The following is a 57,671-nucleotide window of genomic DNA, read 5'->3' as shown; positions in this document are numbered from 1 at the left end:
CGCCAACCAGGACCGGCTCGTCGGGCTGCACGCCAACACCCAGGTGCCGAAGTGGGTGGGCGCCGCCCGGGAGTACAAGGCGACCGGCACCACCCGCTACCGGGACATCGCCACCAACGCCTGGAACCTCACGGTCGACGCGCACACCTACGCCATCGGCGGCAACAGCCAGGCCGAGCACTTCCGGGCGCCCCACGCGATCAGCGCTCACCTCACCAACGACACCTGCGAGCACTGCAACACCTACAACATGCTCAAGCTGACCCGGGAGCTGTGGCTGCTCGACCCGAACCGGGTGGCGTACGTCGACTACTACGAGCGGGCCCTGCTCAACCACCTCGTCGGGGCGCAGAACCCGGCCGACAGCCACGGCCACATCACCTACTTCACCCCGCTCGGGCCGGGCGGACGCCGGGGGGTGGGCCCGGCGTGGGGCGGCGGCACCTGGAGCACCGACTACAACTCGTTCTGGTGCTGCCAGGGCACCGGAATCGAGACGAACACGAAGCTGATGGACTCCATCTACTTCCACAACGGCACCACCCTGACCGTCAACCTGTTCGTGCCGTCGGTGCTGACCTGGTCGCAGCGCGGCGTCACGGTCATCCAGAGCACCACCTACCCGGTCAGCGACACCACCACGCTGACCCTGTCCGGCACGATGAGCGGCTCGTGGAGCATCCGGCTCCGCATCCCGGCCTGGACCACCGGCGCGACGATCAGCGTCAACGGCACCGGGCAGAACGTCGCCACCACGCCGGGCAGCTACGCCACCGTCACCCGCACCTGGGTAGCGGGCGACACCATCACCGTACGGCTGCCCATGCGGGTCATCATGCAGCCCGCCAACGACAACGCGTCGGTCGCCGCGATCACCTACGGCCCGGCGGTGCTGTGCGGCAACTACGGCAACAGCGCACTGAGCGCCCTGCCGTCACTCGCCGTCTCGTCGATCACCCGGACCAGCACCACCTCGTTGGCGTTCACCGCCACCGCCGACGGGTCCACCGTCACCCTCGGGCCCTTCCACGACGCCCACGGCTACAACTACACCGTCTACTGGAGCACCGGCGGCAGTCACCGGCTCGTCAACGTCGGCACCGGTCTGGTGCTCGGCGTCCAGGACATGTCCACCGCCGATGGCGGGCTCGCCGTGCAGTGGGGCGACAGCGGCACCGCCGACCACAACTGGGTCGTCGTGACCGACGGCAACGCGGTCAGGTTCCGCAACGTCAACAGCGGCAAGGTCCTCGGCGTGGAGAACATGTCCACCGCCGACAACGCCCGGGTGCTGCAATGGTCGGACAACGGCACCGCCGACCACCGGTGGACCCTGCTCGACGTGGGCGACGGAACCTACAAGATCCGCAACGTCAACAGCGGCAAGCTGCTCGGCATTCTGAACGGCTCCACCGCCTGGGGCGCTCAGGCCGTGCAGGACTCGGACAACGGCAGCGCGGACAACCGGTGGCGGCTGGTGCGCAACGGCTAGCCGACCGGCGAGCCCGCGCACCGTCGTCGGCAGCCCCTTCGGCCAGGCGCAGTGGTCAGCGCTCGCGCGGCGTATGCGCGTCGAACAACGCCAGCTCCTGCGCGGTCGGTTCCTCGAAGCGGCCGACCCACTCCGCCAGCTCGGCCTCGCTGATCGGGAACGAACCCGAGTCGGGGACGCCGTTGCGCGCGGCCACCCGGCTGCGCAGCACCTCGTACGGCGGGTTCAGCACGTACAGCTCGATGCGCGCGCCGACGGCCCCGGGCCGCGGACCGGGACCGGTCGCGCTCGGACCGCAACCACTGCCCGAAGTCGAGCACGACGTTGCCACCGAGGCCGAGCACCCGTACGGCGACCGACAACAGCAGCGGCTCCAGGCGGAGGCGCAGCCGGTCGGCCAGGACCCGATCCGGTCCGCCGAGCAGCTCGATCAGCCACTCGTCGGAGCTGATCCGCACGGCGGCGTGCGCGGCGGCCAGCCGGTGCGACAGCGTCGTCCTGCCCGCCCCCGGCAGGCCACAGGTGAGAAAGAGCGCGCCCTATATGCAGTGGGTACTTCTATGTCTGCCGCCCGACGTGCCGACCCCGGAAAGTCTCCGAAACTTTCGGCATCTGCCGCCGACGCTCGGCCCAGGACCAATGCTCCGACAGGTTCACCCCCACCTTCGATCGATCACACATGACCCACGGCCAGGCAAGATGCCCTCCCTTCACGATCCGTCGACGGGATCGAGTTTCCAAAATGTTTCCGAAAGTCGTTGACAAGCCGACAAGTGGGGACCAATACTTTCGCCATCGACCTGCGTCGATCAGCGCCGATGTCACCGACCGCGACCCACCCCTCCGGTCGTCGTGCAGGACGACCGGCCCACCACCACCGCGTGGTACCGCACCGACGTCCGGCGGCCACCACCTGGCCACCACCACCCCCGCCGGGTCGTACCGCGCTGCTGGCCTCCCGCCAGCCGTCACGAGGAGGAAGGCAAGTCATGAACGACGCCCCCGTCCACTCGAGAAGCCGCACGCGCGGACGCCTCAGAATGCTCCTCAGCGCCGCCTGCGCCATCGCGCTGGTCACCGCCGGCACCACGGCGATCCTGTCCAGCCCCGCGCAGGCCCAGACCGTGACGTCGAATTCGACCGGAAGTCACAACGGCTACTTCTACTCCTTCTGGAAAGACAGCGGAAACGTCTCCATGACCATGGGTAACGGCGGCCAGTACAGCACCCAGTGGAGCAACGTCAACAACTTCGTCGCCGGTAAGGGCTGGAACCCCGGCGGACGTCGGACCGTGAGTTACTCGGGCACCTTCAACCCGTCCGGGAACTCGTACCTGACCCTCTACGGGTGGACGAGAAACCCGCTCATCGAGTACTACATCGTCGACAGCTGGGGCACCTACCGGCCCACGGGAACGTTCAAGGGCACGGTCACCAGCGACGGCGGCACGTACGACATCTACCAGACGCAGCGGGTGAACCAGCCCTCGATCGAAGGCATCAAGACCTTCTACCAGTACTGGAGCGTCCGGCAGTCGAAGAAGGTGGGCGGCACGATCAACGCGGGCACCCACTTCGACGCGTGGGCCCGCTACGGCATGAATCTCGGCAGTCACGACTACCAGATCCTGGCCACCGAGGGATACCAGAGCAGCGGAAGCTCCGACATCACGGTGGGCGACTCCGGCCCCAACCCCACCAACCCGACCACCCCGCCGCCCGGTGGCGGCTGCACGGTCAGTGTCAGCCGGGCCGACGAGTGGACCGACCGGTTCAACGTGAACTTCTCGGTCAGCGGCGCCAGCAACTGGGTCGTCACCATTCGCACGAATGGCGGCCAGAGCCTGCAGAACAGTTGGAACGCGTCGATCAGCGGCACCAGCGGCACCCTCACGGCCCGCCCGAACGGCAACGGCAACAACTTCGGCGTCACGCTCTACAAGAACGGCAACAACACCACACCCACCGCGAGCTGCGCGACCGGCTGACCTGACCCAGCGGGTGGGGGGTGCCGACAGTGGCCGCACCCCACCCGCTGGCGGGACCGGTGCGGGAGATCACGGATCACCTGGGGCTGGTGTCCGGCACCGTCACGGCGCACGGCGCCCATCGGCTCGACCAGGCCCCGGCTGACCGGCCGGCTGCGGCAGCGTGACGGTGATGTCGAGCCCACCGCCGGGCCGGGGCGCGATGGCGAGCGAGCCGCCGTGGACCTGCGTGATGCGAGCTACCAGGGCCAGGCCGAGCCCGTACCCCTTCTCCTGGCCGGGCCGGCTGACCCGCCCGGACCCGCGGAGGAACGGCTCGCTGAGCTGCGCGGCGACCGCAGCCGGGTAGACGGCGCCGGTGTTCTCGACCCGCAGGGTGGCCGTGGCCCGGTGCGGATCGAGATGGGTGGTGACCCGGGCGGTGCCGGGCGAGTGGTTGTGGCGGATGGCGTTCTGTACGAGGTTCGTGGCGAGCTGCGCGAGCAGTGCGCCGTCACCGACGGTCGGGGCTGCGGCCAGCCGGGCGTCGACGGTCACCCGGTGCCGGTCGGCCTCCGCGGCGTTCTCGGCGACGGCACCGCGGGCGACCGTGGCGAGGTCGACCGGTTCGGCGGTGGCGCCGATGCCGTTGGCGTCGGCGAGCCGGAGCAGTGCCTCGGTGATGCGGATCGCCCTGGCGTTGGTGATGCTCAGCCGGTTGACCAGGTTCGGATAGTCCTGCCCGTCGGGGTCGTCGCGGGCGACGTCGAGGAGGATCTGCGTGACGGCGAGGGGCGTGCGGAGTTCGTGGGAGGCGTTGGCGGCGAAGCGTTCCTGAACGGCGAACGCGTCGCGCAGCCGGTCGAGCATGTGGTCGAAGGTGTCGGAGACCTGCCGGAACTCGTCGTCGCGGCCGGTGAGACGGATCCGGTGGTCCAGCCGCCCGGTGGCGGCGATCCGGGCGGCCTCGGTGATCTGTTGCAGCGGACGCAGCACCCATCCCGCGAGGAACCAGCCGCCGGTGACACCGATCAACGCCAGCGCGGCGAGCAGGAGGCCGGACACCCGGACGACCTGGTGCAGGATCTCCCCGCGCGAGGCGACCGCGACGCCACCGGCGTCGGCGGGGTTGGCGGCGGTCAGCGGATAGTCCGGGACGTAGCGCAGGACGAGGTAGACCCCGAGCAGCGTGGCGAACCCGGCCGCGACGAGGAACGCCGCGTAACTCACGGTCAGCCGGAGGCGGGCGCTGACCCGTGGCCGGTAGGGGGATCGGGGTTCAGCCGGCACGGGACCGACCCGGATCGGTGAGGCGGTAACCGGCGCCCGGGACCGTGGTGATCAGGTCCGGCTCGCCGAGGGCCTTGCGCAGGGTCGACATCGTCACCCGGGGGGCGCTGGTGAACGGGTCGGCGTGCTCGTCCCAGGCCTTCTCCAGAAGCTGCTCGGCGCTGACCACGCCGCCGCCCGCCCGCATCAGGACTTCGAGCACGGCGAACTGCTTCCGGGTGAGCCGCAGGTAGCGGCCGGCGCGGTACGCCTCACGGCGGAACGGATCGAGGCGCAGGTCGGCGAACTCCAGCACCGGCGGAGCGGTGGCGGCGGGACGCCGCGCGAGCGCGCGCAGCCGGACGATGAGCTCCTCGAGCGCGAACGGCTTGGTCAGGTAGTCGTCGGCGCCGAGTTCGAAGCCGTTGACCTTGTCGGTCAACCTGCTCGCCGCGGTCAGCATCAGCACCCGCACCGCCGGGTGGTCCCGGGCCACGATCGCGCACACCTCGTCCCCGGAGGTGCCGGGAAGGTCGCGGTCGAGGACGACGACGTCGTAGTCGTTGACCGCGATCCGATCGAGCGCCTCGTCGCCGTCCAGCGCGACGTCGGCCGCGATGGCCTGGTGACGGAGCCCGGCCTGGAGCGCCTCGGCGAGGAACAGTTCGTCCTCGACGATCAACACGCGCATCCGCTGTCCTTCCGCTCCGACCCCGGCGGACCACCTCCGCGCCGGTCCGTGCAGACCAGTCTAGGTCGGGACCAGGTTGCAAGAATGTGTGGAAATCAACTCACGCCCCGGCAACGCGCGCCCTGCTGAAGTGCGTACCCGGACAGCCGGCGACCGCCCCGCTGTCCAGGAAGGGGTACCCCATGAAGCAGCAGCCGGAGCGACCACCACGTCCCCGGCGCCGGGCCACCGCGCTCGCCGTCGCCGCGACAGCCCTGCTCGCGACCACCGGGTGCGCCGGCGGGCTCCAGGTCGGGCCGGGCGGTGCCACCGCCGGCGGCACCGGAACCACCGCCGCGGACGGGCATATTGCGGACGGGCAGTCGATCTCCCCGTTCGACGCCGACCATCCCGCCATCGCCAATCTCGACGTCGCACTGCGGGTGGCGATCCAGCGTGCGGCCACCGACGCCCGTGCCGACGGGGTGACCATGGTGATCAACAGCGGCTGGCGGAGCCGGCGCTACCAGCAGGAGTTGCTGGACAGGGCGATCACGACGTACGGCAGCGAGGCGGAGGCCCGCAACTGGGTCAGCCCGCCCGACCGGTCGGCCCACGTGACCGGGAAGGCGATCGACGTGGGGCCCACGGACGCCGACAGTTGGCTGAGTCAGCACGGTGCCGACTACGGCCTCTGCCAGACCTACGCCAACGAGATGTGGCACTACCAGCTCTCGGTGCGGCCCGGGGGCACCTGCCCGCAGCAGATCAGCGACGCGTCGGCCGGCTGACGGCGGTACGCCAGGTTCGGCGCCCCAACAGCAAGGGCGATCTCCACCCGGCGGAGGGGCACTGCGTCGATCTCGGCTGGCCCCCGCGAGAGCAGCAGACATCCCCGTGGCGGCAGACATCCCCGTGGCGGCAGACCGCGACGCGAGATGTCGCCGGCCCGTGGATCGGCCCATCTCGCGTCGCGGTGCCGACCGGGGTCAGCCGCCGGTGATGGAGAACGTCGAGCCGGGCTCCTTCACGATGTTGCCCTTGGCCGAGTTGGTGATGGTCACGTTGGTCAACGTGGCGTTGCCGCGTGCGCCGCTCATGGCCAGGATGCCGGCGCCGTTGTTCGATTTGTCGATCTTCACGTTGGTGATGGCGACGTTCGGCATGTTGCCTCCGCCGTTCTTGAACTGGATGCCGTCGTACGTCGAGTCGTAGATGTCGGTGTCCCGGATGGTGACGCCGGTGATGTCCGTCGTCGACGGGAACAGGGTGATCGCCCCGAACTCCTGGTCCTCGTTCCAGAAGACGCCGCCGCACCGGTAGAGCGCGTTGTTGGCGATCAGCGTGGTGCCGGAGAAGGGCAGCGGACTGTGGTCGGTCGCCAGCATGATGCCGGGGTAGTTCATCGTGTCGTAGATCAGGTTGTTCTCGATCGTGTTGCCGTAGCCGCCGTAGATCGCGATGCCGTTCGCCCGCCAGGGAAGCTGGATGGTGTTGTTGACGAAGTGGTTGTCGTGGCCGACGTCCACCGAGCTGTCCTTGACCCGGGGGTTGGCCCAGACGGCCAGGGAGTCGTCGCCGGTGGTACGGAACGACGAGTTGAACACCCGCGAGTTACGGGTGCCGTTGGAGAAGTTGATCCCGTCGGCGTAGGTGTCGCGGATCCGCATGCCGGTGAACTCCAGGCCGTCGCCAGGATTCCAGTAGGCGGGGGTGTCGGAGTAGTCACGCCCGACCCAGGCACCCACGTTGACATGCTCGATCCACACGTTGCTGATCTTCGTGTTCTTGCCGAACCGCCCGTTCAGCGCGTGTCCCCGGTTGGCCCGGTTGGTCGTCATGCCGAAGATGGCGAGGTCGGAGATCTTCGTGTTGTCGTCGATGTCGAAGCCGACGTTGCCCTCGTGCGGGTGGTTGATGTTGCCCACCACGTTCTGCGGCTCGGTGGACGTGTAGAGCTGGGAGTGCCACATGCCCGCCCCACGGATCGTGACGTTCCGGATCCCCTGCTGGTTGTACTGCCCCCGGGTCGGGTCCGGGGAGAGGATCTTCTGCTCCTGCCGCCACTGGCCGGCCGGGATCCAGACACAGCCGATGACACCGTTCTGGTCGTCCGTCACGGCCCGCTGAATGGCGGCCGTGTCGTCGATCCCGTCGTTGGCGACCGCGCCGTAGGCCGTGATCGAGGTGCATTCGGCCGGCTTGGCGGCCGGGGGCGCCACCTGCTCCAGGTCGACGAAGTCGATGATGTAGAAGGACGCGGCGTCGGTCGCGTCCCGTTGCAGCTTGAACCTGGTGCCGGCCGGGTAGGACTGCGGCAGCAGGGCGTGCGACTCGTCGAACAGCCGCCGCGCGTCGGCCTGCGGGGTGTTCGACAGCGATTCGGTGTCGTCGGTGGTGCCGTACAGCCAACTGTTGCGCGACGACAGGGTCAGCTTCTGCACGAAGGTGTCGTTGACGTAGAGGCTGATGCTGGCGTTGGTGCCGCCGCCGTTGGGCGCGTCGGGGATGGAGTTGCGCACCACGATCGAGTTGGCCGGGTTGGTCGAGGTGAACTCGACGAACTGCCCGGTGCTGTTGAGCCGCACCGACTTGCGCCCGGAGGACTCGGTGGCGAAGTTGGTGTGCCCGAACGTGCGCAGGGGGTCGGCTTCGAGCAGGGTTCCCTGGTAGCGGGCGGCCTCGGCCTCGTACTCGACCCAGGGCACCGCCGCGCCTCGGCCGACCACGATCGCCTGGGAGAACGAGTTGTTGGACTCGTTGGTCTCGGCGACGACGTCGGTGGCGTCGGCGGTGGCGGTGATGGTGGCTCCGCCGGCGCTGGCGGTCCAACTGCCGCTCACCGCCACGTTGACCGTCGCGCCGGCGGCCACCGCCGGGGTGGTGGTGTTCAACGTGGTGCCGCCCACCGTCAGCCGGGTGACCGAGCCGGCCGGGGCACCGGTGGTCCCCCGGTTGCGGACCGCGACGGTGAACGTGACCGCCGTCCCGACGGCCGGGTTCGGCGGGTTGGAGGTGATGCCGACGACCTGGAGGTCGGGGCCGGGAGCCTGGGTGACGACCAACGGCGTGGACGCGGTGAAGGTGTTGTTGTCGTTGTTCTGCTCGGCGACGGTGTCGGCCGGGTCGACCACCGCGGAGACGCTGTAGCTGCCCATCGCCTGCGTGCCGACGTTCGCGGTGACGGTGGCCGAGGCGCCGACGGCGAGCGCGCCGACGGGGGCGCTGCCCACCACCGTGCCGCCGACCTTGAAGTCCACCTTGGTCGCGCCGGCGGCGGCGGTTCCGGTGTTCTTGACCGTGGCCGACAGGGTGATCGGGGTGACCTCGCTCGGCGCGGTGGGGGTCCAGCTCACCGTGGTCACGACCAGGTCCGGGTTGGGGGCCCAGCCGCCCAGCACCTGGAGGTCGGCGACCTGCCCGCCCGGAGCGCCGGTGTTGCCGAAGAACTTGAGCTGTACGTCGGCCGACCGGCCGGTGACCGGAATCGTCACCGAGTTCTGGTTGCTCGACGGGTTGAAGGCGTAGTTGGCCGGGGCCTTCAGTGAGGTGAAGCCGGTGGCCGTCTGGGCGCGGCCCAGCACCTCGATGTTCTGGGTGCGAGCGCCCCAGATCGGGTCCGGGTTGAGCTTGACCACGATCGCCGTGAGGTCGGCGTCGGCACCGAGCTTCACCGTCAGGGTCGACGGGAATCCGGCGGACTCCCAGTAGGAGGTGGGGCTGCTGTCGTTGGCGTTGGCCGCGACGAAGGTGAAGATCGACGAGGATGCCTCGATCGGCTTACCTCCGGCCAGGTTGGTGCCGGGCGGATCGCCGGGGTCGCCGCCGCCGGGGCCGGTCACGCCGTAGATCTCGAACTCGGCGAGCTGGGCGGCGGGCCAGCCGGTGTTGCCGGTGATGGTCAGCCGTACGTACCGGACGGTCGCCGCGACGAAGTCGATGGTCACGGTGTTGGCCGTGGCCGGGTCGAACACCCGTCCGGCCGACGCGGAGAGGGTGCCGAAGGTGCTCCCGTTGGTGCTGCCCTGCACGGTGAGGGTCTGCGTCCGGGTGGCCCACGCGGTCGACGGCGGCAGCTTCAGCTTCACCTGGTCGATGTTGACGCTGCTGCCGAGGTCGATCTGCACCCACTGGGGGAACGCGTTGGACGGGCTCTCCCAGTACGTCTGCTGGTTGCCGTCATTGACATTGGCCGCGACGTAACTGCCGTTGGCTCCGCTCGCCGAGACCGGCTTGCCAACCGCCAGGTTGGGGCCGCCGGCGGCGAGCGCGGGGGTGGGCGACATCGCCGCGACACCGATCAGACAGGCCGCGAGGAGGGCGCTGATCAGCCGTCGGCTGGGTTCTCTGCGTTTCATGGCGTCCTTGTTCTGTGAGAACGACAGGGGATCTTGCACCGGGCGCCGCGCCGGCCGGGAGACGGGGCGGTACGGCCGGGGTCGGTGGGAAGGCGCCGGGAGCAGCCAGGAAGATCATCTGTTACGATCTTTCAAACGCTCATAGGTAAATTGCAGCCCTCCCGTCGACTTCTTTCATGTGATGCCTGTCAATGTTTCAGATACGTCACCGGTCCGTCAACGGGTTCACCCGCGGGAGGCGCACCACAGCGCCTCTCGGCGGTGGCGCGAGTGCCGGCGCGCGAGGCAGCGGGCCTCGCCTCGCGGATCACGAGCGGCGCGCGGGACGGGACCGCAGTGGGCAGCGATCGCGTGCGCCGTCGTGGTGGATGGACGGCCGCGCCCGTCCGAGCGGGGGCGCGCTCCGACCATGACGGCCACCGGCCGCGGCAGGCTCCTCAGGCGACAGAGAACGTCACTGTTCCGGTGTAGTCACCGGCGACGGCTGTCACCGGGATATGGACCGAAATGATGGGGTCCCATGTCGCCGCGTTGTCGCCGGAGCCACCCGTGAGGGTGTATGCGGCACGCGCGACGTTGATGACCTCGGCGTCTGCCGCCGTGGGTTGGCCGGAGGTGAAGGTGCCGGTACCGGTGGTCGAGGTGGCCTCACCCGACCAGTAGAGGACGTTGCTACTGGCGACGGTGTGGGGCTGGCCTCCACCGGCGACGAAGTCCGTCGCGACGACCGTCGCGATCCAGGTCGCGTTCGACAGTCCGCGCTCATCTGTCACCGTTACCGACCCCAGATTCCCCGACGCGACCGCGCCCGGGTGGGCGCTGCCCAGGTCGGCCGTGGTCGGCGCGCTGATCGACAGCTCTCCTGGTTGCGCACTGCAGGTCGATGGGGTGATCGTGTCGGTGTCGAGAGTGACCGCGCCGTTGATCGCCAGCGTGCGGCCATCGACCTCCAGCCCCGCACCGACGGTGATCGAGGTGAGCGCGAGGAGGTCACCCCGAAGCGTGGAGTTGGCGCCCAGCGTCGCGGAACTCCCTACCTGCCAGAAGACGTTGCACGACTGCACGCCGTTGATCAGGTTCACCGTGCTTGCGGCCGCCGTGATGAGGGTGGAGGCGGCCTTGAAGATGAAGACGGCGTTCGGGTCACCCTGCCCGTCAAGGGTCAGCGTTCCGGTGATCCCGAACGTGCCCGAAGCGGAGTTGTACACGCCGGCGGTCAGGGTGGTACCACCGAGTTCCGTCCCGACGGCATCCGTGGCGGTGCGCCCTACGGCATCGTTGTACGCGACGACCAGGTCGCTCTGCGCCTGGACGGCAGCACTGTCGTTCGAGTGGATGACTCCGTTCATCTGACCGGGAGGAAATCCCGTCACGGCGGTGCCCGGGCTTACTCCGAGATCGCCGTTGATTGTGGTGAGTCCGGTGTTCGTGACGGTCGTGCCGGCCAGGACCGCGAAGTCGGCGGCCGTACCCAGCGGTACCGGCAGGGTGGCCGCGCTCGCTCTGGGTGGCCCGGCAACGCCAATCAGGACAGTCGTCGCGCAGATCAAGGTCAGGGCCGAGGCCGCCCGCCCTATCCGGGTGGTCTGGCGTGAAACGCCCGTGAGGCCAAAGGTCGCCATGACTTTCCTCGGGGAAACTCGACGCGGTGTGCCGGTCAACGACTAATAACTAAATATAGCTACACATATACGATCTATTCCCGGAAGACGGCGATCTGTGAAGCGCCGGGCCTCAGGGGCCGGGCGGAGGAGACGCCGGAGGATCGGGCGTGATGCTCACGCCACGGCGGGAGCCGCGTCAGCGCAGCCGACGGGCGGTGAACCTGGTCGGCGGCTCGGCGATCGCGTCCTGGGCCGCGATCAACTGGATCTCCCGGGTGCCCGCCGCGAGGGTCGCCTCCAGGACGGCGAAGACGGAGGCGACGGTGCGTTCCAGGGCCGTCGCGGGCGAGCCCGTCGTCCACAGGTGCGCGAGGTACAGCGCCGCGGTGACGTCGCCACCACCGTTCGGGCTGATCGGCAGCAGCGGTGTGGTCACCGCCCAGGCGCCCTCGTCCGAGACGGCCACCACCTCCAGCGACCCGACCGGCACGTCACCGTGCAGCACGCTGGTGACCAGGACCTGCCGCGGTCCCGTCTCGCGCACCACGTCGACCGCCGCCAGCACCTCCGTCAACGAGGTCGTCGTACGGCCGGCGAGGAAGTCCAGCTCGAAGTGATTCGGGGTGATGATGTCCGCGCGCGGGACGACGACGTCCCGCAGGTACTCCGGGATGCCGGGCCGGACGAACATCCCCCGGCCGGTGTCGCCCATCACCGGGTCGCAGCAGTACACCGCGTCCGGGTTGACCGCCTTGATCTTGTCCACCGCGTCGAGGATCACCGCGCCCATCGCCGGATCGCCCTGGTAACCCGACAGCACCGCGTCGGCGCCGCCGAGGACCCCCCGGTCCTCGATGCCCGCGATCACCTCGGCCACGTCGGCCGGCGCCAGCAGCGGCCCGCGCCACGCCCCGTACCCGGTGTGGTTGGAGAAGTGGACCGTGAGCACCGGCCAGACCTCGTGCCCGAGCCGCTGGAGGGGGAAGGCCGCCGCCGAGTTGCCCACGTGGCCGTAGGCGACCGAGGACTGGATGGACAGGATCTTCACCTGCTCATCATGGCGGCTCCGGCCGGCGCCACCCGTACTGACCGCCGGATCTGTCGGGTGACCCACCTCCGAGCCCCTCCGTCGCCGACCGGACCACGGGAGGTGGTAGGCCGCCCGCCGGGATGTGCGCGGAACGCGGCTGTTGTCGATAACACCGCTCGGCGACCCCGGTGCGACCTACGAGACGACCCGGAAGGTGGCGTCCTGCCGGTCCACCGCGCTGGAGCTGCCGCTGAGCGGGTCGATGCGCAGCAGGTAGTTGGCGTGCCGCAGGTGGTACGTCGGGAAGTTGTACGAGCGGAACGACGTCCAGGCGGCGTCGGCCAGCCCCGCGGTGCGGTAGAAGGTGGCGTCGGCCCGGAAGACGGCGGTGTTGTCGTTGGCGGCGAGCCGGACCTCGTAGTTGCTGTGCCGCAGGTAGGAGCCGGGCACGTTGACCGACTGGAACGACACCCCGGCGGCGTCGGCGAGGCCGGGCACCATCCGCCACATCTGGTCCTGGTACGGGTCGAACGGGTACGCGTCCAGCCGGGCCACCCCGCTCGCGTGCCGGACGTACCGGTCGGGGAAGTTCGAGGACTTCAGCCGGACCCAGTTCGGCACCCCCCACCGGGCGGTCAGAGCGTTGTACTCGGCGTCGGTGATGCCGGCCATCGAGCCGTGCTTCGAGTTCAGCGGCGGGGTGTAGTCGCGCTGGTTCATCGGGGTCCACGAGTTGCCCCCGATGGTGGTGGTGGACCAGGCGTAGAAGTCGTTGTTGACGGGGCTGAACGAGTCACCCCACAGCCGCCAGCCACTGCCGTCGATCGCCTTGACCAGCAGCGGGGCCTCGATGGCGTTGCCCTGCCTGAGCCCGCTGGTGTAGGTGGTGAAGCTGTTCGGGGCGCCGGTGCTGGACCTGGCCCCGTAGAGGTTCCCGTCGGCCAGGTGCTTGTAGTACAGGTAGGTGGTGCCGCCGTCGACGACGACGTCCCCGTCGAGGACGCCGAAGCCCGGGCTGAAGAACACCTGCGGCGAGCTGACCGTACGGAAGTCGCCGGTGTAGTTGACCAGGAACACGTCCTGGCCGTTGTTCGCCGAGTAGACGATGGCGTACTGACCACGGGCGGCGTCCCAGAAGACCGTCGGCGCCCAGGTGTGGGTGGTCAGGGTGTGCATCCGGATCCGACGGTAACCGGTGAAGGTGGTCAGGTCCGTCGAGTCCCACACGTGCAGGTACTGGTTGTTCTGGCCGAAGTCGGTGCCCTTGAGGTCGGTGGCGATCACCACGAACGTGCCGTCCTGCTTGCGGAAGACGAAGGGATCCCGCAGTCCCAGCGTGCCGGCCGTCGGGGTGACCACCGGGTTGTTCTGGTTCAGCGGCGTCCAGTTGAGGCCGTCCCGGCTGACGGCGAGGTGCAGGCCGTAGTCCGCGCCCTGGAACTGGGGTGTCTCGGTGAAGTAGGCCATCACGTACGCGGTGTTCGGCGCCGCCAGCGCGGCGCCCGGAAGACTCAGCGCGCCGGTCGCGGCGGCAGCGGTGGACAGTGCGCCCAGGGTGAACGCGCGTCGGGTCAGCGGCACTGGTCGACGACCTTTCTGGTGGTGGGACGGGGCGGGGCGGGCGGTGGCGGCGCACACCTCAGCGGGCTGCGCCGGCGCGGCGCTTGTTGTAGACGTCGAAGGCCACCGCGACCAGCAGCACCAGACCCTTCACCACCGACTGGACGGACTGGTCGACGCCCATGAGCTGCATGCCGTTGCTCATCACCGCCATGATCAGACCGCCGACCATGGCACCCACCACCGTGCCGACCCCACCCGTGACCGCCGCGCCGCCGATGAACGCCGCGGCGATCGCGTCGAGTTCGAACATGTTGCCCGCGCCGGGCTGGGCACCGTTGGACCGTGAGGAGTAGATGACGCCGGCCACCGCCGCCAGGAAGCCCATGTTGACGAACATCCAGAAGTTGACCGTACGCACCTTGACCCCGGACAGCGTCGCCGCCGAGAGGTTGCCGCCGATCGCGTAGACCTGGCGGCCGAACACGGTACGCCGGGTGAGGAGCCCGTAGCACAGGACGAGCACCGCGAGGACGATCAGCACGATCGGCAGTCCCCGGGCGTGGGCCAACTGCCAGGCGAAGTACATGATGACCGCCCCCACCAGGAGCACCCGGGTGACGAACAGCGGGAACGACTCGACGGGCTGCTGGTACCGGACGCGGCCGACCCGGGTGCGGAACCCGCTCACCGCGTACCCCGCCACCGCGACGGCGCCGATGAGCAGGGTGAAGGCGTCGAAGCCCTGTCCGCCCAGCAGCCCGTTGAGGAAGCCGGCCGCGACCTGCTGGTACTCGGCCGGGAACGGCGAGAGCGAGATGTTGTCGAGCACCCGCAGGGTCAGGCCACGGAACAGCAGCATGCCGGCCAGCGTCACGATGAAGGCCGGAATCCCGGCGTACGCCACCCAGAAGCCGTGCCAGGCGCCGACCGCGAGGCCCACCGCCAACGCGGCCAGGACGCCGATCCACCACGGGTGTCCCTCCCGGATGACCAGCACGGCGGACACCGCGCCGGTGAGCGCGACCACCGATCCCACCGACAGGTCGATGTGACCTCCGATGATCACGATGACCATGCCGATCGCGAGCACCAGGATGTAGGAGTACTGCAGCACGATGTTCGTGATGTTGCCGGGGCTCAGCGACACGCCGTCGGTCAGGACGGCGAACAGCGCCACGATGACGACCAGCGCGACGTAGATCCCGCTCTGCCGCAGGTTGCTCATGACCAGCGCGCGCAGGTCGTTCGTCCCGGCGTGCAGGGCGACGCCCGGGGTGTTCCCGGCGGCCTTCCCCGTCGGCGTCGAGGAGCTCTTGACGCTGGTCATCCGGCCTGCTCCTTGTCCTTCGTCATCAGATCCATGAGGTTCTCCTGGGTCGCCTCGGCCACCGGCACCTCGCCGGTGATCCGTCCGGCGCAGAGGGTGTAGATGCGGTCACACATGCCGAGCAGTTCCGGCAGCTCGGAGGAGATCAGGAGCACCGCCTTCCCGTCGGCGACGAGTCGGTTGACGATCGTGTAGATCTCGAACTTCGCCCCGACGTCGATCCCCCGGGTCGGCTCGTCCAGGATCAGCACGTCCGGGTCGGTGAAGAGCCACTTCGACAGCACGACCTTCTGCTGGTTGCCGCCGGAGAGCTTGCCGACCACGGCCATGACGCTGGGCGACCTGATGTTCAGGTGGCGTCGGCTCTGCTCGGCGACCCTGATCTCCTCGTGGCCGTTGACCCAGCCGAGGCGGGCCAGTTTGCCCAGCGCGGCGGCGGAGACGTTGCGACGGACGTCGTCGATGAGGTTGAGGCCGAAGCGCTTGCGGTCCTCGGTGACGTACGCGATGCCGTTGTCGATCGCCTCCGCGACGGTACGGGCCCTGACCTCCCGGCCGTGCACGAACAGCCGGCCGGTGACGTCCCGACCGTACGACCGGCCGAAGACGCTCATGGCGAGTTCGGTCCGACCGGCGCCCATCAGTCCGGCGATGCCGACGACCTCACCGGCACGCACGTCCAGACTGACGTCCGCGACGACCCGGCGGTCCTGGGTGGGGTGCCGCACGCTCCAGTTCTCGATCCGCAGCACCTGCTCCCCCGGCGACGACACCCGGTCGGGGTAGAAGCTGTCCAGGTCCCGGCCGACCATCCCCCGGATGATCCGTTCCTGGGTGCCGGCCCCGGATCCCATGCGGAGCGTCTCCACCGTGCGCCCGTCCCGGATGACGGTGGTCGAGTCGGCGATCGCGGTGACCTCGTTGAGCTTGTGCGAGATCAGGATGCAGGTGAGGCCCTGCTCCCGCAGCCGCCGCAACAGGTCGAGCAGGTGCGCCGAGTCGACGTCGTTGAGGGCGGCGGTCGGCTCGTCCAGGATGAGCAGGCGGACCCGCTTGGACAGCGCCTTGGCGATCTCGACGAGCTGTTGCTTGCCGACGCCGAGCTGGCTGACCGGGGTGACGGGATTCTCGCGCAGCCCCACCGACGCCAGCAGTTCCGCGGCGTCGGCGTTGGTCCGGTTCCAGTCGATGAGGCCGCTGCGGCCACGTCGCTCGTTGCCGAGGAAGATGTTCTCGGCGATCGACAGGTACGGCACCAGGGCGAGTTCCTGGTGGATGATGACGATGCCGTGCGACTCGCTGTCGCGGATGCCCCGGAAGTGCACCGGCTCGCCGTCGAAGACGATCTCGCCGTCGTAGGAGCCGGTCGGGTGGACGCCGGAGAGCACCTTCATCAGGGTGGACTTGCCGGCGCCGTTCTCGCCGCAGATGGCGTGGATCTCCCCCGGCCGCACCGCGAGGGAGACGTCCCGCAGTGCGGTGACCCCGGGGAAGGTCTTCGTGATGCGTCGCATCTCGAGGATGGTGTCGTCCATGGTCGTCGTCCTGATCGTCGAGTCCGGGCGGGCGCCGGGTGGACCGGGCGCGGCGACGTTGCCCGCCGCGCCCGGCGGACGGCTCAGTTCTTGGCCTGGCCGGCGGCGACCTCCTCGGCCGTCCAGTAACCGGAGTCGACCAGCGCCGCCTTGATGTTCTCCTTGTAGACGGTCTGGATCGGCAGCAGGTACGCCGGGACGACCTTGACCCCGTTGTCGTAGGTCGTGGTGTCGTTGGCCGGTGGCTGCGTGTCCCGCAGGTATGCCTCGGCCGCGGTGGCCGCCTGCTCGGCGAGCAGCCGGGTGTCCTTGAAGACGGTGGAGCCCTGCACGCCGTCGTTGATCAGCTTGACCGAGGCGATCTCCGCGTCCTGGCCGGTCACCACGGGCATCTTCTTCGTGCCCGTACCGCCGTAGCCGGCGTTCTGCAACGCGGTGATGATGCCCCGGGACAGCCCGTCGTACGGCGACAGGACCCCGTCGACCCGAGCGCCGTCGTGGTAGCTGGAGGTGAGCAGGTCCTCCATCCGCTTCTGTGCGGTCTCCTGCTGCCACCGCAGGGTCGCCGCCTGCTCGATCCGGGTCTGGCCGGACTTCACCCGCAGGGAGCCGTTGTCGATGAACGGCTTCAGCGTGTCCATCGCCCCGCCGAAGAAGTACTGGGTGTTGTTGTCGTCGAGTGAGCCGGCGAACAGCTCGACGTTGAACGGACCGGTGGCGGTGCCCTTCGCGCCGTCCCTGTCCTGCAGGCCGAGGCCGGCCAGCAGCGCGGTGGCCTGGGCGACTCCCACCTTGTAGTTGTCGAAGCTGACGTAGAAGTCGACGTTCTTGCTGCCCCGGATCAGCCGGTCGTACGCGATGACCGGGATCTTGGCGTCGGCGGCGGCCTGCAGTTGGCCGCTGAGCGCCGTGCCGTCGATCGCCGCGATGATCAGCACGTCCGCGCCCTGCGTGATCATCTGGTCGACCTGCTGCGACTGGGTGGGGATGTCGTCGCCCGCGTACTGCAGGTCGACCTGGTAGCCCTTCGCCGTCAGCTTCTCCTTGACCGCCCTGCCGTCGGCGATCCACCGTTCCGAGGTCTGGGTCGGCATCGAGACGCCGATGGTCAGGTTGGCGGGCTTCTCGTCGCTGGTGTCGCCACCGCCGGCGCCCTCACCACTACAGGCCGCGAGGCTGAGTGCCAGCACCGTACCGCCGAGGGCGACCAGGAATTTCCTGCCCACAGGTTTCTCCTCTCCGGGACTCCCGCCGACTGCCGGGACCACCTGTCACCTTTCGGGTAGTGTTAGCGCTCACATCGGCGTTCGTCAACACCCGCCCGGAAATCCGGGCGTCACGGTCTCGTAACGGACGCCACCGCCCGTGGGTCCACCACCGCGCTCCGCGCCAGGTCCACCACCGGCGGTCAGGCCCGCCACGCCGGCATCACGTCGAACGGGCTGGCGACCTTGCCGGGATCGCGCTCGACAAGATCGCCGTACGACTCGTCGAGGAACGCCGCGTCGATGCGGGCCATGACGTCCGGGTCGAACCAGCTCCGGGACGAGGTCGCCGCCGCCCGGCACCTGGCCCCGCTGATCGCCCAGGTCTGCGCCCAGTCGTGAGCGGTCCGCGTCGCCGCGCGGTGCCGTCACCGCGGGACGATCACCACGTGCAGGTGCCGGGGACCGTGGACGCCCTCCACCCGGTCGAGTTCGATGTCGCTGGTGGCGGAGGGTCCGCTGATCCAGGTCAGCGGGCGACGCGGGTCGAGCCGGGCGACGGCGTCCGGCACCCCCGCGACGACCTGGTCGGTCCGGAGCACGCAGACGTGCACGTCGGGCAGCAGCGTGACCAGCCGTCGGCCCTGGTCCGCGCCCGCGTCGAGGACGACGGTGCCGGTGTCGGCGACGGCCACCGCCGCCGCGGTGACCACCCCGTCGACGGCGGCGACCTGCGCCGTGGTGAGGCCGTCGTCGGTCACCGCGTCGACCGTGCCGGGCAGCCAGTGCCGGGGCAGCCCGGCCGGGACCACGACCCGCCGGCCGCCCAGGACCGCGTCCACGACCTGCGCCACCTCACCGTCGGCGCACCGGTGCACGGTGGCCCGGTAGTCGGTGAGCCGGCGCACCAACAGGTCGAGCTGCACGGCGGCGCCGGCCGGCCGGTAGTGGCGTGGCACCTCGGCAGGGGTGTCCGGGGCGGGACCGCCGGCGGCGCGGAGGCGGCGGAGGATCAGTTCGCGGGAGTTCACCGTTTCGCCCACCATTCGCGGAAGGTCTGCGGGGCCGGCTGCGGGAGATCACGGCCGATGGTCCAGCCGGACAGCGGCGGGGGAAGGCCGCGACCCCGACGGCCGGCGAGGCGGGCCAGCCGCGCGGCGCGCTGCGCGGCCGCGTACCAGCGCGGTCGGTCCATGGTGTACGCCGCGGCGGCCATCGTGACCGCCTCGGCCGTCGGCAGGTGATGCTCGGCGCGGTACGCCTCGACGTGCCGCGCCCGCAGGTGCACCAGGATCGACGGGATGTCGATCATCACCGGGCAGGCGTCGAAGCACGCGCCGCAGAGCGTGGAGGCGTACGGCAGGGACGCGTTGTCCTCGACGCCGGTGAGCTGCGGAGACAGCACCGCCCCGATGGGGCCCGGATAGACCGACCCGTAGGCGTGCCCGCCGACCCGCTCGTAGACGGGACAGACGTTGAGGCAGGCGGAGCAGCGGATGCAGTGCAACGCCTCCCGGCCCACCTCGTCGGCGAGCACCGCGCTACGGCCGTTGTCCAGCAGCACCAGGTGGAACGCCTGCGGGCCGTCGCCGGGGGTGACGCCGGTCCACATCGAGGTGTACGGATTCATCCGCTCCCCGGTCGACGCCCGGGGCAGCAGTTGCAGGAAGACCTCCAGGTCCCGCCAGGTGGGCACCACCTTCTCGACGCCCATGACCGTGATCAGCGTCTCCGGGAGGGTGAGGCACATCCGCCCGTTGCCCTCGGACTCCACCACCGCCAGGGCGCCGGTCTCGGCGACGGCGAAGTTCGCGCCGGACACCGCCACCCGGGTGCTGAGGAACGTGCGCCGCAGGTGGCGGCGGGCCGCCGCCGCCAGGACCGCCGGCTCGTCGGTCAGCGCCGGGTCGACGCCGGGCATCTCCCGCAGGAAGATCTCCCGGATCTCCGCACGGTTGCGGTGGATCGCGGGTACCAGGAGGTGACTCGGCCGGTCCCGGCCGAGCTGGACGATCAACTCGGCGAGGTCGGTCTCCACCGGCTCGATGCCGGCGGCCGCCAGCGCCTCGTTGAGCCCGATCTCCTGGGTCGCCATCGACTTGACCTTCATGACCCGGTCGCTGCCGGTGGCCCGGACCAGCTCGGTGACGATCCGGTTGGCCTCGACGGCGTCGGCGGCCCAGTGCACGGTGCCACCGGCGGCGGTGACCGCCGCCTCCAGCCGTTCGAGCAGCTCGGGCAGCCGGGCCATGGCGTCCTTCTTGATCGCCCGCCCGGCCTCGCGCAGCTCCTGCCAGTCGGGGACCTCGTCGATGACGGCGGCCGACTTGGCCCGGATCGTGGTGGTGGCGTGGCCGAGGTTGCGGCGCAGTTGGGCGTCGGCGAGGCCGCGCCGGGCCGCGGTGGGAAAGGGCTCCTCGCCGCGCAGGTGCCCGACGCCGCGCGGTGCGGTGGCCGGCATGCCGAGGAAGACCTGACTCACCCGGTCACCCCGCCGGTGCGCAGCGGCGACCGGTCCGCCGGGTTGCCGGCGGCCTCGGTGCTCGCCAGGATCTCCGCCAGGTGCACGGTCCGGACGCCCGCTCGGAGCCGGGACAGCCCACCGCCGATGTGCATCAGGCAGGAGGCGTCCCCGGCGGTGCAGACGTCGGCCCGGGTGGCCAGCACGTGGCGCATCTTGTCGGCCAGCATCGCCGTCGAGGTGTCCGCGTTCTTCACCGCGAAGGTGCCGCCGAAGCCGCAGCACTGCTCGGCCTGCGGCAGCTCCACCAGGTCCAGGCCACGGACCTCGCGCAGCAACCGCAGCGGCCGGTCCCCCACCCGGAGCATCCGCAGCGAGTGGCAGGTCGGATGGTAGGTGACCCGGTGCGGGTAGTACGCCCCCACGTCGGTCACCCCGAGCACGTCGACGAGCAGCTCCGACAGCTCGTACGTGCGTCGGGCGACCCCCTCGGCCTGGCTCGCCAGCCGCTCGTCGCCGGCCCGGCGGGCGACGGTGGCGTGCTGGTGACGGACCGACCCGACGCAGGAGCCGGAGGGCGCGACCACCACGTCGTACGGGGCGAAGGCGCGCACGTGCCGGCGGACCAGCGGCACCGCCTCCGCCCGGTAGCCGGTGTTCAGGTGCATCTGCCCGCAACAGGTCTGGTCCTGCGGGAAGACGACCTCGTGACCGAGGCGCTCCAGCAGCCGTACCGTCGCCTTGGCCGCCTCGGGGAACAAAGTGTCGGCCAGACACGTGACGAACAGAGCCACCCGCACGCTCAGTCCTCCCCGCCGAGACGCCGGGCAGCCGCCCGCCACGCCGTGCCGTCACCGCGTGGCTCGTACCGCGCGATGTGTCGAGTCTCGCGCAACACGGCCCGCAGCGCCGCCAGGTCGCCGCCGAGGGCACCGATGGCGCGGGCCTGCACCAGGACGTTGCCCAGCGCGGTGGCCTCGACCGGCCCGGCGAGCACGGGCAGTCCGCAGGCGTCGGCGGTGAGCTGGCACAGCAGCTCGTTGCGCGCGCCGCCACCGACGACGTGCACGGCGTCGACGTGCCGGCCCGACAACTGCTGCACCTGACGCACGGCGCGGCGGTGGGCCAGGGCGAGGCTGTCCAGGACGCACCGGACGGTGGCGGCCGGGCTGGCCGGCACCGGCTCGCCGGCGCGGCGGCAGGCCGCGGCGATGCGCGCCGGCAGGTCCCCGGGGGGCAGGAAAGCCGGGTCGTCCGGGTCCACGACGGATCGGAAGGCCGGTTCCCGGGCCGCCTGCCGGAGCAGCGCGGGCAGGTCGGTGGTGCCCCAGGTGCGCAGGGATTCCTGGAGCAGCCACAGGCCCATCACGTTGCGCAGGTAGCGGATCGTGCCGTCGACGCCGGCCTCGTTGGTGAAGTTGGCCCGCCGGCTCGGCTCGGTGAGCACCGGGGCGTCGAGCTCGACCCCGACCAGCGACCAGGTGCCGCAGGAGATGTAGGCGAAGTGCTCGTCCGTCGCCGGCACGCCGACCACGGCGGACGCGGTGTCGTGCGAGCCGACCGTCACCACGTCGGGTTCGCCGGGCAGGCCCAGCGCGGCCCGGACCGGGCCGATCCGGGTGCCCGGCTCACGCAGTGGCGGGAACAGCGCGCCGCGGATCCCCGCGTCGGCCATCAGGTCGACGGCCCAGGCCCGGCGGCGCAGGTCGTAGAGCTGGGTGGTGGAGGCGTTGGTGACCTCGGCGCCGATCTCGCCGGTGAGCCAGTACGCGATGAGGTCCGGGATCAGCAGCAGCCGGTGCGCGAGGTCGAGCTGCGGCGTACCGGCGGCGGCGGCGAGCTGGTAGAGGGTGTTGAACGGCAGGTGTTGCAGCCCGGTGGTGGCGTAGAGCCGTTCCGCGCCCAACTGCGTCGCCACCCGGTCGCCGACACCGTCGGTGCGCCCGTCGCGGTAGTGCACCGGGTTGCCGAGCAACGCGCCCGTGGCGTCGAGCAGCCCGTAGTCCACCGCCCAGGTGTCGATGCCGATGCTGGCGACCGGGCCGGCGGCGCGCAGGCCGTCGAGGACGCCACGGTACAGCGCCAGGATGTCCCAGTGCAGGGTGCCGGCCACCCGCACCGGCTCGTTGCGGAACCGGTGCGCCTCGGCCAGGTCCAGCCGCCCGGGTCCGGCGCGGGCGACCATGACCCGACCGGTGGACCCGCCCAGGTCCACCGCGGCGAGGTGGACGACCCCGGTCACAGCATTCCCCGCCGGGCCGCCCAGACCACGGCCTGGATCGGCGCGGTCACGCCGAGCCGGTCGCAGATGGCCCGGACCCGCCGCCGGACGGTCCGCTCGGACAGGCCCGACCGGCGCGCCACCGTCTCCAGCGGCAGACCCGCGGCCAGCAACCGCAGCAACCGCAGGTCCGCCTCGCCGAGCACCGGATCGTCCACGAGCATCGTCGTCCTCATCTCGCAGCGACCGGGCTCAGCGGAGGAAGGCCGCGGCGACGCCGGCGTCCACCGGAATGTGCAGCCCCGTGGTGTGCGACAGGTCGCCGCCGGTGAGCGCGACGACCGCGTTGGCGACGTGCTCGGGCAGCACCTCCCGCTTGAGCAGGGTGCGTTGGGCGTAGAACTCACCGAGCTTCTCCTCGGGCACGCCGTAGACGGCGGCGCGCTGGGCGCCCCACCCGCCGGCGAAGATGCCGGAGCCGCGTACCACCCCGTCCGGGTTGATGCCGTTGACCCGGATGCCGTGGCCGCCGAGTTCGGCGGCGAGCAGCCGGACCTGGTGCGCCTGGTCGGCCTTCGCCGCGCCGTAGGCAACGTTGTTCGGGCCGGCGAACACGGAGTTCTTGCTGGAGATGTAGACGATGTCGCCGCCCATCGCCTGGTCGAGGAGGATCCGGGCGGTCTCGCGCGAGACCAGGAAGGAGCCCTTGGCCATCACGTCGTGCTGCACGTCCCAGTCCGCCTCGGTGGTCTCCAGCAACGACCTGGACAGCGACAGCCCGGCGTTGTTGACCACCAGGTCCAGGCCGCCGTAGGCGAGCACGGCCGCGCGGACCGCGGCGGCCACCGCCGCCGCGTCGGTGACATCCAGCGGTACGGCCACCGCGACGTCCGGGCCGCCCAGCTCACCGGCGACGGTCTCGGCCGCCGTGGCGTCCCGGTCGGTGACGACGACGCAGGCGCCCTCGGCGGCCAGCCGGTGGGCGATCGCCCGGCCGATGCCCGAACCGGCGCCGGTGACCAGGGCGATCCGGGTGGCCAGCGGCTTCGGCCTGGGCATCCGGGCCAGCTTCGCCTCTTCGAGGGCCCAGTACTCGATGCGGAACTTCTCCCCCTCGTCGATCGGCGCGTAGCGCGACACGGATTCGGCGCCGCGCATCACGTTGATCGCGTTGAGGTAGAACTCCCCGGCGACCCGGGCGGTCTGCTTGTCGGCCCCGAAGCTGAACATGCCCACCCCCGGCACCAGGACGACGGCCGGGTCGGCGCCGCGCATCGGCGGGCTGTCCACCGTGGCGTGCCGCTCGTAGTAGGCGCGGTAGTCGTCGCGGTAGGCCGCGTGCAGCTCCCTCAGCCGGGCGACGGTGTCCTCGACCGGGGCGGTGGGTGGCATGTCGAGCACCATCGGGCGGACCTTGGTGCGCAGGAAGTGGTCCGGGCAGGAGGTGCCGAGGGCGGCGAGAGCGGGGTGTTTCTGCCGGGCGAGGAAGTCGAGCAGCACCGGGCTGTCGGTGAAGTGCCCGACCTGCGCCCGGTCGGTGGAGGCCAGGCCGCGCAGCACCGGGAACAGCGCCGCCGCCCGGAGCCGCCGCTGCTCCGGCGGCAGCGGCTCGTAGCCCGCGACGACGGGGCCGAACGGCTCGGCCCGGCCCCGCTGGTCGAGGAATGCCTGGGCGGTCCGGATGATCTCCAACGAGTGGCGTTCGCACTCCTGACTCGTCGCGCCCCACGCGGTGATGCCGTGCCCGCCGAGGACGACCCCGATCGCCTGCGGGTTGGCCCGCGCCACGGCGGCGATGTCGAGGCCGAGTTGGAAGCCGGGGCGCCGCCACGGCACCCACAGCACCCGTTCGCCGAAGACCTCCTTGGTCAGCTCGGGGCCGTCGGCGGCGGTGGCGATGGCGATGCCGGCGTCGGGGTGCAGGTGGTCGACGTGCGCCGCGTCGACCAGGGCGTGCATCGCGGTGTCGATGGACGGCGCGGCCCCGCCCCGGCCGTGCAGGCAGTAGTCGAACGCGGCGACCATCTCGTCCTCCCGCTCGACACCGGGGTAGCCGTCGACGAGGGCGCGCAGCCGGTCCAGTCGCAGCACGGCGAGGCCCGCCCCGGTCAGCGTGCCCAGGTCACCGCCGGAGCCCTTGACCCACAGCAGCTCGACCGGTCCGCCGGTCACCGGGTCCGTGGCCTCGCCCTTGGCCGAGGTGTTGCCCCCGGCGTAGTTCGTCGTGGTCGGGTCGGCACCGAGCCGGTTGCTGCGGGAGATCAGCGCCTGAGCCTCGGAATGCATCGTCCTCACGTCCCCTGTCTGCGTTCTGGTGGTGGTCAGGCGCCCCAGCCGGCCTGCTGGCCGCCGGCACGCTCGGCGCGGATCCGGTCGAAGTAGCCAGAGCGGGCGTACGCGGCGACCGGGTCCGGGTCCAGGCCCAGGTCGGCACGGAGCTCGGCGAGCAGCGGCCGGACGTCGGTGTTGTACGCGTCCATCAGCACCGCGTTGGCGCCGAGCACGTCACCGTCGCGCTGCGCGGCGGCGAGCGCGTCCGGGTCGACGAGCAGCGCCTTGGCCGTCGCCTCCTGCACGTTGAGCACCGAACGGATGATCGCCGGGATCTTCGGCTCGATGTTGTGGCACTGGTCGAGCATGAAGGCGATGCCGGCCTCCGGCGCCAGCGCGTCGGCACGGACGATCTCGTACATGATCCGGAACAACTGGAACGGGTCCGCCGCGCCGACCATCAGGTCGTCGTCGGCGTAGAAGCGGGAGTTGAAGTCGAAGGCGCCGAGCTTCCCGGCGCGCAGCAGGAACGCCACGATGAACTCGATGTTGGTGCCCGGCGCGTGGTGCCCGGTGTCGATGACCACCTGCGCCTTCGGGCCCAACTCCAGGCAGTGCGCGTACGCGGTGCCCCAGTCCGGCACGTCGGTGGCGTAGAAGGCCGGCTCGAACAGCTTGTACTCCAGCAGCAGCCGCTGGCCGTCGCCGAGCCGGTCGTACGTCTCGCGCAGCGCGCTCGCCAGCCGGTCCTGCCGGGCGCGGATGTCGTCCTGGCCCGGGTAGTTGGTGCCGTCGGAGAACCACAGCTTCAGGTCGCGGGAGCCGGTGCGGTCCATGATGTCCACGCATTCGAGCAGGTGGTCGATCGCCTTGCGCCGCACCCCCGGATCCGGGTTGGTGACGCTGCCCAGCTTGTAGTCGTCGTCCTGGAAGACGTTGGCGTTGATCGCGCCCAGGTCGACGCCCTGCTCCCCCGCGTACCTGGCCAGGTCGGCGTAGTCGTCGACGCGGTCCCACGGGATGTGCAGGGCCACCGTCGGCGCGACGCCGGTGAGCCGGTGCACGACCGCCGCGTCGGCGACCTTCTCGTACGGGTCGCGCGGCACGCCCTGCTGGGGGAAGACCCGGAACCGGGTGCCGGAGTTGGCGTACGCCCACGACGGGGTCTCGATGCGCTGGGCGCGCAGGGCCCGCGTGACCCGGTCGCGGGTGCGCGCGTCGGGCTGCGTCATGGTGTTTCTCCCGTCTCGGCGGCATGCTGCGCCGCCAGGTTGAGGACCTCGTCCGACGGCCGGGTGGCGCGGTCGGCGGCACCCCCTGGTCGAGGTGGGGGACGAAGGACGCCTGCCGCGCCGGCCGGTGGGCGGGTGCCGGCGCGACGCGGCGCCGGCACCCGGGACGCGGTCAGAAGTTGAACTGGTCGATGTTGGTCTTGTCGAAGACGGTGGGCGGGCCGAGCACGACCACCCCGTCCTTGCCGACGGTGAACCCGCCGAGCTTGCCGGCCTTGAACGTGTCGCCCTCGGCGCCGGTGATCTGGCCCGAGGCCAGCGCCGCGCCGGCGTACGCGGCGAGGTAGCCGAGGTCGGCGGGGTTCCACAGGGCGAACGCGTCGACGGTGCCGTCCTTGACGTACGCGCGCATCTGGTTCGGGGTGCCCAGACCGGTCAGCTTGACCTTGCCCTTGTACTGCGACCCGCTGAGGTAACGGGCGGCGGCGGCCACACCGACGGTGGTCGGCGAGATGACGCCCTTCAGGTTCGGGTACGACTGCAGCAGGCCCTGCATCTCCTGGAAGGACTTCTGGTCGTCGTCGTTGCCGTACGCCACCGTGACCAGCTTGATCCTGCTGTACTCGGGCTTCTTCAGCTCTTCCCTCATCAGCCCGATCCAGGCGTTCTGGTTGGTCGCGTTGGCGGTGGCGGACAGGATGGCGATCTCGCCCGCGCCGCCGATCTGCTGCGAGATGAGCTTGACCTGGTTCTCCGCGATGCCCTGGGCGGTCACCTGGTTGACGAAGATCTGCCGGCACTCCGGCTTGGTGTCGGAGTCGAACGTCACGATCTTGGCACCGGCGGCCTTCGCCTGGTTCAGCGCGCCGCAGATGGCGTTGGGGTCGTTGGCCGAGGTCACGATCACGTCCATGCCCTGCTGCGACAGGGTGTTGAGGTAGCTCACCTGGGAGGAGGCGCTGGCCTCGGACGGACCGACCTCCTTGAACTCGCCCTTGATCTCGGTCACCGCCTCCTTGCCGCCGTTGTCGGAGGTGGTGAAGTAGGGGTTGTTCACCTGCTTGGGCAGGAAGGCGATCTTGAGCCCTGCCCTGATCGCGGCGTCCGGGTTGGCGGCGCCGCTCGCCGGCGCGCCGGCGCCGGTGTCCTTGCCGGCGTTGTCCCGGGTGGTGCCGCCGCAGGCGGCGGAGCCGAGCAGCAGCGCGGCGAGGGTGACGGTGGTGGCCCCGACGCGGAGGCCCCTGCGGTACCTGGACATCGATATCCTTCCGGAAGAGGTGGTGGGAGCGGGACGGTCACGGCGCGGTGGTGTGCGCCCGTCGCCGTCGGCGGTACAGCCGGGCGCGGATCTCGGCGACGGCGTTGGGCAGCACGACGGAGGCGATGAGCAGGGTCCCGGTGACGATGGTCAGCGCGTTGGCGTCGACGTCGGCGAGTTGCAGCGCGTTGCGGAGGACACCGAGGAGCAGGACGCCGGCCAGCACCCCGAGCAGCGCGCCCCGGCCTCCGAAGATGGACACCCCGCCGAGCAGCACGGCGGTGACCACGGTGAGTTCGAGGCCGGTGGCGTTGTCGCCACGGGCGCTGGCGTAGCGCAGCGTCCAGAAGACGCCGACCAGCCCGCAGACCGCCCCGGAGACCACGAACAGCCAGAACTTCGTCCGGGCCACCGACACGCCGGCGAAGGTGGCGGCCTCGTCGTTGTTGCCCATCGCGTACAGCGCCCGGCCGGTGGGCGTGGCGTGCAGCACGACGCCGCACAGCAACGCCAGCAGGAGCACCGGGACGACCGCCCCGGGTACCGACGTGCCGGGGATGCTCCGCACCACGGCGGCGGTCCAGCCGGCCGGGAAGTCGGCCACCGCCTGGTCGCCGAGGACGACGAACGACAGCCCCCGGTACAGGGCGAGCGTGCCGATGGTCACGGCCAGCGACGGCAGGCCGAACCCGGTGACGAAGAGCCCGTTCACCGCGCCGAGCAGGGCACCCAGCAGCACCACCAGGACGCAGATCAGTTCGAGCGACAGCCCACTGGAGAGCCACAACTGGCCCATCAGGGTGCTGCACAGCCCGGCCATGCTGGCCACCGAGAGGTCGATCTCGCCGGTGACGACGATCAGGGTCATCGGCAACGCGATGAGGGCGAGCGGCACCAGGTCGAGGAGGAGGAACTGGGCGTTGCGGCCGGTGGCGAAGTTCTCCACCGACAGGGCGGCGAGCAGGACGGTCACCACCAGGACGGCCACGATCGCCGCGTCCCAGGACACGAGCACGCCGCGCAGCACGGCACCACGACCCGCTGCCCCGCGCCGCACCCCGGCCGCCGGCTCGGCCTCGGTGTCCGCGCCGGTCGGCGGGGCGGCGTAGAGGCTGTCATGCGCCATGGGTGCTTCTCCCTCTGAGCCGGGTCGCCGTCCGGAGGGCCAGGAGCCGGTCCAGGCCGATGGCGGCGAGGATGAGCGCGCCGACCACGGCCTGCTGCCAGAACGGGTCGATGCGCAGGACGGCGAGCGCGCTGCCGATCGTGGTGAGCAGCACGGCACCGAGCGCCGCCCCGTACGCGCTGCCGCTGCCCCCGAAGATCGCCACGCCGCCGACCACGGCCGCCGCGACGACCTGTAGTTCCAGGCCGGTGCCGGCGGCGGCGTCGAGGGTGCCGAACCGGGCCGCGTACAGCACGCCGGCGAGGCCGGCGAGCGCGCCGTTGGCGACGAACACCGTGAACACCCGTCGACCCACCGGGATGCCGGACAACCGGGCCGCGGTGGGTTCCGAGCCGATGGCGTAGAGCTCCCGTCCGCTGCGGTAGGAGCGCAGGTGGAAACCGACGGCGCCGACGACGGCCAGCGCGACCAGGAACAGCACGGGTACGCCGAGCACCGCCTGGTTGCCCAGCCGCAGGAAGGACCGGGGCATGTCGGCGGCGTTGATCTGCCGGCCGGACGCCCAGTAGTAGTCGATGCCGCGGAAGGCGTACAGGGTGCCCAGGGTGATGACGAGGGCCGGCACCTTGGCGACCGCGATCAGGCCACCGTTGACCATGCCGCACAGCCCGCCCAACGCGACGCCCAGCAGGAGGGCGAGGGGCCACGGTGTGCCGGGCGCGGCGAGGAACAGTTCCCCGGTGCCGAACGCGACCAGTCCGAGGATCGAACCGACGGAGAGGTCGACGTTGCGGGTGATGATGACCAGGGTCTGGCCGACCGCCAGGATCACCAGGATCGCGCAGCCCAGCAGCAGGTCCTTCACGCTCTGGCCGGTCAGGAAACGGTCGTTGCGGACGGTGGTCACCAGGATCAGGACACCGAGCGCGATCAGCAGGCTCAGCTCGCGTACGGCGAGCAGCCGCGCGGCCAGGCTTCGGCGCTGCCGCAGCGGACCGGACCCGGTCCGCTCCGGTGCGGTCGTGTCGGTGCGGCTCATGCCGTCGCTCCCTGACCGGTGGCGGCGAACATCACCGAGGTCTCGTCGGCTTCGGCCCGGGACAGCTCGCGGACCAGCCGTCCCTCGTGCATGACCAGCACCCGGTCCGCCATGCCGAGCACCTCGGGGAGTTCGCTGCTGATCATGACGATGGCCAGGCCCTGCCCGGCCAGCTCCGACAGCAGCCGGTGGACCTCGGCCTTGGTGCCGACGTCGATGCCCCGGGTGGGTTCGTCGACGAGCAGGACCCGTGGCGCGGTGGACAGCCACTTGGCGAGGACGACCTTCTGCTGGTTGCCGCCGGAGAGCGTCGCCACGGGTACGGCGAGCCGGGCGGTCTTGACCTGGAGCCGGTTGGTCCAGCGGCGGGCCTCGGCGCGTTCGGCGGAGCCGAGCAGGATGCCGAGTCGGCTCAACGCCCGCCGCCGGGCCAGGGTGGCGTTGCGCTCCACCGACAACTCCATGACCAGCCCCTGCTGGCGGCGGTCCTCGGGCACCAGCGCCAGGCCGGCGGCGATCGCCCGGCCCGGACTGCCGGGCGGGAGGACCCGGCCGTTCACCCGTACCTCCCCGGCGTCGTAGCGGTCGACGCCGAAGACGGCGCGGGCGACCTCGCTGCGGCCGGCGCCGACAAGCCCGGCCAACGCGACGATCTCGCCGCCCCCGACGGAGAAGGACACGTCGGCGAAGACGCCGGCCCGGGTCAGGCCGCTGACCTCCAGCACGGTGTCGCGCACCAGGGCGTCCTGCTTGGGGTACAGCGAGGAGACGTCGCGGCCGACCATCCGCCGTACGACCTCGTCGACGGTGAGGTCGGCCACCGGGTCGGTGGAGACCCAGGCGCCGTCGCGCAGCACGGTGACGCGCTGGCAGAGGTCGAACACCTCGTCGAAGCGGTGCGAGATGAACAGCACCGCCGCGCCGCGCCCGCACAGCGACCGGGCCACGCCGAAGAGCCGTTCCACCTCGACCCCGGACAGCGCGGCGGTCGGCTCGTCCATGACCAGGACGCGGGCGTCGAAGGAGAGCGCCTTGGCGATCTCGACGAGCTGCTGGTCGGCGATCGAGAGCCCCCGGGCGGGTCGGCGCGGATCGATCCGGACGCCCAGCCGCTGGAACAGCCGCTCGGCGTCGCGGATCATCGCCCTGCCGTCGATGCGGCGCAGGCCGCGCACCGGCTGCCGACCCATGAAGATGTTCTCGGCGATCGACAGGTCCGGGAAGAGGGTGGGTTCCTGGTGGATGACGGCGATCCCGGCGGAGCGGGCGTCGGCGGGTCCGCGCAGCACCACCGGCTGGCCGTCGAGCGTCAGCCGGCCGGAGTCCGGCGGGTGGGCGCCGGCGAGGATCTTCACCAGGGTGGACTTGCCCGCCCCGTTCTCACCGACCAGGGCGTGGGCCTCGCCGGGGCGCAGCGCGAGGCGTACCCCGCGCAGCGCGGCGACGGCCCCGAAGGACTTCGTCACGTCGTCCAGTACCAGCAGCGGGGCGTGGTCCGCGTCCGGCGCGTCGGGGCTCATCCGACCCCCTCCTGAATCGTTTCACAGGTTGTTGCATGGACCGTAGGGGTACGGATTCACGAGCGTCAAGGTTTTCCCGCGATTTCCACCCTGTTGCCGAAGCGGGCCCACCCGCTGCACCTCGGAAACCCTCCCCCACTGACGGTCGGAGCGTGGTCGGCACTGACGGCCCGGGGTTTGGATGAAACGTTTTTAGGCGTTGTAGACTGCCGGTCGTCACCCGGTCGGACCGGCGCGCCCGTACGGCCACCGGGCCGCACCGCGTCCGCCGCGCCCTCCACCGCGGAGCGGACCGCCACCACCGAGCGTCGAGGGAGCCATGGCAGCGTCGAACATCAAGGAGGTGGCCCGGCACGCCGGCGTTTCCCTCGGCACGGTGAGCAACGTGCTCAACCGACCCGACATGGTCGCCCCCGCCACCCGCCAGCGGGTGCTCGACGCGATCACCGAACTCGGCTACGTCCGCAACGACTCCGCCCGCCAACTGCGCGCCGGGCACAGCCGCACCGTCGCCATCGTCGTCCTGGACGTGGCCAACCCGTTCTTCACCGACGTGGTGCGCGGGGCAGAGCAGGTGGTCGAGGCGGCCGGGGCGATGCTGGTCGTCTGCAACAGCGGCGAGGACAGCGCCCGGGAACGCCGACACCTGGAGGTGCTGGAGGAGCAGCGGGTCCGTGGCGTGCTCATCACCCCGGTCGCCCACGGCCCCCAGCCCCACCTGGAGAGAGTCATCGACCGGGGCATCCCGGTGGTGCTCGTCGACCGGGGCTCCGGCCGGGCCAGCCGCTGCTCGGTGGCCGTCGACGACGTGCTGGGCGGCCGGCTGGCCATGGAGCACCTCCTGGACCAGGGCCACCGCCGCATCGCGTACCTCGGTGGCCCGCTCACCATCGCCCAGGTCGCCGAGCGACACGCCGGGGCGGTGGCCGCGCTGGCCGACCGCGACACCGGTGCCGAACTGCGGCTGGCCACCACCACCAGCCTGACCGTCGCCGCCGGGCGACGCGCCGCCGAGGAGCTGCTGGCCGGGCCCGCCCGGCAGCGCCCCACCGCCGTCTTCTGCGCCAACGACCTGGTCGCGCTCGGCGTGCTGCAGGAGGTGACCTCGCGCGGCCTGCGGGTGCCCGCGGACGTGGCGATCGTCGGCTACGACGACATCGAGTTCGCCGGCGCGGCGGCGGTGCCGCTGTCGTCGGTACGCCAACCCCGCGAGCAGCTCGGCCGGACCGCGGCGCAGCTACTGCTGGAGGAGGCCGAGTCCGGCGAGACGCACCGGCACCGGCACGTGGTCTTCCAGCCGGAGCTGGTCGTCCGCCGCTCCAGCGACCAGCCCCGGCGTACCCGGCGCTGACCCACCCGCCGGGTACGCCGGCAGCGACCCGGCGGGTGGGCCTCCGGCGCGATCCGCGCGCCGGGTCAGGACGTCCCCCCGGCCGGCAGGGGCGCGGACCAGACGTCGGCGATCGACGGGTCGTAGCCGTCGCCGGTGTCCTGGAACCGCACCCGCACCACACTGTCGCGGGTGGCGTCCGGCAGGTCGACGACGAACTGGTAGCCGACCGTGCCGGCCCCGCCGGCGGTGCGCCGCCAGGACCGGGCGTGCGCCAGCACCCCGTCCACGACGACCGCGTAATCCTTGAGCTGCGCCTTGTCGTACGTCTCGACCGCACGCAGCACGAACGGCTCGCCGGGGCGGACGGCGAGGTCGAACTCGTACCAGCCGCCGGGGAAGTCGACGCCGCTGTAGCGGCGGGTCAGCCCGGCCTCGGTGCTGGTGCCCGAGTGGGTCGAGGCGGCGAGCCGGTGCGCCTGCTCCGACGCCGGATCGCCGAGGTCGGCGTGGTCGTACGCGCCCGACGGCGGGCCGTCGAACCGGACCGGGACGGCGAGGGTCCGCCGTTCGGCCGCCGTGTCGCCGGTGGCCACCGTTACCTCCGCCGGCCCCTCGGTCACCGACACCGGCGCGGTGAGGACGGTCGACACGGTGGTCTCCGCGCCGGGTGCGAGGTCGTACCCGCTGCTGTCCGCCGCCACCCGCCAGCCGTCCGGCGCGCTGGTGGTGAGCCGCCCGGTCATCGGCACGCCGGCCCGGTTGCGCAGCACGGCGCCGACCGTCGTCGCGGCCCCGGGCGGCACGGCGGCGGGGGTCACGGACGTCGACACGATCACCACCGCCGGCGCGGTGGTGATCGTTCCCGCGACGGGCAGGGTGGCGGTGCCGCCCAGGTGGCGGTAGCTGACGGACCCGTCGAGGGACCCGGTCGTCGGCGACTGTCCGGCGGGGATCCGCAGGTCGTAGCGGTGGCTCACGGTGGCGCGCGGGGCGACCGTGGTGGCCTGGCCGCCGACCCGGGTCACCGTCCAGCCCGCCGGCCCCCGCAGGTCGGAGGTCACCCCGGTCAGCGGTCGGGTGCCGCTGTTGGCGAGGACGACGGTCGCGCGTACGACGTCGCCGGGCAGTCGCTCGCCCACCGGCAGGTCGAGCCTGACCACCGCCGCGACCAGCGTCGACGACGCCGCGGACAGTCGCTGGTCGACCCGGGTGAGCAGCCCGGTGAACCGGTCGGCCTGGGCCGGGGTGACCCGCCCCACGGTGACCTGGGTGCGTACCCACCGGTCCAGGTCGGCCGCGGTGGCCAGGGCCCGGTGCACGCCGGCCCCGGCGATGCGGGTGTCACCCGCGAGGTACGCCGTCCGCGCCGCCGTCGTCTCGGCGGCGAGTTGGCCGATCCGGACCCGCAGGTACGCGACCGACGGCGCGCCCAGGTCACCGGAGAGCTCGTCGGTCAGCGTCCGGAGCGCCCGCACCGCGTCGTCGGCGTCGCCGAGGTCGCCCAGCACCCGGTCGACGGCGAAAGAGTAGGACCCGGATCCGATCTCGTAGACGGCGACGGCGCCGTCCATCCGGACGAACCGCACGCCGGTCGCCTGCTCCGCCGGCCGGCCGCCCTCGGTGACCGCGTACCGGCCGGGTGCCGGCAGGCGCACGGTCGCGGTGGTGTTGCCCGGAACGGTGAGCCGCAGCCGCATGTCACCGCGGGCATCGAGGGTCCAGTCGCTGCCGATCACCCCCTGCGCCGCCCCGTACGCCGCCCGGGCCGAGGTGAGGCCGCCACCCGGCTGGGGCGCGAAAGTGAGATGGGTGTAGCCGGGGTTGTCGGCGTCGGGTTGGATGCCGGCGACCGTCCGGTACATCCAGTCCCCCACCGCCCCGTAGGCGTAGTGGTTGAAGGAGTTCATCGACACGTCGCCGAAGCTGCCGTCCGGCATGATCGAGTTCCAGCGCTCCCAGACCGTGGTCGCGCCCTTGGCGATCTCGTAGCCCCAGGACGGGTACGTGTCGTTGACCAGCAGCCGGTAGGCGACGTCGAGGTGCCCGGTGTCGGTCAGCGCCGGCAGCAGGTCCGGGGTGCCGAGGAAGCCGGTGGAGAGGTGCCAGTCGTGCCGTCGCACGTTGGCGACCAGCCGGTCGGCGGCCTTGGCCCGCAGCGGCTCGGCCAGCAGACCCATCCCGATGGCCAGCACGTACCCGGTCTGGCTGTCGCCCTGGACGGTGCCGTCGGCCGAGACGTACGTGTCGACGAACGCCTGGGTGATGTCCCTGGCCAGCGCCGCGTACCGGGCCGCGTCGGCGTCCCTGCCGATGGCGTCGGCCAGCTCCGCCAGCAGGCGGATGCTGTACGCGTAGTAGGCGGTGCCGACGACCCCGGCGGGCGTCGGATCGTCGAGGTTGAGCCAGTCGAGGTACGGGCCGGCGTTGGTACGCCGGTTGCCCGAACTGGTGCTCTGCAGCCAGGACGCGTACCGCACCATCGACGGGTAGTGCTCCTCGACCACCCGGGTGTCCCCGTAGCGTTGCCAGAGCGTGTGCGCCACGGTGATGCCGGCGTCGGCCCAGCCGGTCGCGCCGTCGCCGCAGCAGACCCGGGGCGCGACGTCGGGGTACGCGCCGTTGGCCGACTGCGCGTCGCGCAGGTCCTGCAACCACTTGCCGAGGAAGGTCAGGCTGTCCATGTTGAAGGTCGCGGTCTCGGCGAAGACGTTGATGTCACCGGTCCAGCCGAGGCGCTCGTCGCGCGCCGGGGTGTCGGTCGGGATGGACAGGAAGTTGCCCCGCTGACCCCAGGTGATGTTGCTGTGCAACCGGTTCACCATCGCGTTGGAGGTCTCGAACTCGCTGGTGAGTTCCCCGTCGGTGTGCATGACCAGGCCGGTGACGGTGGACAGGTCGGGGGTGCCCGGGAAGCCGGTCAGCTCGACGTAGCGGAAACCGTGGAAGGTGAAGGTCGGCTGGTAGACCTCGGCTCCGCCGCCGCGCAGCGTGTACTGGTCGGTGGCCCTGGCCGAACGCAGGTTGGCGGTGTAGGCGGTGCCGTCGGGGTTGAGCACCTCGGCGTGCCGGATGCGCACCCGGGTGCCGGCCGGGCCGGCGACCTTCAGCCGTACCTTGCCCACCATGTTCTGGCCGAGGTCGAAGATCCAGGTGCCGGGGGTGGGTTGGGTCAGCGTCCGGGCCGGCATCTCCTGGACGACCCGCACGGGCGGGTCCACCTGGGCGACGATCCGGCCGGTGGCGTCGGTGGCGTCGACGGTGGCGGGTGACCAGCCCGAGTCGTCGAAGCCGGGGGTGTCCCAGCCGGCCGGCAGTCGGCGCGCGTCGTAGGTCTCGCCGTGGATCAGGTCGCTCTGCAGCAGCGGGCCGGGGGTGGCGCGCCAGTCGGCATCGGTGCGGACCGTCTCGGTGCGCCCGTCGGTGTAGTCGATGAGCAGTTGCGCGCTCAGGTGCGGCCGGGGGCCGTAGTTGTCGGTGCCCAACCAGGCGATGCTGCCGGCGTACCAGCCGTCGCCGAGCATCGCCCCGACGGCGTTGTCGCCCCGGCGGAGCTGCCGGGTGACGTCGTACGTCTGGTACTGCACCCGCTTGGCGTAGTCGGTCCAGCCGGGCGCCAGCTCGTGGTCGCCGACCCGCTGGCCGTTGAGCGAGAGCTGGTAGACGCCGAGCGCGGTGGCGTGGATCCGGGCGCGGGCGACCTCCCCGTCGACCCGGAAGCCCCGGCGCAGCAGCGGGTTCGCGTCCAGCGCGGCGAGCATGGCCTCGGTGTTCCCGGTGACCCGGAGTCCAGCCGCGGTGGGGGTGCCCCCGGTGAACGGGTTCTCGCCGTCGGTGAGCCCGGCCGCGAAGAGCTGGTCGTCGCCGCGGGTCACGGAGAAGGCGGAGAAGACGCCGGTCTCGGCGTCGCTGGTGCGCAGACCCACCGAGCCGGCCCGGTGCGCGGTGTCCCGGGTGACGTCGACCTGGGTGCCGTCGACCCAGGTGGTGATGGTGTCGCCGGCGGCGGTGATGCGCAGGGTGTGCGGGGCGGTCAGCTTGTCGGCCGGCACGACCGCGCCGAGCGGCACCTCCTTGAGTACGGTCCAGGCGCCGTCGACCCGTGCGTGCGGGCGCAGTTTCGCGGTCCCGCCGGTGATGGAGAACTGCCACAGGTAGGCGTTGGCCGGGCCGCGGGCGCGCAGGTAGATCCCGGCCGCGTCCCGTTCCAGCCGCACCGTCGTCTGCACCGTGTAGTCGGTCCAGGACTCGGTGGGCGACGGCAGCCCGATCCAGTCGGCCCGCCAGCCGTCGGCACCCCGTACGCCGACCTCCCAGGAGGCGGGGACGCTCCATCCGGAGGCGCGACCGGCGGTGTCCCACACCCGGACCTGCCAGGCGTAGCGGGTGCGCGGTCGCAGCGCCGGGCCGGCGTAGGGCACGAGGGTGCTCTGCCGGGAGGTGATCCGGCCGCTGTCCCAGACGTCGGCGTCGGCGAGGCGGGCCGGGCTGGTGGCGACGCGTATCTGGTAGGACTGCTGGAGCACGCCCCGGTCGGTGGACTCGATCCGCCAGCCGAGGCGGGGCTGCGCCACGTCCAGGCCGATCGGGTCGGTCGCCCGCTCGGTGGTCAGGCCGGCCACCGCGAGCTGGGGTGCCTTCGGTGTGGTGGCAGCCGCCGGGGCCGCCGTCGCCACCGTCGGCGGCAGCCCGAGGACCAGCGCGAGAACCACGGAGAGTGCGGGTCGGAGTCGCCTCGTGCGCTGCATACCTGTTCCTCACCCTTCTGTGCGGCGGTCCGCACCGACGTTCCTGGGCGGCGCGCGGGCCGGTGGGCGGCCCGGACGTGGGGTCAGCGGGGTGGCCCGAGCGGGTCGGCAGCCGGGTGGCGGGGCCGTCGTGGGCCGGCGGCCACGGTCACCGCCGGCCGGTGCGGCGCGGCGGGCGGGGATCGGGGGCCTGCGGTGGCACGCCTGCCTCCGTCTTGCATGAATCGTTTCAGGCAGGCTATGTGCTGGTTTTCGTCCTGTGAAGACATCCCCGGTGGCCGGATCCGGCCAGGACACCCCACGCCGATCGACGTACCGCGACCGGCGATGGCCGTACCCTCCGCCGAGCAGCAGCAGGGCGCCGAGGGGCAGCAGCCAGCCGGGTACCGGGCCGGTCCCGGTCCCGCCGACCGGCGTCAGCCGCGCGTCCCACCTGCCCACCTGCCCGATCGCCAGACCGGAACCACACCGACACGCCGGCCGCACCGCTCCGACTCTTTGTACATCTGGTGGATCCTGCTCGGCCACCAAGGGCGTCTACCCTCCATCCGCTCCAACCCCACCCGGAGGAATAGCTGATGGAACGGAAAAGACGCGCACGGACACGGAACGTGTTCGGCGTACTCCTGGCGAGCGGTGCGCTTGCCCTGGCCAGTGGCGCTGTCGCCCACGCCGAGCCAGCGCCCGCGGTACCCACGGTCAGTGAGATTCATTACGACAACGCCGGCACCGACACCGGCGAGGCGATCGAGATCGAAGCGCCGGCGGGCTTCGACCTGACCGGCTGGCAGATCGTCCTCTACAACGGCGCCAACGGCGCGGCGTACAACACGAGGACGCTGAGCGGCGCGGTGCCGGCGGCCGGCGTGGTCGTCGCCAGCTACCCACCGGACGGCATCCAGAACGGCGCCCCCGACGGCGTCGCGCTGGTCTCCCCCACCGGCACGGTGGCGGAGTTCCTCACCTACGAGGGCACCTTCACCGCCGTCGGCGGCCCGGCCAACGGGCTGACCGGGACCGACATCGGCGTCGAGGAGACCACCACCACCCCGGTCGGTCAGTCGCTGCAGAAGATCAACGGCACCTGGAACCCGCCGGCGCCGCACACCTTCGGCGTCCGCAACGTCGCCAGCGACCCCGGACCCGACCCCGAACCGGCCCCCGGCTGCACCGTCACCGTGGACCGCAGCATCGCCGAGGTGCAGGGCACCGGAAGCGCGACGCCGCTGTCGGGCACCCGGGTCACCGTCGAAGGCGTGGTGACCGCCGACCACCGCACCGGCGGCTACAACGGCGTCTACGTGCAGAGCGTCGGCAGCGGCGGGGACCGTGCGGTCGCCGCCGGCACCGCGTCCGACGGCATCTTCGTCTTCCTCACCACGAACAGCGCCAACCACCCGGCGGTGGCGGTCGGCGACCGGGTGCGGGTCAGCGGCACCGCCAGCGAATTCAACGGCCTGACCCAGCTCAACATCGCCGCCAAGGGCGACGTGCAGGTCTGCGAGCACAGCGTGACGCTGCCCGCTCCGGTCCCGGTCAGCCTGCCGATGGGCGACGACGTCCGCGAGTCGGTCGAGTCGATGCTGGTCGCGCCAGTCGGCCAGTTCACCGTCTCCGACGTGTACAACACCAACCGGTACGGCGAGGTCGTGCTCGCCGCCGGTGACCGTCCGGCTCCGAACGTGACCGACGTGGCCCGCCCGGGCTCGGCCGCCGCCACCCAGGTGGCCGCCGCGAACAAGGCCGGCCGGATCCTGGTCGACGACGGCCGGACCACCAACCTGGCCACCGCCGGGCTGCTGCCGCCGTACCTGTCCAAGGACAACCCGCTGCGGGTCGGCGACTCGGTCGAGGCGTTCGGGCCGGCCGTGCTGTCGTACGGTTTCAGCGAGTGGCGGTTGCAGCCGACCGCTCCGGTCAGCGCCGACACGACCGTCGGCCGGACCACCTTTAAGGCCACCAACCCGCGTACCGCCGGACCCGTCAACGTCGGCGGCGACGTGCGGGTGGCCAGCTTCAACGTGCTCAACTACTTCGTCCACTTCGGTGGCGACGCCCGTGGCGCGGCCGACGAGGCCGGGCTGGCCAAGCAGGAAGCGAAGATCGTCGCGGCGATCAGCGCCCTGGGGGCCGACGTGGTGGCGCTTGAGGAGATCGAGAACTCGGTCCGGTTCGACGCGAACGACCCGCAGCAGGCGCTCAAGCGCCTGGTCAACGCGCTCAACGCCAAGGACGGCGCGGGGACCTGGGACTACGTGCGCACCCCGGCCGAGCTGCCGGGCCCGGCCCAGCAGGACTTCATCACCACGGCGATCATCTTCAAGCCCGCGAAGGTCCAGCCCAAGGGTCCGGGTCGCTCGGTCAACGACGAGAGCGTCTGGTCCAACGCCCGCGAGCCGATCGCGCAGGCCTTCACCGCCGGCAAGATCTCGTTCGTCGTGGTCGCCAACCACCTCAAGTCCAAGAGCGGCGTGGGGACCGGCGACAACGCCGACACCGGTGACGGGCAGGGCAACTGGAACGGCGACCGGATCCGGCAGGCCAAGGCGCTGACCGCGTTCGTCGACCAGGTCAAGGCCGACAGCGGCACCGACGACGTGCTGCTGCTCGGTGACTTCAACGCCTACACCCAGGAGGACCCGATGCAGGTCCTCTACGGCAAGCAGTACCGCGACCTGAACGACACCGGCAAGGCCACCTACGTGTTCGGTGGCGAGTCCGGCTCGCTCGACCACGCCCTCGCCTCGCCGTCCCTGGCGTCGCGGGTGACCGGGGTCGACGTGTGGCAGATCAACGCGGTCGAGTCGTTCGCCTTCCAGTACGACGGGCTGGCCCCCTTCTACGCGCCGAACCCGTACCGGGCCAGCGACCACAACCCGCTCGTGGTGGGCATCAGCACCAGCGCGAAGCCGGTCAACCTGCAGTTGCTGAGCATCAACGACTTCCACGGCCGGCTGGAGTCCCCGGCCACCGTGGGCGGTCAGCCGGTCGGCGGTGCCGCCCAGCTCGCCGGCCTGGTGGGTCAGCTCCGGGCGCAGAACCCGAACACCGCGTTCGTCTCCGCCGGTGACAACATCGGCGCGTCCACGTTCATCTCGGCGATCGACGGGGACAACCCGACGATCGACGCGCTGAACACCGCCGGGCTGGTCGCCTCGGCGGTCGGCAACCACGAGTTCGACCAGGGCGTGGACGACCTCACCGGCCGGGTGTCCGGTCGCGCCGCGTTCCCGTACCTGGGCGCCAACGTCTACCGGGGCGGCACCCGGGCGTTGCCGGCGTACTCCGTCAGCACCGTGGGTGGCGTACAGGTCGGCTTCGTCGGCGTGGTGACCGAGCAGACCGGTTCGCTGGTCAACCCGGGCGGCATCGCCGGCCTCACCTTCCGCGACCCGGTGGCCGAGGCCAACCTGGTGGCCCGTCAGCTCAAGGACGGCGACCCGAACAACGGTGAGGCCGACGTGGTGGTGCTGCTCACCCACGAGGGCGCGGCGACGGAGAACATCACCTCCGCCGACGCGCTGGCGAACGACCCGGTCTTCGGCAAGTTCACCCGGGCCGACGCGGCGATCGACGCCATCTTCAGCGGTCACACCCACCAGCCGTACGCCTTCAAGGTCCCGGTGCCGGGAACGGACAAGCTGCGTCCGGTGGTGCAGGCCGAGGACTACGGCAAGCGGCTGGGCAAGGTGACGCTCACCTTCGACCCGAACACGGGCGCGGTGACCACCGGTGACGCGCAGTTGGTCGATGTGGTCGGGGCGCCGCAGGACCCGGCGGTTGCCGGCATCGTGGCCGCCGCCAAGGTGAAGGCCACCGAGCTGGGCAAGCAGCGGCTCGGGGCGGTCACCGCGGATGTCCAGCGGGCCTACACCAACGGCAACGAGGACCGGGGCAAGGAGTCCGCGCTCGGCAACCTCATCGCCGACGTACAGCTCGCCGGGACCAAGGACGCCGGCCGGGGCGGTGCGCAGATCGCGTTCATGAACCCCGGTGGCCTGCGGGCCGACCTGCTCTACCGGGCCGACGGCACGGTGACGTACGCCGACGCCTTCGCCGTCCAGCCGTTCTCCAACGATGTGGTCACCAAGAGCTACACCGGTGCCGACATCAAGCAGGTGCTGGAGGAGCAGTGGCAACCGGACGGCGCGTCCCGGCCGGTGCTGTGGCTCGGCGTTTCCAAGGGTTTCACCTACACCTACAACCCGGAGGCGCCGAAGGGCTCGCGGATCATCTCGATGAAGCTGAACGGCACGCCGCTCAGCCCGACGGCCACCTACCGGGTCACGGTGAACGCGTTCCTCGCCGCCGGCGGTGACAACTTCCTGACCCTGGCGAAGCGGGTGGACCCGGTCACCACCGGCGACAACGACCTCACCATGCTGGTGAACTACTTCGCCGCGAACTCGCCGGTCACCGCGGACACCCAGCCGCGGGCCACGGTCGGCAAGGCCGGGCCCTCGTGCACCACGACGATCACCGGCAGGTACAGCAAGCCGCTGGTCGTCACCGCCGGCCTGACCTGCCTGGAGAACGCCACCGTCGCCGGCCCGGTCACGGTCAACCCCGGCGCCTCGCTGGTGGTCACCGGCGGCAGCATCGCCGGCCCGGTGTCGGCCACCCGTCCGGTACTGGTCACCCTCGCGGGCGCGACGGTGTCCGGCCCGGTCACGGTCACCGGCGCGACCGGCGAGGTGAAGATCAGCCAGGGCAAGGTGAGCGGCCCGGTGTCGGTCACCGCCAACACCGGTGGGGTACGCCTGGAGCAGGTCGCGATCAGTGGTCCGGTCACCCTGACCGGCAACACCGGCAGCCAGCCGGCGGTGGTCGCGGCGAACACCATCAGCGGGCCGCTGACCTGCTCGGGTAACAACCCGGCACCGGTCAACGAGAGCCGGCCGAACACGGTGAAGGGCCCGGCGACGGGTCAGTGCGCACGGTTGTAGTCGGTAGCTGATCAACCGGTCCGCGGTCGGGTAACCGACTGCGGACCGGTCCCGCTCCACCCCCGGCCTCCCGGCGACACCGCCCGTCCCCGGGCACAGGTGCCGGCGTCGGGCCGCCACGACAGGACGTTCAGTTCAGCGGGACGCCGGCGGACCCGCATCAGTGCGGCGATGGTGGGTCGAACCACTGCCCCGCCAGATCGCGTCCCCGTCGGCGGACGCGGGCGATCCCCGAGGAACTGTTGAAGGCGGCGTACGGCGGCCACAGGAAGACGAGGATGGCGAGTTCTTCAGCCACCAGTGCCCGTCGCAGCGCATGGCGCTCACCCGGGCGACCGTCCAGATAGGCATCGAGTAGCGCTGGTGGGACCGTCACGCCTGCGGGCGCGGCGCGGACGCTGAGGAAGGCCAGATCGGAGCCGGGCCGACCGACCCCGGCCGCCTGCCAGTCGCAGAAGACCAAGGAACCGGCGGCATGGACGATGTTGCCCGGATGACAGTCACCGTGGGTGAAGACCGACGGCAGGGCTTCGATCTGATCCGCCAGCTCCACCCGCCGGGAGATGAGCGCGGCCAGCTCCGGGAGCGTGGCGGCCCAGAACGCGTTGATTCCGGCCAGGTCCGGATCGACGAGGGCCTGCCGCAGGGCATCGGGTCGGTGCCAGTCCGGTCCGGTCGGCAGCGGCATGCTGTGCAGACAGGCGAGTTCCCGACCGAGCTGCGCCCACCTGCCCGCCGTCCACGACGCGGCGTCCCGGGGCTCGCCGGCCGCCGCGAGCAACAGGGCCACCCCGTCGCGGGTGTCCGCGCAGGTGAGAAGCTCCGGTGTGCGCACCGGGGCGATCGGCGCGAGGTCCTGGTAGAAGCGCAGCTCCCGGCGGGCGGCGGTGACTGCCTGCGCACCCAGCGCGGCTGGCGTGACCTTGAGGTATGCGGCCTGCCCGTCGGCCGTGCGCACGGCACGGACGCCGGCGCCGGACCGGGATTCGAGCCGGGTTGCCGACTCCCGTGCGGTCACCCGGAACTCGGCCATCGCCGTCGTGATGAAATCGCTCGGCAACGCAGCGGCTACCCGTCGCCCGGGGCGCAGGGGACACTCACCAGCCAAGCCTAGCGGTGCTTCCCGAGAGCCGGCCCGGGCGGGGCCGGCGATCGCACGGACACCGGCCCATGTGGTCGTTAACATAGAGCGCGGTTCATGGCCCGACGGTCCATGAGGTGGTTACCGCGCGGGTCGCGGCGTCACAGGCCGGCGCACGGAGTCCCGTCCACGGTGCAGCCCTCGGGAGCCTTGGTCAGCGGGTCGGAAGCGCGGACGTCGAACCGGATGGCCTGCGACCGTCCAGGTGCGACGGTCGATCCGGTGAAGACGACGGACTGCCCGTCCTGCCGCCAGTCGGCCCCGCGCACGTCGGCGACCGAGCTGCCCTGCGGCAGGGTGACCACCACCGTCCAGCCCCGGGCCGGCGTGCCCGCCGCGTTGTCGACCACCACCTCGCCGGTGTAGCCGAAGACCCGGGTCGACACGGTCTCGTAGCGGGCGCTCAGCTCGGCGGTCGACGACGGGGGCAGGGAGGGCGAGGGCGAGGCCGAGCGCGAGGGCGAGGCCGTGGGGGTACCGCTCGGTCGGGCGCTGCTCGGCGCGACAGTCGGCGTCCGGCGGGCGGTCGGGGTCGCCCGGGACGGGCTGCCCGTCGCGGTCGGGTCGGCCGGCAGCGGGACCGGATCCGGTGCCGCGCGGTGCGGCGGATCGGCCGGCACCAGGGCCCACGCCGCCAGCCCGGTGGCCAGCACCGCGCCGCCCAGCACCGCGACCAGCGCGGTCCTGCGGCGCCGGCCGGGCGGCGCCCAACCATCGCCGGCCAGCAGGGTCACCGGCAGCTCGGCGGTCGGCGCGGCATCGTCGCGCCGCAGGTCGACCTGCTGGAAGGCGAGCCAGTCCAGCAGGGCCGGCAGACGTCCGGCAAGTGCCTGCTGGTAGCACTGCTCACGGTGTACGCCCTGCTCGGCGGACCAGCCACCGTGCTCCACGGTCTCGCTGACCGACAGCCGGCACCCCTCAGCGGTGGGGGTGATGACGCAGCTCAGCCGGGTACGCCGATCGGCCTCGTGGCAGCGCACGGCGATCAACTCCGGCTCCCGCCGGTCGGTCACCTCCACCTCGACGGCGGCGTCGAAGCCGGGCAGCCCCGCCGTGTGCAGCAGCAGCCGACCCGGCCGGTCGGCGACCGCCTCGGCCTCGGTGAACCACCGGGCGAGCATCCCCGGATCCGTCACCGCGCGCCAGACTCGGCCGGCGGGATGGGACAGGTCGATCTGCGTGCCGATCTCGATCACGGCGTGAGACTCTACGGCCTCGATGGCCGACGCCCGAATGTGCTGCTCACGACCGCTCCCTCCCGGTGCCGGCTGACGAGCCGGCCGGCGGTCGCCCCGAGAAGCGCCGCCGGCCGTACGCGGATCAGGAGCTGCAGGTGTTGAGCATGGTCTGCAGCGCGGTCTTCTCCGAGGACTGCAGGGTCAGGCCCCAGTAGTACTTCACGGTGATCCACATCTTGCTGTAGGTGCACCGGTACGACGACAGCGGCGGCTGCCAGGTGGACGGGTCCTGGTCGCTCTTGGACTGGTTGACGTTGTCCGTGACGGCGATGAGCTGCGGCCGGGTGAGGTCGTTGGCGAAGCTCTGCCGCTTGCTGGTCGTCCAGGAGCTGGCACCGGACCGCCACGCCTCGGCCAGCGGCACGACGTGGTCGATGTCGACGTCGGACGCCGCCGTCCAGGTGGCCCCGTCGTACGGGCTGTACCAGCGGCCGGAGGTGGCGGCGCAGGAGCTGTCGGTCACCACGGACGTGCCGTCGCGCTTGAGGACCTGCTCGCGGGTGTTGCAGCTCCCACTGATGGTGATCCAGTGCGGGAACAGGTCCCGCGAGTAGCCGCTCGACGAGCCCTCCGTCGCCACCGTCAGGGCGTTGAGCTGGGACTGCGCCGTCGCCTTGGACGGAATACCGGGGGGCGTGGCCAGAGCCGGCTGCGCGGTCACCACAGCCAGGCCGGCCCAGGCGAGCACGGCGACCGCGGCTGCGGCGACCTGCCGCGTGGCACGGGGGAAGCGAAGGGAGGATCGGATGGTCGGCATAGCGGACTCCTCGTCGGGGGGTGGACGGCAACCGTCCCCGACGATCATGTCGATCGACAGACATACCTGTAAAGAGATGGCGTACAGCTTGCGTCCGACTGGCGCGCGCTGCTACGCCGACGAGCGACCCGGCCCGGCTGAGCACCCGGCCCGCGAGCCGGGCCACGACCCACCACGAACCGGTCCGCTTGACCCGCCCGGTGTTATCGCTAACCCGGCGGGCGGTCGACTCGCCCGCTCGCAGCGGTCCTCGCCACCCCGCCGGGAACCGGAACGGGTATACATGGCCCATGACCGTCGCATGGGGAATCACCGTCGACTGCGCCGACCCGGCCCGCCTGGCCGCGTTCTGGCGCGAGGCCCTCGGCTACGTGGAGGCGCCGGTGCCGGAGGGCTTCGCGAGCTGGGAGGAGTGGCTGATCCGGTGGGAGGTGCCGCCCGAGGAGTGGAACGACGGCGCCTACCTGGTCGATCCACGAGGGACCCGGCCGAGCCTGACGTTCTTGAAGGTGCCGGAACCGAAGGTGGTCAAGAACCGGCTGCACATCGACCTCAAGGTGGGCGGCCGGGACCAGCCACAGGACGTCCGCTGGCCTCGGGTGACCGAGACGGTGCAGCGGTTGCTCAGGGCAGGTGCCGCGGTGGTCCGCGAGGATGTGGTGGGCGGCGTCCCCAGCCACGTCGTGATGGCCGATCCCGAAGGCAACGAGTTCTGCGTCGTCTGACGTCAGCGCGGCCCGTGGAAGGCGATCCGGCAGTGGCCGACGTTCGGACCTGGCCGGCCGGTCTAGGACGCCTGGCGGACGGGCGTGGCGGCCAGCCAGACGTCGGCCAGGTCGCTGAGGGGGACGTCGAGGGCCTGACTGAGGCAGACCACGGTGCCGAACGCCGGTGCGGGCAGGCGGCCCGCCTCGATCTTGCGCAGCGTCTCGGGGGAGATGCCGGCCGCCAGGGCCACCTCGACGAGGCTGCGGGCGGCCCGGGCGGCCCGGAGGGCGACTCCGAGTCGCTGGCCCGCGGCGATCTGTTCGGCGGTGAGTGGTTGGCGAACCATGCCAGCAGGATAGCCCTCCGGAGTGTCCCCGACCTGGCGTGGTATAAAAATACCGCAGACGGAGAGGGAGGCTGTCGTGATCGAGCTCAAGTCCGCCGAGGAGATCGGCCGGATGGCGGTGACCGGCCAGTTCGTCGGCGAGCTGCTCGCCGAGCTGAGCGGTGTCGCCGCCGTCGGCGTCAACCTGATGGATCTCGAACATCATGCCCGCCGCCGGATCACCGAACGCGGTGCCGAATCCTGCTACTGGGACTACGCCCCCTCGTTCGGCCGCGGCCCGTTCCGCAACGTGCTGTGCCTGTCGGTCAACGACGCGGTGCTGCACGGCCTGCCGCACGACTATGTCCTGCGGGACGGTGACCTGCTCAGCATCGACATGGCGGCCGGCATCGACGGCTGGGTCGCCGACTCCGCGCTCTCCGTCGTCGTCGGCACCCCCGACCCGGCCGACCTGACGCTGATCGAGGCCACCGAGGTCGCCCTGGAGGCCGGCATCGCCGCCGCCCAGCCCGGCGGCCGCCTCGGCGACATCTCCGCCGCGATCGGCGAGGTCGCCCGCTCCTACGGCTACGGCGTCAACGCCGAGTTCGGCGGCCACGGCATCGGCCGCACCATGCACGAGGCTCCGCACGTCGCCAACGACGGCCGCGCCCGCCGCGGCGTGAAACTCCAACCCGGCCTCACCATCGCCATCGAGCCCTGGTTCTGCCGCTCCACCGACAAAATCAAGTTCGACAACGACGGCTGGACGATCCGGTCCGCCGATGGCTCCCGGACCGCCCACTCCGAACACACCGTCGCCATCACGGCCGCCGGCCCCCAGGTCCTGACCCGCCGCCCCGCTCACGGCGCGACCCCGGCCGATCCCACCAGGAAGCCCGCCACCGCCTCCTGACCCACGGCCCGCCGCGAGGCGTGAATCAGGGGCGTTACCGGGGGTTGTGGCCTGCCGCAGCTTCCTGTCGCGGGTCGTCAGCCCACCCGGCGGTAGACCGGTATCTCGTCCAGCGGTACCGGACGGTCCACCTCGACCGGACCGGTGTGCCGCTCGCCGGTGAAGAAGTCCGTCCACTCGCCGGCCGGCAGGTACACCCGCCACCGGGTCGCCCCGGGCTCGGTGACCGGCGCGACCAGCAGGTCGTCGCCGAGCTGCCACTGCGCCGGCCAGTCCCACACCCGCCGGTCACCGGGGTGGTCGAAGAAGAGGGGACGCATCAGCGGCCGGCCGGTCGCCACCGACCGCTTCGCCTGCTCCACCAGGTACGGCACCAACTCCTCGCGGAGCTGGGCGAAGCGCCGGAACGTCGCCAGGACCTCCGGATCCCCGGACCGCTCGGCGATGTTCCACGGCGTGCGGTCGATGGACGGCTCGCGATGGTGGTTGAACTCCGAGTGGTACTGCATGATCGGGGCGAAGCAGGCCGCCGCGGCCGACCGCAGGTACAGCTCCGCGTCCGGGACCGGCCCGGAGAAGCCGGCCAGGTCCCAGCCCCAGAAGAAGAGCCCGCTCACCCCGGCGGTCAGGCCGGCGGTGATCGACGCCCGGTACGCCGCCCAGGTGGAGTCCTCGTCGCCGGCCCAGTGCGCCGGGTGGGCCGCCGACCCGGTGAAGCCGGCCCGGCTGAAGGTGATCCCGTCCACGCCCGCCGAGCGCAGCAGCTCGTGGTACGCGGCGGCGTACTGGACGGGGAAGAGGTTGTTGCCCTCGTCGCCCCGCGACCCGTCGAAGTAGCGCAGGTCGTGGCCCCAGGCGTGCTCGCCGCCGTCGGTCTTGAAGCCGTCGATGCCCAGGTCCTCGACCAGGTACCGGCGCTTCGCCAGCCACCACTGCCGGGCCTCCGGGTTGGTCCAGTCGGGTAGCAGGGCGCCCGGGAACCACCAGCCCCGGTTGCGGTGCGGCGAGCCGTCCGCCTCGCGCACCGCGTACCCGCGTTCGGCCATGGTGGCCAGGTCGGCGGCGACCTGACCGCTCTCGCCCCGGTCGGTGGGGACCAGCGGGATCTGCCACAGCAGCACCTTGACGCCGGCCGCGTGCAGCTCGTCGACCATCGCCCGCGGGTCGGGCCAGGCCCCGTCGGCGGGGAAGGTGAAGTCGGCCAGGCGGTGCGGGGCACCGTCGGCGTGCACCGGGTACCGGGCGTCCCGGAACGCCACGAAGGTCGACTCGTCGCTCCACGCCTCGATCACCACCGCGCCCACCGGGACACCCTCGGCGAGGCTGCGCCGCACCTCGGCCAGCACCCGGTCCTGGGTGTTCCACTCGTTGCCGCTCATCCAGGGCCGGAACACCCAGGCGGGCGGGACCGCCGGCCGGCCGGTCTCGGCCAGGAACCCGCGCAGCACGCTCGCCGGGTCGCCGCCGTAGAGCCGCACCCGCAGCGTCCGCTCGGCGGGCGCCCCGTCCGCCCCGGCGTCGGCCGGCTCGGCCCCGCCCAGGTCGGCCTCGACGAGGATCCGGTCCGGCCGGGAGGCGCCGACGTCGTACCAGGTGCGTCGGCTGGTGACCAGGTGGAATCCCCAGCCCCGACCGCCGGTCACCACCGCGTACGGCATCGGCAGGTAGCTGCGGTGGCCCTGCCGCTTGTACTGCTCGAACACGGTCGCGTCGAGGACCTCGCCGCGCTGGTCCACGGCGTGGAAGCGCTCGCCGAACCCGACCACGTGCTCGGCCTCGGCCAGGCGCAGCGCGAAGCGGACCCGCCGCGCGCCGTCGGTGCCGGTCAGCCACTGGACGCTGGCCGGATCGAGCACGCCGACCCCGTCCGGGTCGACCACCTCCAGCCGGCCACCGTCCGGCCGCCACTGCAGCGGGCGTACCGGGAACTCGGCACTGGTCACCGCGTTGCCCGTCGCGGTCGTCCCGTGGATCGCGTACGTGGTGTCGCCGGCCGCCGTGGCCCGGGCGATCCAGACGGTACGCCCGCCGGTGTCGGGCGGGGCCGCCGCCGCGGCGGCCAGGTGACCGTCCACCTGACTGGCCGGGGCGGCCGGGGCACCGAAGTCGAGGGTCACCGCGGCGGGGTCGACCCGGTGCGCCGGGACGACCGGCCCGTCGCCGAACACCACCCGGACCTCGGTCACCTCGGGTTCGGCGAGCACCCGGATCTCGTAGGGCTCACCCCGGGCCGGGTGGACCGGCACCCGCTGGTCCAGGTCGTACCGGTAGGGGTGTTCCGTACCGTGCGGACGGTGACTGATCATTGTTCGACCTCCAGGGCCAACGTCACGAACATGGCGTGCGACCAGAGCAGCGGCGTGGCCACCGGCCCCCACCGGTGGACCCACTCGTCGATCCGGCTCGGGTCCTGCGGGTTCCCGCTGACCTGTTCCGGCAGGTGTCCCGCCGGGGTGGCCTGGGCGGCGATCCACCGCAGCCGCTCGGCGGCGAGTTCGACCCGACCGGTACGGGCTTCGTGCCAGCCGAGCCAGGCGGTGAGGATCAGCCACTCCCCGCCGCCGTAGAAGGTGTCCCCGAGGTAGCGGTAGACGCCGCCGCGCAGTAGCTGGTCGCGTACCTGCTGGTAGGTCCGTTCGGCGACCGGGCCGTGCGGGTCGACCACCTCGAACGGGGTGAGACAGGCGAGCAGGCTGCCGTCGACCGCCGGGGCGCCCAGCCACTTGGTCAGGTGGCCGGCTCGGGTCGTCTCGATGTGGATCAGCCCTTCGACGCCCGCGGTCCGGAGCCGGGCGGTCGACGCGCGGGCGGGGTCGAGCAGCGGCCCGCCGTCCCCGGCCGGTACGTCGGTCACCGCGCGCAGCCCGGCCACCACGGCGCCGAGGGTGGCGACGTGCCGGTGCTCGGCGTGCTCCTCCCACCAGTCGTAGCAGGGGCGGTCACCGAAGGCGACCAGGTAGTCGACGGTGGACGCGACGGCCGACCGGTACGGCTCCAGCGACCGTCCGTGCCGGGTCGCGTGGGCGACCAGCGCCCAGAGCCAGGTCCCGTAGCCGTCGAGTTGGAAGTCCCACCAGGGTTCGTCGCCGTCGCCGCCGTCGAGGGTGTAGCGGGTGGGCAGCATCTGCTCCGCGGGGACGTCCTCGCCCCGCCCGACGCGGTCGACCAGGTCGGCGATCCGGTCGGCCCGGGCGTCGAGGACGCGGGCGCACCAACCGAAGAACCGCTCGGCGCTGTCGGGCCGTCCGGCCCGGCTCATCGCGTCGGCGATGAAGGCGCCGTCGCGCAGCCAGCTGTAGCGGTAGACGGGGTAGTCGGGGCTGGCCGGGTAGGCACCCGACGAGTGCTGATGACCTTCGATGAGGTCGAGGCTCGACCGGGCGAGCCGGCGCAGGTCGGACCGTCCGGCGAGCGGCACGGCATCCTCCAGGGGTGTTGAGTATGGTCGTGCGTGGGGTGCGGCCGAGTGCGGAACGGCCGCACCCCACTCAGATCGTGGCGGTCGGGCTACTTGAGCAGGGCGGTGACCGCCGTGGCGGCCTGGTCGAGGGCCTGCTGCGGGCTGGACTGGCCGGAGGCGGCCTGCTCCAGCGCCTTGGTCACCAGGTCCTGCATCTTGGCCTGCTGGGCGTCGATCACCGGCGGCAGCGCCACGCTGCCGAGCGAGTCGAACACCGCCTGACGGTTGGCCGGCGGGTTCTGCTTGAGGTACGAGTCGAAGGCGGCCTGGTCGTTGACCGCCGGCAGCTCCCAACTCGACGCGAGTCGGGTCTGCACGACGGCCGGTGAGGTGCTCAGGAAGCGGGCCCACTTCCACGCCGCCGTCGCCTTCTTGGTCTTCGCCGACACTGCGGTCGCGTTGAAGAAGGCGGCGCTGGCCTTGGTGGTGTTGCCCGGCTCGACGGCGATGTCGAAGTCGAGGTCCTTCGTGCCGGCCAGCGCGCTGATCTGCCAGATGCCGTTGTGCCACATCGCCAGCTTGTTCGACTTGAACAGGGCCGTGTCGTAGTCGGCCTTGCCGCCGATCTCGGCCACCGTGGGTTGCACGGTGCCCGGCTTGCCGAGCAGCCAGTTCGCCGCCTCGATGCCCTTGGCGTCGTTGAAGGTGGCCTGCTTGCCGTCGGCGGAGAAGAACGAGCCGCCGGTCTGCGCGAGGGCCTTGTAGAACTCGTAGAACGACACCGGCTGGTAGTCGCCGTAGACGCCCTTGGCCTTGTGGGTGAGCTTCTCCGCCGCGGCCTTCTCGTCGGCCCAGGTCCAGTCGGCGGTCGGGTACGCCACGCCGGCGTCGTCGAAGAGCTTCCTGTTGTAGAAGAGCACCACGTTGGCGAAGGTCGACGGCAGGGCGTACTGCTTGCCGTCCTGCTGGAACGCCGCCAGCGCCTTGGGGTAGACGCGGCCGGCGTCGTAGTCCTTGTCGGCCTTCGCCACGTCGTCGAGCGTCCGCAGCGCCCCGGAGCGGGCGTACGTCACGAAGTTCTCGTAGTTGACCTCGAAGGTGTCCGGCGCGGTGCCGCCGGCCATCGCGGTCTGCAACTTGGTGAAGTAGTCGGCGTAGGCGGCGGTCTGCACCTCGACCGTGATGCCCGGGTTCTGCTTCTCGAACTCGGCCTTGATGGCGTCGAGTTCCTTGAGGTGGTCCGGCGCGGCCGTGAAGGTGAAGTAGGTGATCTTGCCGGTGGCGCCGCCGTCGGCGCTCCCGCCGTCGGCGCTGTCCCCGGCGCAGCCGCCGAGCAGGCCGGCGACGGCGACGGCCGCGACCGCGACCGCGAGGACGCGTCTCGTTGTGCCCATCGAACTTCTCCCTGGGTTGAGGTGGTGGGGGGTGAACATCAGACCGGGGTCAGGACTTGATCCCGGTGAACGCGATGCCACGGATGACATAGCGCTGCGCGAAGACGTAGAGGGCGAGGATCGGCAGGACCGAGGTGGTCGAGCCGGCCATCACCACGTTCCAGGCGGTGCTGTAGCCGCCGCGCAGCAGCGACAGCCCGACCGGCAGGGGCATGTGCGCCTCGGTCTGGGCGATGACCAGCGGCCAGAGGAACGCGTTCCAGCTCGACATGAAGCCGAACACGGAGAAGGTGGCCAGCGCCGGGGTCACCAGCGGCAGCAGCACCTGGGCGAACACCCGCAGGTGACCCGCGCCGTCCACGTACGCCGCCTCGTCCAGCTCGCGTGGCAGGGCCAGGAACGCCTGCCGGAGCATGAACACCCCGAAGCTGGAGACCAGCGTGGGCAGCAGCAGGCCGGCGTAGCTGTCGACCAGCCGCAGGTAACGCATCTCGATGAAGAGCGGCACGATGATCACCTGCATCGGGATCATCATGGTGACCAGGTAGAGCACGAACACCGCGTTGCTGCCCCGGAACCGCAGCCGGCTGAAGGCGTAGGCGGCGGTCGCGCTGGTGACCAGTTGCAGCAGGGTCGAGACGACCGCGACGGCGATGCTGTTCGCGGTGAACCGCCAGAACGGGAACGCCTCGTCGAGCCGCGCGTACGGGTCGGTGGTGACCGGATCGGGCAGCAGTGGCGCGTCGGCCTGGCCGAGTTGGGCGTCGCCGGTCAGCGAGGTCGCGACCATCCAGACGAACGGTCCCACCATGGCGATCGCGCCGAGGGTCAGCACCAGGTAGCGCGGGATGTCGCGGCGGGGCCGCCAGCGGGGGCGGGCCGGCGCGGCGTCGGACGCGTCCATCATGTCGTTCTGTTCACTCATAGTGCACCCACCTGCGCTGAAGCCGGATCTGGACCAGGGTGACCAGCAGGATCACCGCGAAGAGGACGATGCTCATGGCCGAGGCGTAGCCGACCCGGCCGTACGAGAAGGCGTACTTGACGATCTGCTCGACCACGACGCTGGAGGCGCCACCGGGGCCGCCCTCGGTCATCACCCACACCTGGTCGAACACCTGGAAACCGTTGATCAGGCTGACCACCAGAACGAAGAAGATCGACGGGGAGAGCATCGGCAGCGTGACGCTGCGCAGCCGGCGCCACCAGCCGGCGCCGTCGATGGCGGCGGCCTCCAGCACGTCGCCGGGGATGGCCTGGAGCCCGGCCAGCAGGATCACCGCGACGAAGCCGGCGTCCTTCCAGACCGAGGCGAGGATCACCGAGGGCATCGCCCAGTCCGGGTCGGTCCACCAGCCCGGGCCGGTCACCCCGACCATGCCGAGCAGCCGGTTGACCAGACCGTCGGCCGGGTTGAGCAGCCACTTCCACAGCAGGGACACCGCCACCCAGCTACTGATCACCGGCAGGAAGAAGGTCGCCCGGTAGAGCGTCATCGCCGGCAGCCGGGCGTCCAGCAGCAGGGCGACGCCCAGGCCGAGACAGAACACCAGCGGCAGGTACCCGACGAGGTAGAGCAGGGTGTGACCGAGGGCGGCGTGGAACTCCGCGTCGCCCCACAGCTCGGTGTAGTTGTCCAGCCCGACGAAGCTCGGCTCGCCGATGAGGTTCCAGTCCTGCAGGCTCACCCAGGCGGTGCCGATCATCGGCCCGATCCAGAAGGCCAGCAGCAGCACCAGGCTGGGGGCGAGGAAGGCGACCGCCGCGACCGCCGTACGCCGTCGCTGGCGGCTGCGTCGCCGTCGGGGCGGCGGGGTGGCGGACCGGGCCGCTGGCGTGGGCCACCGGTCGCCGGCCGTCGGAGCGCCGGTGGGGACGTCCGCGGGGACTCCCGTGGTCATCGGGTCACCTCCGCGCCGGGAAAGGCGGCCAGCCGGGCCCGGATCGCGTCGGTGTGCGGCTCCGAGGTCATCAGGAACGGGGCGCGCAGCACCAGGGTCGCCGCGCCGAGCGCCCACTTGTTGTCGTCCCAGGGATCGACGTGCACGCTGACCCCGTCGGCCATCGCCGGGAGGATGCCGGCCCGCAGCGCGGCGGTGAAGCCCTCCTCCAGGTGGGGCCAGCCGAGGGTGCCCTCGCCGCTGACCACCACGGCCTGCGGGTCCAGCACGGTGGCCAGGGCGGCGGCCACCGTGCCCAGCCGTTCGCCGGCCGTCCGGTAGATCGCCCGGGCCTGCTCGTCGCCGGCGTCCGCGGCGGAGAGCAGGTCGGTCGGGCCGGCGTCTGCGGCGACGACGCCCCGGGCCCGGGCCTGGTCGAGCAGCGCGTTGTCGCAGATGTACGTCTCCAGGCAGCCCCGCTTGCCGCAGTGGCAGCTCGGGCCGGTCGGGTCGATCGTCAGGTGGCCGAGTTCACCGGCCGCCCCGTGCCCACCGCGCCGCAGGTCACCGCCGGAGACCACGGCCGCGCCGACGCCCTGCCCGAGGGTGATGGTGAGGAAGTCGTCGTACGGCCGGCCGAGCCCGTAGAGGTGCTCGTACGCGGCGAGGGTGTTGACGTCGTTGTCCACCACGACCGGCACCGCGAGTAGCTGGGTCAGGTAGTCGCGCAGCGGCATGTGCCGCCAGCCGAGCAGCGGCGCCTCGACCAGGCCGGTCCGGTTGTCCACGAACCCGGGTACGCCCAGCCCGACCCCGAGCAGCGGCGCGTCGCCGACCGCCTCGACGTGCGGGGTGAGTAGCTGGGCGAGCGCCGCGAACGGGTTGCCGGCGATGTCGTCGAACGGGGCGGAGAACCGCTCCAGCACGGTGCCGTCGAGGTAGGCGCGGACGCCGGTGACCCGCCCGGCGGCGACCTTGGCACCGATCGCGACGGCGGCCCGGCCGACGACGGCCAGCAGTTCGCCGGGTCGGCCGCCGCGCGGCGAGTCGTCGTCGACCTTGCGGATCACGCCGGCCTCCATCAGGGCCCGGCTCACCGCGGTGACGGTCGGCGGGCTGAGCCCGAGCTGCCGGGCGATGTCTGCCCGGGAGATCGGGCCGCAGCGGCCGATCAGGGCCAGCACCGCGACCCGGTTGACGTCCCGCAGCCGAGGACCCGAGGTCGCCCCCATGAGGCACTTCCTTCCGCCAGTAAATTCCGAGGCCGAAGAAAGGGTCCGAATATTTCCAGATGATGTCAAGCCCCGGACGGACAATCCGCAGCACCGATCCCGCTCACTGCGGGGTCACCGGACCGGGCGGGCGGTCGCCGGCACCAGCCACCGCCCCGGACGTCCCGCCGAGCGCGATGATCAGGACAGACCACGTCGCCGACGAACCGGAAGTCACACCGTTGCAGGTGGCGGTGCGGACGGCCCCCTCGTCCGCTGCGGTTTCGCCCAGTCCGGTCCGCCGGCTCTTGTGAATGTGAACGATCACAACTACTCTCCGGGGTGGAGCGGAGGGCACGCTCCACCCCGGAGAAGGCGGCACCAATAGTGCCGTCAGCCGCAGCATGGGCAGCCCCCACCGTCAGGTGGCGAGAGTCCGGGTCCCACCCCGACACGGTGCTGTCCCACGTTCCCGTCGGGCAGCATCCGGCACGAGGCGCACCGGCCAGCCGGGCCACCCCTGCGGGCTTCCCCCGCCGGATCACCAACCGTGACCGGAGCACCCACGGACCCACGTCGGCGTGGGCGGCGGCGGTGCCCCGTACCCGATCCGGGCAGATCCCAGCTCTCGCTTCGCCGTCTTCGGCGGTAGATGGAGGAAGGCATGAACAGGAGAAGATCCGCCACCGCGTTGGCGGTCGCCGCCACCACGGTGCTGGCGGCCACCGGACTCGACGTCGTCGACGCCCAGGCCGCGGCCGGATGCCAGGTCACCTACTCGGTGACGAACCAGTGGGCCGGCGGATTCGGCGCCAACGTGGAGATCAAGAATCTCGGCGACCCCATCGACGGATGGCGGCTGAGCTGGTCATACGCCGCCGGGCAGACGGTGACGCAGCTATGGAACGGCACCGTCTCGCAGACCGGCGCCCAGGTGACCGTGACCAGCGTCGGCTACAACGGTCAACTCCCTGCCGGGGGCAGTACCAGCTTCGGCTTCAACGGCGCCTGGACCACGTCGAACCCGGCGCCGACAAGCTTCACGCTCAACGGCACCGTCTGCACCGGCGCGGTCACCACCACCCCGCCACCCAGCCCCAGCACGCCGCCGCCCACCACCCCGCCGACCACCACGCCGCCGCCGACGTCGCCCCCACCGGCGAGTGGTGTCTTCGCCAACCCGGTGGTGTGGCAGGACTTCGCGGATGTCGACGTGATCCGGGTGAACGACGCCTACTACCTGTCAGCGTCGACCATGCACTACTCGCCGGGCGCGCCGATCCTGCGATCGTACGACCTGGTGAACTGGGAGTTCGCCGGCCACTCGGTGCCGAGCCTCGATTTCGGCACCAAGTACAACATGTCCGGCGGCCGGGCGTACGTGAACGGAATCTGGGCCTCGACGTTGAACTACCGGCGCAGCGACGGCCAGTTCTACTGGATCGGCTGCGTCGACTTCAGCAAGTCCTACGTGTACTCCGCCTCGACCGTGGAGGGGCCGTGGCAGCGGCGCTCGACGATCGACAAGTGCTACTACGACGCGGGCTCGCTGATCGACGACGACGGCACCATGTACGTCGCCTACGGCAACACCCAGATCAGCGTGGCGCAGTTGTCGGCGGACGGGAAGAGCGAGGTGCGCTCCCAGCAGGTGTTCTCCACCCCGTCGAGCGTGGGCACCCTGGAGGGCGCCCGCTTCTACAAGCGCAACGGCAGCTACTACGTCTTCCTGACCCGGCCGGCCAACGGGCAGTACATCCTGAAGTCGACCAACGGCCCGTTCGGACCGTACGAGATGCGCCAGGTGCTGCTCAACATGCCCGGCCCCATCTCCGGTGGCGGAGTGCCGCACCAGGGCGGGCTGGTGCAGACCGCCGCCGGGCAGTGGTACTACATGTCCTTCGTCGACGCCTACCCCGGCGGCCGGGTCCCCGCGCTGGCCCCGATCACCTGGACCGGTGACGGCTGGCCCCAGATCCAGACCGTCAACGGCGCCTGGGGCGCCTCGTACCCCAACCCGCTACCCACCCGCACGGTCAAGCCGCTGACCGGCAACGACAGCTTCGCCGGCACCACCCTCGGCCCGCAGTGGGAGTGGAACCACAACCCAGACAACGCCAGGTGGTCGGTCAACAACGGGCTACGCCTGCAGACCGCCACCGTCACCAACGACCTCTACAGCGCCCGCAACACCGTGACCCACCGCATCCAGGGTCCCACTTCCACCGCCACCGTCGAGCTCGACTACAGCGCCCTGAGAGACGGCGACCGCACCGGTCTGGCCGTACTGCGCAACTCCTCTGCCTGGATCGGCATCCGGCGCGACAACGGGGCCACCCGCGTCTCGATGACCAACAGCCTCACCATGGACGGTAGCTGGAACACCACCAACACCGGCACCGAGGTGGCGTCCGCCCCGGTCAGCGGGGGTCGGATCTGGCTCCGCGCCACCGCCGACATCCGGCCCGGCGCGGGCCGGCAGGCCCGCTTCTCCTACAGCACCGACGGCACCACCTTCACTGCGCTCGG

Annotated in this window: 40 protein-coding genes and 1 pseudogene (2 of these 41 cut by a window edge); 8 read left to right on the top strand and 33 right to left on the bottom strand. The window is 71.5% G+C overall.

What is annotated here, in order from left to right:
- On the top strand, positions 1 to 1,492 hold the 3' portion of the coding sequence (locus ACIQG9_RS15055; protein ID WP_400402099.1) for a beta-L-arabinofuranosidase domain-containing protein. The gene continues 827 nt to the left of window position 1, outside the view; 1,492 of the gene's 2,319 nt are visible here — the last part of the coding sequence; its start codon lies off the left edge, out of view; its stop codon occupies positions 1,490 to 1,492.
- A gap of 55 nt (positions 1,493 to 1,547) precedes the next feature.
- On the opposite strand, the gene ACIQG9_RS15050 is transcribed toward ACIQG9_RS15055, so the two are convergent.
- The gene (locus tag ACIQG9_RS15050; protein ID WP_400402097.1) at positions 1,548 to 1,724 is read right to left on the bottom strand and encodes a hypothetical protein; all 177 of its coding nucleotides are present in this window, start codon (positions 1,722 to 1,724) and stop codon (positions 1,548 to 1,550) included.
- A gap of 49 nt (positions 1,725 to 1,773) precedes the next feature.
- Positions 1,774 to 1,971 (bottom strand): annotated as a pseudogene (locus ACIQG9_RS15045) (hypothetical protein); the annotation flags it as partial.
- A 510-nt stretch (positions 1,972 to 2,481) separates the two neighbouring features.
- Here ACIQG9_RS15045 and ACIQG9_RS15040 point away from each other — a divergent pair.
- Positions 2,482 to 3,480: a glycoside hydrolase family 11 protein gene (locus ACIQG9_RS15040; RefSeq protein WP_400402095.1), complete on the top strand. Its 999-nt coding sequence runs from the start codon at positions 2,482 to 2,484 to the stop codon at positions 3,478 to 3,480.
- Between the two features lie 102 nt (positions 3,481 to 3,582).
- On the opposite strand, the gene ACIQG9_RS15035 is transcribed toward ACIQG9_RS15040, so the two are convergent.
- Both ACIQG9_RS15035 and ACIQG9_RS15030 read right to left on the bottom strand, forming a co-directional pair.
- Positions 3,583 to 4,689 (bottom strand): sensor histidine kinase, encoded by a 1,107-nt coding sequence (locus ACIQG9_RS15035; protein ID WP_400402089.1) that lies wholly within the window; start codon positions 4,687 to 4,689, stop codon positions 3,583 to 3,585.
- 49 nt (positions 4,690 to 4,738) lie between these two features.
- Entirely contained in the window at positions 4,739 to 5,419 is a 681-nt protein-coding gene (locus tag ACIQG9_RS15030) for a response regulator transcription factor (RefSeq protein ID WP_400402086.1), read from the bottom strand.
- A 182-nt stretch (positions 5,420 to 5,601) separates the two neighbouring features.
- Here ACIQG9_RS15030 and ACIQG9_RS15025 point away from each other — a divergent pair, with 182 nt between their 5' ends.
- Positions 5,602 to 6,189, top strand: a complete 588-nt coding sequence (locus ACIQG9_RS15025) for a M15 family metallopeptidase (RefSeq protein WP_400402081.1) — start codon at positions 5,602 to 5,604, stop codon at positions 6,187 to 6,189.
- Positions 6,190 to 6,387: 198 nt separating this feature from the next.
- Here ACIQG9_RS15025 and ACIQG9_RS15020 read toward each other — a convergent pair whose 3' ends face one another.
- From ACIQG9_RS15020 to ACIQG9_RS14935, 18 genes are all read right to left on the bottom strand, one after another.
- Entirely contained in the window at positions 6,388 to 9,756 is a 3,369-nt protein-coding gene (locus ACIQG9_RS15020) for a CARDB domain-containing protein (protein WP_400402077.1), read from the bottom strand.
- Between the two features lie 437 nt (positions 9,757 to 10,193).
- Positions 10,194 to 11,378: an ice-binding family protein gene (locus ACIQG9_RS15015; RefSeq protein WP_400402073.1), complete on the bottom strand. Its 1,185-nt coding sequence runs from the start codon at positions 11,376 to 11,378 to the stop codon at positions 10,194 to 10,196.
- Between the two features lie 178 nt (positions 11,379 to 11,556).
- Positions 11,557 to 12,408, bottom strand: coding sequence for a pyridoxal kinase PdxY (gene pdxY / locus ACIQG9_RS15010; protein WP_400402070.1), 852 nt, complete (start codon positions 12,406 to 12,408; stop codon positions 11,557 to 11,559).
- 177 nt (positions 12,409 to 12,585) lie between these two features.
- Positions 12,586 to 13,971, bottom strand: a complete 1,386-nt coding sequence (locus ACIQG9_RS15005; protein ID WP_400402067.1) for a glycoside hydrolase family 43 protein — start codon at positions 13,969 to 13,971, stop codon at positions 12,586 to 12,588.
- Positions 13,972 to 14,029: 58 nt separating this feature from the next.
- Positions 14,030 to 15,280 (bottom strand): multiple monosaccharide ABC transporter permease, encoded by a 1,251-nt coding sequence (gene mmsB, locus ACIQG9_RS15000; protein ID WP_400402061.1) that lies wholly within the window; start codon positions 15,278 to 15,280, stop codon positions 14,030 to 14,032.
- Positions 15,277 to 16,815: a multiple monosaccharide ABC transporter ATP-binding protein gene (gene mmsA / locus ACIQG9_RS14995; RefSeq protein WP_400402057.1), complete on the bottom strand. Its 1,539-nt coding sequence runs from the start codon at positions 16,813 to 16,815 to the stop codon at positions 15,277 to 15,279. The genes mmsB and mmsA overlap by 4 nt, the downstream gene beginning before the upstream one ends.
- Positions 16,816 to 16,898: 83 nt before the next feature.
- Positions 16,899 to 18,041, bottom strand: a complete 1,143-nt coding sequence (gene chvE, locus ACIQG9_RS14990; protein ID WP_400402053.1) for a multiple monosaccharide ABC transporter substrate-binding protein — start codon at positions 18,039 to 18,041, stop codon at positions 16,899 to 16,901.
- Positions 18,042 to 18,448: 407 nt separating this feature from the next.
- Entirely contained in the window at positions 18,449 to 19,051 is a 603-nt protein-coding gene (locus ACIQG9_RS14985) for a lactate utilization protein C (protein ID WP_400402051.1), read from the bottom strand.
- Positions 19,048 to 20,481, bottom strand: coding sequence for a lactate utilization protein B (locus ACIQG9_RS14980; RefSeq protein ID WP_400402455.1), 1,434 nt, complete (start codon positions 20,479 to 20,481; stop codon positions 19,048 to 19,050). Before ACIQG9_RS14980 ends, ACIQG9_RS14985 begins: the two co-directional genes overlap by 4 nt.
- Positions 20,482 to 20,498: 17 nt before the next feature.
- A complete protein-coding gene (locus ACIQG9_RS14975) occupies positions 20,499 to 21,281 on the bottom strand; it encodes a (Fe-S)-binding protein (RefSeq protein ID WP_400402049.1) in 783 nt (260 codons plus the stop codon).
- A gap of 2 nt (positions 21,282 to 21,283) precedes the next feature.
- Positions 21,284 to 22,723: a rhamnulokinase family protein gene (locus tag ACIQG9_RS14970; RefSeq protein ID WP_400402047.1), complete on the bottom strand. Its 1,440-nt coding sequence runs from the start codon at positions 22,721 to 22,723 to the stop codon at positions 21,284 to 21,286.
- The gene (locus tag ACIQG9_RS14965) at positions 22,720 to 22,926 is read right to left on the bottom strand and encodes a helix-turn-helix domain-containing protein (protein WP_400402045.1); all 207 of its coding nucleotides are present in this window, start codon (positions 22,924 to 22,926) and stop codon (positions 22,720 to 22,722) included. The genes ACIQG9_RS14970 and ACIQG9_RS14965 overlap by 4 nt, the downstream gene beginning before the upstream one ends.
- A gap of 28 nt (positions 22,927 to 22,954) precedes the next feature.
- Positions 22,955 to 24,988 carry a bifunctional aldolase/short-chain dehydrogenase gene (locus tag ACIQG9_RS14960; RefSeq protein ID WP_400402041.1) on the bottom strand — a complete coding sequence of 678 codons (2,034 nt, stop codon included), beginning with the start codon at positions 24,986 to 24,988 and terminating at the stop codon, positions 22,955 to 22,957.
- Between the two features lie 35 nt (positions 24,989 to 25,023).
- Positions 25,024 to 26,205 (bottom strand): L-rhamnose isomerase, encoded by a 1,182-nt coding sequence (rhaI, locus tag ACIQG9_RS14955; RefSeq protein WP_400402037.1) that lies wholly within the window; start codon positions 26,203 to 26,205, stop codon positions 25,024 to 25,026.
- 172 nt (positions 26,206 to 26,377) lie between these two features.
- Positions 26,378 to 27,463, bottom strand: a complete 1,086-nt coding sequence (gene rhaS, locus ACIQG9_RS14950; RefSeq protein WP_400402033.1) for a rhamnose ABC transporter substrate-binding protein — start codon at positions 27,461 to 27,463, stop codon at positions 26,378 to 26,380.
- A 37-nt stretch (positions 27,464 to 27,500) separates the two neighbouring features.
- Positions 27,501 to 28,589 carry an ABC transporter permease gene (locus ACIQG9_RS14945; protein WP_400402029.1) on the bottom strand — a complete coding sequence of 363 codons (1,089 nt, stop codon included), beginning with the start codon at positions 28,587 to 28,589 and terminating at the stop codon, positions 27,501 to 27,503.
- A complete protein-coding gene (locus ACIQG9_RS14940; protein ID WP_400402025.1) occupies positions 28,579 to 29,628 on the bottom strand; it encodes an ABC transporter permease in 1,050 nt (349 codons plus the stop codon). Before ACIQG9_RS14940 ends, ACIQG9_RS14945 begins: the two co-directional genes overlap by 11 nt.
- Positions 29,625 to 31,148 carry a sugar ABC transporter ATP-binding protein gene (locus ACIQG9_RS14935; protein ID WP_400402021.1) on the bottom strand — a complete coding sequence of 508 codons (1,524 nt, stop codon included), beginning with the start codon at positions 31,146 to 31,148 and terminating at the stop codon, positions 29,625 to 29,627. Before ACIQG9_RS14935 ends, ACIQG9_RS14940 begins: the two co-directional genes overlap by 4 nt.
- Positions 31,149 to 31,467: 319 nt before the next feature.
- On the opposite strand from ACIQG9_RS14935, the gene ACIQG9_RS14930 reads away from it, so the two are divergent.
- The gene (locus ACIQG9_RS14930) at positions 31,468 to 32,499 is read left to right on the top strand and encodes a LacI family DNA-binding transcriptional regulator (RefSeq protein WP_400402013.1); all 1,032 of its coding nucleotides are present in this window, start codon (positions 31,468 to 31,470) and stop codon (positions 32,497 to 32,499) included.
- Positions 32,500 to 32,564: 65 nt separating this feature from the next.
- On the opposite strand, the gene ACIQG9_RS14925 is transcribed toward ACIQG9_RS14930, so the two are convergent.
- Positions 32,565 to 37,226 carry a family 78 glycoside hydrolase catalytic domain gene (locus ACIQG9_RS14925; RefSeq protein ID WP_400402007.1) on the bottom strand — a complete coding sequence of 1,554 codons (4,662 nt, stop codon included), beginning with the start codon at positions 37,224 to 37,226 and terminating at the stop codon, positions 32,565 to 32,567.
- A 611-nt stretch (positions 37,227 to 37,837) separates the two neighbouring features.
- Between ACIQG9_RS14925 and ACIQG9_RS14920 the strand changes: the two genes are divergently transcribed.
- Positions 37,838 to 42,172 carry an ExeM/NucH family extracellular endonuclease gene (locus ACIQG9_RS14920; RefSeq protein WP_400402002.1) on the top strand — a complete coding sequence of 1,445 codons (4,335 nt, stop codon included), beginning with the start codon at positions 37,838 to 37,840 and terminating at the stop codon, positions 42,170 to 42,172.
- Positions 42,173 to 42,332: 160 nt separating this feature from the next.
- On the opposite strand, the gene ACIQG9_RS14915 is transcribed toward ACIQG9_RS14920, so the two are convergent.
- The 3 genes from ACIQG9_RS14915 to ACIQG9_RS14905 form a co-directional block, all read right to left on the bottom strand.
- Positions 42,333 to 43,205, bottom strand: coding sequence for a phosphotransferase family protein (locus tag ACIQG9_RS14915; RefSeq protein ID WP_400401995.1), 873 nt, complete (start codon positions 43,203 to 43,205; stop codon positions 42,333 to 42,335).
- Positions 43,206 to 43,414: 209 nt separating this feature from the next.
- Positions 43,415 to 44,509, bottom strand: coding sequence for a cellulose binding domain-containing protein (locus ACIQG9_RS14910; RefSeq protein WP_400401991.1), 1,095 nt, complete (start codon positions 44,507 to 44,509; stop codon positions 43,415 to 43,417).
- A gap of 124 nt (positions 44,510 to 44,633) precedes the next feature.
- A complete protein-coding gene (locus ACIQG9_RS14905; protein WP_400401987.1) occupies positions 44,634 to 45,308 on the bottom strand; it encodes an HNH endonuclease family protein in 675 nt (224 codons plus the stop codon).
- Positions 45,309 to 45,598: 290 nt separating this feature from the next.
- Here ACIQG9_RS14905 and ACIQG9_RS14900 point away from each other — a divergent pair, with 290 nt between their 5' ends.
- Positions 45,599 to 46,033 (top strand): VOC family protein, encoded by a 435-nt coding sequence (locus ACIQG9_RS14900; protein WP_400401985.1) that lies wholly within the window; start codon positions 45,599 to 45,601, stop codon positions 46,031 to 46,033.
- Between the two features lie 62 nt (positions 46,034 to 46,095).
- Here the strand turns inward: ACIQG9_RS14900 and ACIQG9_RS14895 are convergent, their stop codons facing one another.
- Positions 46,096 to 46,362, bottom strand: coding sequence for a helix-turn-helix domain-containing protein (locus ACIQG9_RS14895; protein WP_400401982.1), 267 nt, complete (start codon positions 46,360 to 46,362; stop codon positions 46,096 to 46,098).
- A 76-nt stretch (positions 46,363 to 46,438) separates the two neighbouring features.
- Here ACIQG9_RS14895 and map point away from each other — a divergent pair, with 76 nt between their 5' ends.
- Entirely contained in the window at positions 46,439 to 47,257 is an 819-nt protein-coding gene (gene map, locus ACIQG9_RS14890; protein ID WP_400401980.1) for a type I methionyl aminopeptidase, read from the top strand.
- Between the two features lie 77 nt (positions 47,258 to 47,334).
- On the opposite strand, the gene ACIQG9_RS14885 is transcribed toward map, so the two are convergent.
- The 6 genes from ACIQG9_RS14885 to ACIQG9_RS14860 all read right to left on the bottom strand — a co-directional run bounded on the left by ACIQG9_RS14885 (position 47,335) and on the right by ACIQG9_RS14860 (position 55,163).
- On the bottom strand, positions 47,335 to 49,563 hold the full coding sequence (locus tag ACIQG9_RS14885; protein ID WP_400401977.1) for a TIM-barrel domain-containing protein: 2,229 nt from the start codon (positions 49,561 to 49,563) through the stop codon (positions 47,335 to 47,337).
- The gene (locus ACIQG9_RS14880; RefSeq protein WP_400401975.1) at positions 49,560 to 50,675 is read right to left on the bottom strand and encodes a glycoside hydrolase family 15 protein; all 1,116 of its coding nucleotides are present in this window, start codon (positions 50,673 to 50,675) and stop codon (positions 49,560 to 49,562) included. Before ACIQG9_RS14880 ends, ACIQG9_RS14885 begins: the two co-directional genes overlap by 4 nt.
- 89 nt (positions 50,676 to 50,764) lie before the next feature.
- A complete protein-coding gene (locus ACIQG9_RS14875) occupies positions 50,765 to 52,051 on the bottom strand; it encodes an ABC transporter substrate-binding protein (protein ID WP_400401970.1) in 1,287 nt (428 codons plus the stop codon).
- A gap of 49 nt (positions 52,052 to 52,100) precedes the next feature.
- A complete protein-coding gene (locus ACIQG9_RS14870) occupies positions 52,101 to 52,976 on the bottom strand; it encodes a carbohydrate ABC transporter permease (RefSeq protein ID WP_400401963.1) in 876 nt (291 codons plus the stop codon).
- Positions 52,969 to 53,952 carry a carbohydrate ABC transporter permease gene (locus tag ACIQG9_RS14865; protein ID WP_400401955.1) on the bottom strand — a complete coding sequence of 328 codons (984 nt, stop codon included), beginning with the start codon at positions 53,950 to 53,952 and terminating at the stop codon, positions 52,969 to 52,971. The genes ACIQG9_RS14870 and ACIQG9_RS14865 overlap by 8 nt, the downstream gene beginning before the upstream one ends.
- A complete protein-coding gene (locus ACIQG9_RS14860; protein WP_400401948.1) occupies positions 53,949 to 55,163 on the bottom strand; it encodes an ROK family protein in 1,215 nt (404 codons plus the stop codon). The genes ACIQG9_RS14865 and ACIQG9_RS14860 overlap by 4 nt, the downstream gene beginning before the upstream one ends.
- Positions 55,164 to 55,806: 643 nt before the next feature.
- On the opposite strand from ACIQG9_RS14860, the gene ACIQG9_RS14855 reads away from it, so the two are divergent.
- Positions 55,807 to 57,671, top strand: the 5' portion of a protein-coding gene (locus ACIQG9_RS14855; protein ID WP_400401942.1) for a family 43 glycosylhydrolase. The gene runs 127 nt beyond the window's last position; 1,865 of the gene's 1,992 nt are visible here — the first part of the coding sequence; the start codon lies at positions 55,807 to 55,809; the stop codon falls past the right edge of the window.

This window comes from Micromonospora sp. NPDC092111, from assembly GCF_044755745.1.
In the GTDB taxonomy this organism is placed as follows: domain Bacteria; phylum Actinomycetota; class Actinomycetes; order Mycobacteriales; family Micromonosporaceae; genus Micromonospora.
Note: the sequence above shows the minus strand (reverse complement) of the source record. Positions and strands in the feature narration are given on the sequence as shown.

What these genes read in the sequence shown, in the direction of transcription:
- ACIQG9_RS15040 (WP_400402095.1), top strand. Translation starts at nt 2,482, where the DNA reads ATGAACGACGCCCCCGTCCACTCGAGAAGCCGCACGCGCGGACGCCTC.
- ACIQG9_RS15030 (WP_400402086.1), bottom strand. Translation starts at nt 5,419, where the DNA reads ATGCGCGTGTTGATCGTCGAGGACGAACTGTTCCTCGCCGAGGCGCTC.
- ACIQG9_RS15025 (WP_400402081.1), top strand. Translation starts at nt 5,602, where the DNA reads ATGAAGCAGCAGCCGGAGCGACCACCACGTCCCCGGCGCCGGGCCACC.
- ACIQG9_RS15020 (WP_400402077.1), bottom strand. Translation starts at nt 9,756, where the DNA reads ATGAAACGCAGAGAACCCAGCCGACGGCTGATCAGCGCCCTCCTCGCG.
- ACIQG9_RS15015 (WP_400402073.1), bottom strand. Translation starts at nt 11,378, where the DNA reads ATGGCGACCTTTGGCCTCACGGGCGTTTCACGCCAGACCACCCGGATA.
- mmsB (WP_400402061.1), bottom strand. Translation starts at nt 15,280, where the DNA reads ATGACCAGCGTCAAGAGCTCCTCGACGCCGACGGGGAAGGCCGCCGGG.
- mmsA (WP_400402057.1), bottom strand. Translation starts at nt 16,815, where the DNA reads ATGGACGACACCATCCTCGAGATGCGACGCATCACGAAGACCTTCCCC.
- ACIQG9_RS14980 (WP_400402455.1), bottom strand. Translation starts at nt 20,481, where the DNA reads ATGCCGGCCACCGCACCGCGCGGCGTCGGGCACCTGCGCGGCGAGGAG.
- ACIQG9_RS14965 (WP_400402045.1), bottom strand. Translation starts at nt 22,926, where the DNA reads ATGCTCGTGGACGATCCGGTGCTCGGCGAGGCGGACCTGCGGTTGCTG.
- ACIQG9_RS14960 (WP_400402041.1), bottom strand. Translation starts at nt 24,988, where the DNA reads ATGCATTCCGAGGCTCAGGCGCTGATCTCCCGCAGCAACCGGCTCGGT.
- rhaI (WP_400402037.1), bottom strand. Translation starts at nt 26,205, where the DNA reads ATGACGCAGCCCGACGCGCGCACCCGCGACCGGGTCACGCGGGCCCTG.
- rhaS (WP_400402033.1), bottom strand. Translation starts at nt 27,463, where the DNA reads ATGTCCAGGTACCGCAGGGGCCTCCGCGTCGGGGCCACCACCGTCACC.
- ACIQG9_RS14945 (WP_400402029.1), bottom strand. Translation starts at nt 28,589, where the DNA reads ATGGCGCATGACAGCCTCTACGCCGCCCCGCCGACCGGCGCGGACACC.
- ACIQG9_RS14940 (WP_400402025.1), bottom strand. Translation starts at nt 29,628, where the DNA reads ATGAGCCGCACCGACACGACCGCACCGGAGCGGACCGGGTCCGGTCCG.
- ACIQG9_RS14935 (WP_400402021.1), bottom strand. Translation starts at nt 31,148, where the DNA reads ATGAGCCCCGACGCGCCGGACGCGGACCACGCCCCGCTGCTGGTACTG.
- ACIQG9_RS14930 (WP_400402013.1), top strand. Translation starts at nt 31,468, where the DNA reads ATGGCAGCGTCGAACATCAAGGAGGTGGCCCGGCACGCCGGCGTTTCC.
- ACIQG9_RS14925 (WP_400402007.1), bottom strand. Translation starts at nt 37,226, where the DNA reads ATGCAGCGCACGAGGCGACTCCGACCCGCACTCTCCGTGGTTCTCGCG.
- ACIQG9_RS14915 (WP_400401995.1), bottom strand. Translation starts at nt 43,205, where the DNA reads ATGGCCGAGTTCCGGGTGACCGCACGGGAGTCGGCAACCCGGCTCGAA.
- ACIQG9_RS14905 (WP_400401987.1), bottom strand. Translation starts at nt 45,308, where the DNA reads ATGCCGACCATCCGATCCTCCCTTCGCTTCCCCCGTGCCACGCGGCAG.
- ACIQG9_RS14900 (WP_400401985.1), top strand. Translation starts at nt 45,599, where the DNA reads ATGACCGTCGCATGGGGAATCACCGTCGACTGCGCCGACCCGGCCCGC.
- ACIQG9_RS14895 (WP_400401982.1), bottom strand. Translation starts at nt 46,362, where the DNA reads ATGGTTCGCCAACCACTCACCGCCGAACAGATCGCCGCGGGCCAGCGA.
- ACIQG9_RS14885 (WP_400401977.1), bottom strand. Translation starts at nt 49,563, where the DNA reads ATGATCAGTCACCGTCCGCACGGTACGGAACACCCCTACCGGTACGAC.
- ACIQG9_RS14875 (WP_400401970.1), bottom strand. Translation starts at nt 52,051, where the DNA reads ATGGGCACAACGAGACGCGTCCTCGCGGTCGCGGTCGCGGCCGTCGCC.
- ACIQG9_RS14870 (WP_400401963.1), bottom strand. Translation starts at nt 52,976, where the DNA reads ATGAGTGAACAGAACGACATGATGGACGCGTCCGACGCCGCGCCGGCC.
- ACIQG9_RS14865 (WP_400401955.1), bottom strand. Translation starts at nt 53,952, where the DNA reads ATGACCACGGGAGTCCCCGCGGACGTCCCCACCGGCGCTCCGACGGCC.
- ACIQG9_RS14860 (WP_400401948.1), bottom strand. Translation starts at nt 55,163, where the DNA reads ATGGGGGCGACCTCGGGTCCTCGGCTGCGGGACGTCAACCGGGTCGCG.